Below are 57,671 nucleotides of genomic sequence, written 5' to 3' on the forward strand. Positions count from 1 at the left end.
TGCTAACAATCTCGAAGATTGCTAGACCCTACACATTTGATTTGTCGAAACTTTGTTCAGTTTTCAAAGGTCTAATTTGTTGGTTGATTGCCTCAACACAACTATTACATAATATCATCACATCTTTTATGTGTCAACAACTTTTTTGAAGAAGCTGAATATTTATACAAACGAGATGATTGAACATTATGTGGTTAAAACGTCGGCAAGTAGCTATTTAACAACTATCTCTCGCAGCGACAAGATATATCTTATCAAGAATTAGTATGCAGGTCAACCCTTTATTTAAATTTATTTCGATAATTTTTCAAATGCTGGCATGGTGCTAACCTTAACACTCTCAAATAAGCCATGTAACTTACTGGCCGGTATAAAGAACAGTCCCTGTTTCTGACAAGCATTCCGAATGCCATCATCAATTTTTAGATGATTAAACACAAACAACGAGACATTCTCCGAACCACTTTGGGCAAAGACTGAATCATATAGCCGTAATTGATCAACATCAATCCCAACTTCGTGACGAAGCTTCCATAAAACTGAAGCCAATGGTGTTTGGTTGTCTAGCACCTGAAAGTTATAAAACTTGAATTGTCCTTCGACCTGCTGTACTAAGAAACTCGTACCAGCATCTTCAGGGTTAATGATCGTTGCTGCCACTCGTTTAATCATGAATGCGCCTCTTCCTTTAACCGATTCAGGGAATCATTGATCCAACCATCCAGATTTTGAGCAATCGGATCAAAACCAGCATGGACATGTCGATTAGTCCAAAAATGCTTATGATGGAATGTTTTATAAATTTCTAAATCCGTCGTGGTGTGATGTGGTTGACTCTCAACACAGCGTAACGACAAACTAATTTTACCAGTATATTCATCAATATCTAGAATCACCACATCTACCACTTGACCAACCTTCAAATAATCACTGATGGTCTTCACGTAACCTTCATGACATTCTGAAATATGAATCAAGCCTTGATGATCTGAATCCAGTGTGACAAACGCCCCATAGGGTTGAATTCCAGTGACTTGACCGTGCACTTGCATCCCAATTCGATAATGACTCATCCAACCATCCTTTCCTTAACAGTCAAGTTATAGCAAATTTTATAATCCAAAGTATTATAACCTGAAAACGTCATAATTCAAAATCACAAGTACAAAAAAAGAACTCGCTTTGCGAATTCTTCTATAGAAAAGCTTAATCTGTAATTGTGATCGTTTCGATGACAACATCCTTCACTGGCTTATCTTGTGCACCAGTTGCAACAGCTGCAATTTTGTCAACGATATCCATCCCGTCGCTCACGGCACCAAACACCGTATGACGGAAATCAAGCCAAGGTGTCCCGCCATTACCATAAGCAGTAACAATTTCATCTGGATACCCAGCTTGCGCCATCTGATCAGCCATACCAGCTTCTAAACCGGACTTCTGTACAATGAAGAACTGACTACCATTAGTATTTGGACCAGCATTAGCCATTGAGAGTGCACCACGTAAATTAAAGACTTCTTGTGAAAATTCGTCTTCAAACTGATTGCCCCATAGACTTTCGCCACCCATACCAGTACCGGTTGGATCGCCACCTTGAATCATGAAATCAGGAATGACTCGGTGAAAAATAATGCCATCATAATAACCCTTTTTCGCTAGCCCAACAAAGTTCTCAACACTTTTAGGCGCTTGCTTAGGAAACAATTGAACCTGAATGTCCCCGTAATTTGTTTTAATTGTTGCTTTGGGTCCTTCAACCTTGGATAGATCTAATTGTGGATAAGCCACAAAATCACCTGTTTTCTATTAGAATAACTTGATGATACAAGAGAATCAGATTAATTGCTAGTATCTCTCACCTGAATCCTTAAGGTTTTAGCCGGGATTCACTATCAGTGATAGTATTTATCAACGTTATCTGGTATGCTATATCAGAAATATTTTAAATACATTGGAGGTAACCATGAGTTTTTTAGTTGATTTCGTGCTCCATATTGATCAACACTTGGTCACAATCGTCAACAGTTTCGGGATTTGGACCTACTTGATCCTTTTTGCGATTATCTTTATCGAAACTGGTGCGGTTATCTTACCGTTCTTACCAGGTGATTCGTTATTATTTGCGGCCAGTGCCTTAGCAGCCAATCCAACTTACGGATTACACATTTGGTCATTTGTGGTGTTATTCTTAATCGCGGCACTCGCCGGCGACTCACTTAACTTTTTAATTGGTCATTCACTTGGTGAAGCGTTGACGCGAACATCCTGGTTCGGACGCCTCATCAATCAAAAACAATTAGCAAAATCCGAAAAGTTTTTCAAAAAGCACGGCGGTATCACCGTCACGATTGCACGTTTTATGCCAATCATCCGGACATTTGTTCCCTTTGTAGCAGCCAGCAGTCGGATGACTTATCGCCAGTTCATCCGCTATAACGTGATCGGCTGTATCCTCTGGGTCATCCTCTGCAGTGGTGGTGGTTACTTCTTCGGTAATATCTCATTTGTCAAAGAACATTTCTCATTAGTGGTTATCGGCATTATCGTCGTTTCATTAATTCCAGCTGTGTTCTCTGCACTTAAAGCAAAATTCACAACAACTCCTGAACAAGAGGATTAACTGTATCTAAAAGACCTGTCATCGAATCTATGATGACAGGTCTTTTTTAAGTTAAGTCCTTTAAAGCTTGTTTCCCTACTGATAAGTAATAAGCAAACGACCACTCCAAGATGACAAAGGCGAGAACAAAGCATTGCAGAAAGAATGTATCTGGTAACACAATAATAATTCGATCAAAAAGCGGATCAAAAAGCCAGTCAGCATTTCTGAACAACACTTTATGGAAGAAAATAAAGAACTGATCGAAATTAACTGCCATCGTGGCAGCAATCAAAGGTGGAACCCAAAGTGCCGTCTGCATTGGCAACACAAATCGCCACAATTGCCGATCACGTTTGAGTCGATGCCACAAATAATAGGTCGTCACACACGTGATTAAAAAGACAGCATAATCCAGTAAAAATAAGTTCTTAACGTCAGCAAAATGGACTAATGCACTGGTAGAATCCGTGAAATCGCTCATTTTAAGCTTAGATACCCACGGAAAGTTCAAATAGGCTAATAACTGATAATAATTGACCATCAGTCGACCGGTCGACAAGTTCACTAAGCGGCCTAAGTGTTGCCATTGGACGTTAAAATAGTACAACCAACTGGCGTTGATCGTTAAGATAATCGTCCCACTTAGCAGCCACATATATAGTCCTAGCCACTGTAACCCATTTTTAAGCCTATTTAGCCACGCCATCTTCTAAGTCCCATTCGTCCAATGAATTGATTTCATTTGTTGGCTTAACCGCCTGTTTAGCGACTAACTCTGGTGTTGAGACACCGGTATACACTAACAACGAATCCATTTCAAAGTTAATTGCTGCAGAAATATCCGTCATATAGTTATCCCCTACCATGACACAATCCTGCTTATCCAGCCCAATTCGATCAATCGCTTTCTGCATAATAATCGTTTCCGGCTTGCCAACATACGTTGCCCGTTGCTGAGTCGCACGTTCCACCATGGCAATTACCGATCCGGCTCCGGGAACCAAACCACGTTCATTCGGTAAATTTGTATCCGCGTTGGTGCCAATAAAGGTCGCGCCACGCTTAATTGCCAAAGTCGCGAGTTCAAATTTGTGATAGGTTGCATCATAATCCAATCCAACAATCACAAACCGTGGCGTCTTCTCGTTAAAGTGGAAGCCTTTTTCAAGCATGGCACCCTTTAGACCTAGTTCGCCAATCACATACATCGTTTTTTCACCGTCACCGGCTAAATCATTGACATAATCGGCCGTTGCCAGCGCCGCGGTATAAACATTAGCTGGACTCACATGAATATCATGGTTGTCCGCCAAATTAGCTGCCACATCTTCTGGCGACTTAGTCGTGTTGTTGGTTACTAGTAAAAATGCCGTGTTGGTTGCTTGCAACCGTTCAATAAAACGCTTAGCAGCTGGAATTCGTTCACTCCCACGGTAGACGGTCCCATCTAAATCAATCAAATATCCCTTATACTGACTCAATTTCAAAATCCTCTCTACTTCTGGCGAATGGTAAAATGCCGCTTACCAGTCGCTGGTTTACTCGTTCGTGCTTGTTGACCACTACCCGCTTTAACTTTCGCCGGTTGTTGTCGTTTTTCAGTGAACGGTGCTGCCTTCTGCTTCGTCGTAAAGGACTTATTGCGACGACGTTGTTTCAATTTACTACTACTCCGGTTGCTCCGACTTCGAGACTGAGTGGTATGACTATTGTTATTGCCACCGCTGTTGTTCGTCCCATTGCCGCGTTTATTACGACGGTCGTCCTTACGTGGATGACTCGTTCGTTTCGGCTTGATGACCCGTTCATTTTTCAGAATGAAATAAGCACAGCCAAAATTACAGTATTCATATAAATAGTCTTGAACTGTTCCAATCGTTTGGGCGCGCTGAACATCCTTGGTATCATCCTTGAAAAATCCCTTCAAGCGCAGTTGTTCAAAGCCCCAATCACCGACCAAGTAATCATATTTATTTAAAATTGTGCTATAACGCTCGGTAAACTTATCAAGATCAAACGCATCGTGATAATCCAAGACGAGTTCAAATGGGTGCTTGTTCACCTCAATATGAGTCTTATCTAGCCGGGTTCCTTGATATAAACTTTGTCGTCGTTCGGCTTGCTGTGCAGCCAATTCATCGATATGATCGCGATTCAAATCGACACCACCTTCCTATCCTTGAATGGGATATTGCGTTGCAAGGTAATCCCCCACAACTGTTCTTAATAATGCTTCAAATAAAATATCTGTTTTACCACTAATATTTAACGTTGGAAAAAATGGAATAAATAAATCATGATCCAGTAAAGCAATCTGATAGGTTGCTTTCAGATTAACAGGCGCATCATTAACCAACAACGTATGCGTTGCAGGTTGCCAACGCACCCCCTGGTACTGAATCACTCCAAAGACTCGCCCACGAAAACCCATACCGTGAATCTGATACTTATTTAAGAATGGGCGAACCAGTTCCATTTCATAAATTAGACGCCAGAGTTCTTGACCCGTCAAAGTCACCCGAATCACATGCATCGCATGTGGCAACATCGTATGCAAAATATTGAGGTCAATGTCACCGGCGGGCAAATCTCGCATGAACAAGCCACCGTTCAGCATGCCTAAATCCGTGCCGGCATAGCTGGTAATGGCTTTTAACCCCAACGCCGTCAACTCACTTTTGTGATGCCAATGCGGTTGTAATTGCTGTGGCACCGTAGCAATGACGCGTTGTGCTAAGAGTTGTTCACCACGTTGCTGCCAGCTTGAGATTTCAGCGGCGTCCGTAGCCATCACAGGTAACGTCGCCGTTTCAACCGTTTCAGCTCGACTTTGAGACACATGATGGTCGTCATCAATGGTCAACGTGATTTGACCGACATATTCACCGTACTTACCGGCAGCGGCCACCAACACACCGTGATCGACTTCACCATTGACTAATAAATGGTGCGTGTGACTGCCAATAATCACATCGATCATTGGGTAGTGTTTCGCCAACCAGCGATCCACATTAATCCCCAAATGGGACATAACCACCAGCACATCATACTGTCCCGCGTATTGCGCCAATAACTGCGGTAATCGATCTTTGACACTTGCCGGGGTCCAACCATTTAATGGATACGTTAACGTGAATGGTGCCGTAAAAGCGAACAATAAAATGCGCGTACCGGCTGGGGTCGTCACCAATTTTGCAGGTTCAGCCCAGTCCGGTTGTTTGCCACTTTTGGCATCAGTTAAATTGTCCAAGACGACATCGAAATTAGCGTGCGTGTACAACTGGTCCAGTTCCGCATGCGTTAAGCCCAAACCTTCATTATTTCCAATGGTCACCGCATCATAGCCAACTTGGTTCAATAGTTGCACGTTCGCCTGTCCTCGAGTTGCTTCCGATAATGGATGGGCACGATCAACGGCATCACCGAGGTCCACGGTCAAAACAGTGTGGCCGGCAGCTTGCTGAAACTGCCGTTGATCCGCGAGGTATCGCCGAATCCGAGGCCAGTTTTCAAAATGCGAATGGTTATCATTCGTATGTAGTATCGTGATCTGTTCGCTCATCATCGTCGCCTCACAATATTTGTCTTCGTTAATCCTAAAGCATTGTTGAAAGCCGGTCAAGCTGACTTATTGTCGCTTCGCAAAATCAATGGCCTTACCATTGACCATTTGCTCAATTTCAGCTAATGAAAATGGCGCCCCAAACGGAACCTTATGATCCAGATAATCAACCTCTGGCGTATCCACACCAACATTAATATTCTCTTTGACGGCCACCGCATAATGATGAATGTGACCATGCAGGTTGATAATCTGCTTCACAATTCCCATCATCATTGGATAGTGCGTCATATAGTACTGGCGATGATCATACTTGATCAACACACCAACATCATGAAATTCAAACTTAGGTTGCCCATTTAGTTGTGGGTCATGAGCGGCTAAATATTTGAAAAAAGCGCGTGAATCATGATTACCCTTAATGAAGACAATTTTACCATGTAACTGGGCCAAAATGGCAAAGACCCGTTCGTAGGACAATTTCGCCGGTCGCGTAAAATACAGGGCGACGTCTCCAAGATGATAAACCGTATCTTCATCGGTGACGCGCGCATTCCAGTGATCAATAATCGCCTGATTCATTGTTTCAACATCTGGAAACAGTCGTGGTGCAAAATCATTTTGTCCCAATAAATCAGCATGATAAAAGTGCGTATCTGAAGTAAAATATTGCATAAAAGTCCCTCGATTTCGAATAAAATCACATTAAATTTAATTGTACCGCTTCACAAGTTAAAGCGCATTAGAACAGTTTGAGACAAAAAAAACGCGCTGAGCACTTGTCTCAGACGCGTCTTTATTTTTAAAGTGTACTAGCATGCACTTTTTCATTAACAATCTTGATCACATATAAAACAACTAGCCAAATTAATGAGGCCACCAACGCAATCAACGTCTCCGTTTTCAAACATAAGACAATCGTGATAAACCCTAAAAAGGCTAAAATCAAATAGTCTGAAATTGGAAAGAATGGCATCCTGAATTTTTTAGACGGCTGTTTACCAACTTTTTTCCGGTAAGCGAGATGTGCCAATACAATCGCACCCCAAATGAAGATAAAGCAAGTGGTCGAAACACTCGCAATGAGTGAGAATACCTTACCAGGCATCAATAAATTCAGCAAAACGGCTAAGCCAATCACTAGGGTTGAAAACCAGAGCGCATTCCGCGGCACTTGGCTAGGCGACAATTTTCCCATCTGACGGGCAAACTTACTCTTCCCACCATAAGTTAATGAGAACAGCATCCGCCCCGTACTAAATAACGCACTGTTGCAAGAAGATGCCGCCGCTGTGAGGACCACAAAGTTGATAATTGCCGCCGCTGACGTAATCCCTAGATTGGTAAATACTTGAACAAACGGACTGTGAGCTTCCGAAAAGTAACGCCAAGGATACATCGCCATTAAGAAAAATAACGACCCAACATAAAACAAAATAATCCGAATCGGGATATTATCAATAGCCTTAGGAATTACCGTCTTAGGATCTTCCGTTTCAGAGGCAGTCATCCCTACCATTTCAATCCCAATAAAACTGAACAGGACCATTTGGAAGGAAAGCACAAAGCCTTTCATACCATGCGGTAAAAAACCACCATAATTAACCAAGTTACCGAGCCCAGCATGACCGACCGGTGTTTTCACACTGAAAACCACCATGACAATGCCCACCGCGATTAGCGCAACGATGGCAACAATCTTAATAATGGCAAACCAAAACTCAGTTTCCCCGAAAGCTGAGACGTTCACTGAGTTCAGCGCAAGTAGGAGAATCAAAATAATCACACCAGGAATCCACTGTGGTAGTTTTGGAAACCAGAACTGCATGTATTCTCCAACCGCCGTAATTTCAGCCATCGCAATCGTAATCCAACAAACCCAATACGTCCAACCAGCCACAAAGCCGGTGCGTTCACCCAAATATTTTTTTATAAAGTCAATATACGAGTGCGTCTTTAAATCGGATAATAACAGTTCACCTAACGCTCGCATTAATAAGAAACAGACTAGACCTGTCACCAAGTATGCAATTAAAATTGACGGTCCAGCCAAGTGGATGGATTGACCAGCACCTAAAAATAGTCCCGTTCCGATCGTACCGCCAATAGCAATTAACTGCACATGGCGACTTTTTAACCCACGAGAAAGTTGGTCATTTGCAGGTTGTTCACTTGCTTTCATAATATCAGCACTCCCCTTAAAACTTATTATACGGGTCAAACTAGCCGCTTTCAAAAGGGGGCGCTTCTAACTTCTTCAGAATCGGTCTAGTCCAAATAATACTAGTGCACGATAAACACTGTGCTAATCGGCTTCGCTAATTCGGTAATAGCACTCATGATAGCGGATTAGTCATTTTTCACTTAACAAACTAATTAACATGAATAGCATGAAGCTAGCACAGTCTAAGATGAATAACTTTCAACTCAGACGACAAAAAACGCATCCCCAGTCTGATGGGAGATGCGTCGACAATCCTAATTTAATTATGTGGCCGACCGACCCGCTCAACATCACGGGCAATCATTAATTCTTCATCGGTGGGAATTAAGATGGTTCGAATCTTAGCTGTTTTCGTACTCAAATCACGCTCAACACCACTGACTTGATTCTTATGTGGATCAATTGCAACACCAAAGTAACTTAATTTATCAGCGATTCGCTGACGCATCTTGGCATCACGTTCACCAATCCCGGCGGTAATCACAATGGCATCTGCGCCCTGCAACTCAGCCAAGTAAGCACCGATATATTTCACAATGCGGTTGACAAAGATGTCGATGGCCAGTTGTGCCATTTTATCGTGCTCACAACGTGCTTCCAGCATTTCCATGTCCGCAGAACCGGCGATGCCTAATAAGCCAGACTGAGTATTCAGAATTTTAAGCATGTCATCTGGATCATCGAGGTTCAACTTTTTCATTAAATACGCCATAAGCGACGGATCTAAATCACCGGAACGCGTCGCCATAGTAATCCCCGCCAATGGGGTAAAGCCCATCGACGTATCCAAACTTTCACCATTTTTGATCGCCGTAATCGAACTGCCTGCCCCTAGATGTAACGTGATCAAGCGTAACTCCGTCAACGGTCGTCCCAGCAATTTCGCCGCACGACCAGCAACATAGCGATGACTAGTCCCGTGAGCGCCAAACTTACGGGCCCCATATTTTTCATAATAGGCATATGGCAGTGAATAGAGATAATTCACTGCTGGCATACTCGTATGAAAGGACGTATCAAACACTGCCACGGCCGGCACATTGGGCAACACCCGCTTAAAAGCTCGAATACCGACCGCATTAGCTGGATTATGCAAGGGCGCATATTCCGCTAAATCCTCAATCTGCTGCAAGACTTGGTCGGTGATGAGGACAGAATCCTTAAAAATCTCACCACCCGCTACCACGCGGTGACCAACCCCGGTAATCTCATCAAACGTTTCAATAATATGCAACTTGATCAACTCATCCAAAATGATATTGACCGCTGTCAGATGATCCGGGACAGCTTCGGTTTCACGATATTTATGGTCTAACCCGTAACGAATATGGACTGGTGAAGTCTCAAACCCAATTCGTTCAATCGTGCCACTCGCAATCACCCGTTCTTGTGGCATTTCGAACAGTTTAAATTTTAAAGTTGAACTGCCCGCGTTAATCGCAATTGTCTTCCCCATCAAGACTCACTCCTAGCGTTTAATATTTTGACCAACCCACGCATCAATTTGCGCAGTGAATGCTTCAAAGGCACGTGTATCTTCAAAGGATGGAAATTCTCCCAATAATACTTTGCCTGCTTGTTGGGCCTTGCCGCCATGCTTTTGCAGCACCACTACCGACTTACGTGACTTATCATCTAAGAATAAATTCTTGGGTAAGTTTAGCAAGCCTTGCAAATAAGCAGCAGAACTCATCCATTTGAGTAACCCTTGTGCTTCCTGTGATTGGAAAATATTAGTTGGCACTAGAAAGACACCCCAGCCACCAGGTTGTAATTGTGACATGGCCTGTTCCATCAATAAATGATGCACATATGAATGCCCATTGGTCGCTTTCGTCTTGAAATTAGTCACGCGCTCATCTAGTGGGTAATAGCCAACGGGGAGATCACCAATCGCAATCGTTGTCTTAGGCATCACTAGTGGATCAATCCCATCTTGATGGAACAATTCCACCTGTGACCGCTGCAATTCCATACTCATTGCAGCAATCGCCAACTGATTATCATCATTATCCACCCCATAACCCTGGATAGACGCCTGACGGGTTGGCTGTAATTGATTGATGACAGTTGTCAACAAGTTACCCGTGCCAACTGCAATATCCAAGATGGACAATGCCTCGTCTGGGCCAATTAACTTGGCAATCAGATAAGCCGTTAATAAACCGATTGAGTCTGGGGTCATCTGATGATTAGGATCAACCCGATCATTATGAATCGCTTTGAGTAATGCCAACTGTAATGCCCGCCGAATCGTTTCTGGGTCAATTTGACCTAATACAACCGGTTGGTAGAGCTTCTCTAATTTTGCGACGCTAGCTTGGTCTGGTTGACCGTTCTCGACTTGAACGGTCTGTCCCAACAAGTTATCGCCGGTTTCAATTAATGCATCAACGTAAGAAACCGATAATTGTGCCATTAAAATAGTAACTGATTGATCTAAGACTTTAAATAGTGTCTCAGTTTCTGCTTGTGCCAGAATGCTCACCTCTTTGAAAATTCTTGAATCCTTTCCCATCTTACCGACTTTTGGAAAGGAGTTCAAGCTGGAACCCTGGATCCCCGTGTTAAACGTGCTGTTTTGCCCGAGCCACTGGATTTGCGGTCATCGGGGCTTGAGGGAATCGGGTGCGCGTTCGCTTTCGTTGCTTTGACTTGCAGATTGGCAGGTAATGCCACTGGTGGCTGTCGATAATCATGAATCAGATCTCGATAAACAACTTGCCGCTGAACAAAGTTGTGATAGCGAAAACTTTCAAAGCCAGCAAAAATAGTTAAAAAGGCAACCACTGACAGCAGAATACTTCCTGTCCGGCGTCTCATGGCGTCGCCCGTGGCAATAAGAGTTGTGCCTTGAACGCCTCGTCACTATCAGTCGTAATCTGTAACAGTTGTTGGTCGGGCTGATAACTAAACGTTTTAACATGTGCCATCAAAAAAATACGGCCACCTTTTGGTCCAATTAAGTTGAGCCGGCGATTACTCCCCGGTGTCCATACCAACAGGTACACTTCGCCAGTTGCAGTTTTGAGGGCAATGGAACGTTCCTGTGACTTTACGACCGTAAAACCATGGGCTGGATTCTCTAACTCGTGCAACATTAAATACCACTGGACTGCGGGAATCGGTCGTTGAACATTGGCTCGCAATTGCCGTTGACCCCGTAGCATCACATTGCCAATAATGAGTAGGATACTTAGTGCAAGGATGACTTCTATTAAGGTGAAGCCCCGTCGCCTACGCATCCGTTACAAGTGGTTTCAATTTGAATTGTGCCAGGCGCGCCTGTTCATACATCACTCTGGCTTGTTTGACCTGCTGAACTTGGCTGCGTTCATGCCGACTCATCAAGGTTTCCGTCCCAAGCGCGAGACTAATCCCAGCAACTAAAATTGCTAGTGCCACAATTGTTTCTGCCATGATAAAGCCAGAATGCCGGCCATTACACTCGGATTTGATGAATTTCATACGCACCCCATCCCATCTCAACTGATAATTTGTATAAAATATGCGGCTGTAACGTGGAACGATAGAGCAACCCAGCCAGTGTCGGATGACCATTTTTCTGAATATGAACGACCCGAGTTTGTCCTGGCGTCTTTTTCAAGGTAACCGGTAAGGAAACCCTTACTGTTGGTGGGCCACTACTGGTCTTTGATTCAAAAACCACATCATGTTCATTAAAACTGACTTTCTGCGTCTCACCATAGGCACTCGCCAGATACACCCGTTCCTGCCAAACAGTTTGAAAATTATCCCAAAAGGCGTTCTCAGTATTAAATTGGTGCTGACGAGTTGGAAAACGGTAGGCTACTAACACTAAAAGTGACGCTAGTAATCCTAATGTAATCACCGTTTCAATCAGTGTAAACCCTTGCCTATTTGCCCGACGCATCGTTGGCTTGTCCGGGACGAGTGGTGTGATAGTCTTTAGCCTGAGCAGCTTGTTTCTTATTCAGATATTTCTCGGCTTCTAGCTGGTCAATTGAGACGTCACCTTTTGCATCCTGGTGATCGCTCTTGTACATTTCGGCTTGATTATACACAATCTCTTGGAGCGCCTCGCTTTGTTTCGCACTCGCCCGTTCCCGTTGGGCGTTCAGGTTAGGAACCACAATCAACATTAATAATGCAATGATTGCCAGGACGATAACCATTTCAATCAACGTAAATCCCTTGCGTGGTGCCGTAGTCTTTAATAAAAAGCGTTTCAATTTTTTCATTTTAAAATCTCTCCCATCGAATTATACATCGGTAACAGAATATTTAAGTAAGTGCCCACGATGACAACTGCAATGACCATAAACATCAGTGGTTGAATCCAACTAATCAACCGATTCAAGTCACGTACTAGTCGGCGATACTGCATCATCGCAAAATAAATCATTTCTTGACTGAGTTGTTCAGTTGGACTCTCCTTACCAACCAGCAGTTCCAGCTCATCCGGCAATAATCGATCACGTTTAATAATTGTCGTCAGCGACTCACCAGCCAGCAAACAAGTCTCGACAAATTCCCCCTGCTGTTGCAAGAGCGACTGCGTTTTAAAATGACGGCTGACCTCACAGATACCCCTTAATTCAAGCCCACCTGACAGCAGCATGCCTGCATTCAACGTTAAATAGTAGCCACAGTACGTTCTAATCAATGGCCCAACAATGGGCAATCGTGCCAGCCATAAAAAACGTCGCCGGGCCGGCAACCGCTTCAGATGTCCAATCACAATAATAGTGCCGAGTAACATTACCGTTGCTGCGCTCCCCAGTAGCAGTTCCCAAGAAATCGCTCGGGCAGGCGCGGTGGCGGTACTATTGAAATTTGGTAAAATAGCCGTTTTTACCATGACCAACGTGCCAATGAGTAACGCTAACAAGATTAATGGGTACTGCAGTAAACGACGAATTTGTTGCTGTTGGGTCGCTTTGGTTCGCATTAAGTGGCCCGCTTGTTCTAAAGTCGACGTCAGGGCGCCGTGCTGCTCCGCAATTAATAATTGATAATATAGATCCACCCCAATATATGGTTGCAAAGCCGTCGCAAGATCTGTACCCGCCTGTAACCGGCTGATGACCGGACTTAACTGTTTAAATTGCTGCCCGTTGACATCGACAATGAAATCCATGGCATTACGCAACGAAAAGCCGTTGTCAATCAGATCTGCCAAGGTTTCAAACAACGTCGCTTGGCGTCGAATCGTTAATCGGTTAGTTGCCCTTAAAACGTGCCACCGTTTCGGCACTAATACGTCCCAACGCCCGCTGTATTTCAAGTTGTTCCCCCCATTCACTAGTCATCATCTGTGAGTTATTTGCAGACTGTAACGGTTCGTGTGCAGTCACGATGTCAAAGTAAGCCGCCTGACCACCACCAGCTAATGGGAGCAGCCGTTGATAACTTGCTGCAGCCAGGGCTTGCTGTAACGTTTCAGCATCAATTCCTAACTGTCGCAAGCGCGGCAAAATCCCATAGACTCCTCGGGCATGAATCGTACTTAAGACTAGGTGACCACTCAATGCTGCTTGAACGGCAATTTGAGCCGTTTCGGCGTCGCGAATCTCACCAATAATAAAGACTTCTGGATGGTGACGGAGACCAACCTTTAACAATTCACCATACGTCATCTGGGCCGCGGCATTGACTTGTAATTGTAAAAATTTAGGTTCATAAATCTCAACTGGATCTTCAATCGTCATGACGACTTGTGGGCGGTCAATCTGACGCACTAGGTCGTACATGGTAGAGGTTTTGCCTGCCCCCATTGGCCCTGAAAATAAAATCAATCCAGTTTGAGTCATCAAGCTTTCCAATTGCGTACGTTGCGCAGGGATTAAATATTGCAACGCCGCGCTACGCGATTGGTACAACAACCGTACAACCAGCGATTCACGTCCCAAAAAGTCGCCGACCGCTGAAATCCGCATATTCAAGGCTTCTTCGGCAATAACGACCGACATCGCTCCTAATTGTGGCCGCCGATGATCACTGATCGCCATATTGCTACGATATTTAATATGATTGATCAGTTGCTGTGCGACTGCTGTTTCTATCGTCATTATCGTCTGTAGCTCGCCAGCTGTTTGAACTAGAATCTGATACGCCGTCGCGGTCGGCAGCCAATAGATGTCACTGGCTTGTTGATCAACTGCAACCTGAATGATGTCACTTAATTGTGTTTCAATTGACACATTGTCACGCTCCTTTCAGAGATTAACTCCGCAATCACAACACAAAAAAGCGACCAAGTTAATGATTAAATTAACTCAATCGCAGATTGTTTTTGGTTATTTTTACGTCGCATTAGGCGCGTTCGGCAGCAAGAATATCGGCTGCCATTGGAATAGACGGTTGGGCCCCTAGTTTTTGAACGGCTAACGATGATGCCCGGTTTGCAAATCGCACGGCAGCCGCTAGATTACTCAAATCTGGTGCTAATACTGAACACAACGCGCCAATAAAGGTATCCCCAGCAGCGGTCGTATCCACAGCATTCACCTTATAGGCCGGCACAAAGCCATGTTCTTGCCCCCGCATCCAGAAGGCCCCTTTGCTACCAACAGTGATAATCACATTAGCAACTCCAAAGGTTTGGCAAGCTTCGGCCGCCTTAATCATGGAATGTTCATCCGTCACCGGGATGCCGGTCAGTGTTTCGGTTTCCGTTTCATTTGGAATAATCAAATCCGTCACTTTTAACAGTTCCGCCGCAACTTCTTTCGTCGCAGGTGCCGGGTTTAAAATCGTCCGGCGGTTCGCAGCGTGTGCCAACTCAAAACCATGTAAGGTTGCCGCTTGTGGTGTTTCAAATTGAGAAACCAAGAAATCACTACTCTTAATTGCAGCTTGTGCCAAGTCCACGTCCGCTGCAGTCACCTTTTGATTTGTCCCACCATCGATCAAAATACGATTTTCACTACTACTGTCGAGCATGATCACCGCTGAGCCCGTATCTGCTTCGGCACTGTGCTGCACAAACTCAGCACTGACGCCACTGTCAGTCAGTTGCTTCACCATAAAATCGCCAGCTTGATCCTGACCCACTTTACCAATGAAGGTTGTGTCCGCACCAGCACGGGCCGCCGCAATTGCCTGGTTCGCACCCTTACCGCCGCCGGCCACACTCTTGCCTGTCAACGGCAGTGTCTCACCTGGCTTAGGAAAGCGTTTGACTCTTAAAATTGTATCGACATTCAAACTGCCTAGAACTGTTACTTTATTCATTCAAATTCGTCCCTTCAAAGAAATCGCTAGGTTAATTTTAGCAAAGCGCTCGCCGAAGCACCAGTATTCGTGAAACTTATTATCCTGATTAATATTTTTTGACAACTTACTATCTAAAAAGCAATCCTATCGTCAAGGCTCAGCGGTCCATTTTCTGACACCGTTCTCAAATGCCGGGTAGACAAGTCCAGGCCTTGAAATTAGCTTGTTAATTTGATATGATACTAACCGTATGTTTAAACATAAATTTGATAAATAAAGAAAGAAGGAGTCACACATGTCAGGACATAGTAAATGGCATAACATCCAAGGCCGTAAAAACGCCCAAGATGCAAAACGTGGAAAGATCTTCCAAAAGATTTCACGTGAATTATTTATGGCTGTAAAAGCCGGGGGTCCTGATCCAGATTCTAACTCGAATCTTCGGTTGATCATGGATAAGGCCAAAGCCGCCAACATGCCTAAAGATAACATCAAACGGGCAGTTGCTAAAGGTAGTGGCTCCGATGCTGCGAACTACGAAGAAGTTACCTACGAAGGCTACGGCCCTGGTGGTATCGCTGTTCTGGTTCACGCATTGACAGACAACAAGAACCGGACTGCTGCAGCAGTTCGTTCAGCCTTCACTCATCATGGCGGTGCTTTAGCTGCTACTGGTGCGGTTAGCTACATGTTTGATCGTAAGGGTTACATCGTGATCCAACGGACTGACGACATGGATACTGATGAAGATACGATGCTGATGGATGTTTTAGACGCTGGTGGCGATGATTTACAATCTAGCGACGAAGCCTTTGAAATCTATACAGATCCTAAACAATTAGCCCAAGTTCGAGACGCTTTGGAAGCCAAAGGTTACAATTTGGAAAGTGCCGAATTAACCATGATTCCTGAGACATTAACCGATGTCCCAGAAGACAAGCTCGAGAAATTACAACACATGTTGGAAGAACTCGAAGATAACGACGACGTTGCAGATGTCTACGAAGCCGCTAACTTCCCTGATGAAGACTAGCATGACTTAAAGAAACGGCTTCATATCAACTCGAAAGAGATGATATGAAGCCGTTTCTGTTTACAACTACCTGTGTTAGCTGATTGTCTTGAGCCTAACAACAGTTTAAGACATTTTTAACAGAACTTAACCACGACTTTCTAGCGTTTTAACTTCTAAATGCCGCAAGTAATGGTAGCTGGCTAACATATCTGCACAAGTCGCGTCCGTGGCATCCGGTACTTCATAGATCATAGTAGCCTGTGGATTTAAGACTGGCAAAACTTGTTGCCAATCAATTAAACCAGTCCCCAGTGGTAAACTATCGTGTTTTTGGCCAAGTGAATCGACTAAGTGATAGTGCTGAATCAATGGTTTCAAACGTTTCAAGGAAAGCATTGTCAACGCCATATCACCTTTAAGACCGATAAACAGGTGGCTTAAATCACAAACCAAAGGCAACTGATGTTGAATGATCTGCTCATCAAGCTGCGGATCACCATACATAAAACTCGCTGTAATCCCATTTTCAATCATGACATGACCATCGCCCTGCCGAAGCAACTCATCCAAGCGTGCGAACACCACTTCACGAGCTTCTTTTAATGAAGCGTAATCCTGAATCAGCGCGGCACTCTCACTCCCACCATAGCCACCATGTACCAATAAACGACAATTTTCGGCCGTAACTAGCTCAAGTAGTTGTGCGGTAGACTGCTGCAAAAATTGGTACGCTTCCGGCTGCCGCTTTGGATCCAACAATTGGTCCAAATGAACCCCATGAAAACTCATCGGATGATGAACAATCACATCCTTGGTCACATTCTGGGTCACAAATTCAATGGCGTTTTTTAAACGATCAAAGCCGGCTGAATCAAAATCCGCCGCACTCGTAAAAAATTCAAACGTTCTCGGTCGGTATTGCAATCGATCCATCAGTTGGGCTGGTTCAGCCGACGCTTTCAAACCTAATTGGACGACACCTGGCCGTTTCGGTAAAGTTAACATTTTGATTGTTCATTCCTCTCATGTGTCTGGGGTTCCTGCGTGTTGAAAAACTCAATCCCAACTCGACAAAAAAGCCCAGAACCAAAGTCCTGAGCTTAGTATAACGCAATCTCACTAACCGACCTATTTCGCCGATTTAGTCGATGCACGACGGGCAATCCCATATGGTAAGGTAACCGTCTTTTCATCCAATTCTTTATCATTCATTAACTTAGTTAACATCCGCATCGCCACGGCACCGATATCGTACAATGGTTGCGTGATCGACGTAATTGCTGGCCGCGTGATTTGCGTCACAATTGTGTCGTTACTAGTGATTACTTCCAAATCGTCTGGCACACTCACACCAGATTCGATGCTGGCATTGATAATCCCAGCTGCCATTTCATCATCACCAACGAAAACAGCGGTTGCGCCACTATCAGCGATAACTGGTTGTAACTTCGTCCCAGCATCGTATGAATAGCCGGCTTCATAAATTAACTTGTCATCATAAGGTAATTTAGCCTTGTTCAAAGCCCGCTTATAACCAGTCAAACGGTATTCCGCATTGATAGATTGTGACAACGGTCCGAGAGCCAAAGCAATCTTCTTGTGTCCACGTTGAATTAAATTGGTCACTGATTCTTCAACTGCCGCTGCATAGTCAATGTTTACACTAGGCGTATCCCCTTGTGGATCAACCGTCCCAGCTAAAACCACTGGTGCCTTAGCACGTTTGAATTCAGCTCGAAGTTTATCATCAATATGGTTCCCCATGAAAATGACACCATCAACTTGCTTAGCCATCAACGTGTTCAAAACATTCACTTCTTGTTCGCCAGCATCGTCAGAATTGGTTAAAATGATGTTATATTTGTACATCATCGCAATATCATCAATCCCCCGTGCTAATGAAGCAAAGTAAATATTGGTGACATCAGGAATAATGACCCCAACCGTTGTTGAACGCTTGCTAGCAAGCCCTCGAGCAACTGCATTGGGCCGATAATCAAGTCGTTCAATAACTGCCAAGACCTTTTTACGGGTCGCTGGTTTCACATTTGGATTCCCATTAACGACCCGTGAAACTGTAGCCATTGAAACCGCCGCTTCACGTGCCACATCATAAATCGTAACTGTTTGTTTTTCCATATAAAATAGCCCTTTCTTACTTGGTATAACTTGTTTTCATTCGTTTTCATGCAACATCAACCAATATAGCAAAATTATCGCGGCGATGCAACTTAAGAAACTAATTGAAATCGCTTTCATGAAAATAATACCGTACTTGTTTTCAAAAAGCAAGATTTTACAACGACTTTTTCAAAGACAAGCGCTTCTTTTCTCACTTTGCTTTAATGAAGCGCATAGACTAAACTAAGACTAGCAACAAAACTTAACTTAAGGAGTGATCTAAGTGGCAGATTATACTAAACTGCAACAAGTACGTCAATGGACCGTCGACAACCATGTTGACGTGACCTATGTTAGCGATTATCATACGATTTCTTATCTCACTGGTTTTGGGAGTGATCCGATTGAACGGACGCTCGCCCTCTTCGTCTTCGCGGACGCCGAACCATTCTTATTTGCACCCGCACTAGAAGTTGAAGCAATTAAAGGCACTGGCTGGCCTTACCCAGTTTACGGTTACTTGGACCATGAAGATCCCTACGCCTTGATTGCCAAACATATTACCGATCAATTGACCGATCCTAAGGTCTGGGCATTAGAAGAGGCCAGTTTAACTTTAGGCCGTTTCCAAGCTATTCAGAAAGAATTCCCAGCAGCCCACTTTGATAAAAACTTATCACCAATGATTCAACAACTTCGTTTGGTCAAAACACCAGATGAATTAGAAAAATTGAATGTTGCTGGTAAATGGGCTGACTTTGCCTTTGAAAAAGGCTTTGCTGCCGTTAAAGAGGGCCGCACTGAACAACAAGTCGCTGCTGAACTTCAATATGCCTTGATGCAAAAAGGCGTGATGGAAATGAGCTTTGGCACGTTGATTCAAGCCGGCGCTCACGCTGCTGAGCCACATGGTGCCACCAGTCAGGCTAAAATCAAGCCAAATGAATTTGTTTTGTTTGACCTGGGTGTCATGTGGGAAGGCTACGCATCTGATGCCTCACGGACGATTGCCTACGGTCAGCCAACCGCTAAGCAAAAAGAAATCTATGACGTTTGTCTTGAAGCTCAGTTAACGGCCCAAGCCGCTGTTAAGCCAGGTATGGCTGCCGAAGATGTCGATAAATTGGCTCGTGACGTGATCACCAAGGCCGGCTATGGTGAGTACTTTATTCACCGTCTTGGCCATGGCTTAGGTCAAACTGACCATGAATTCCCATCCATCATGGCTGGAAACCATATGCCATTAGTTGAAGGAATGTGCTTCTCCATCGAACCTGGGATTTATATTCCAGGCGTCGCAGGCGTTCGAATCGAAGACTGTGGTGTTGTAACTAAGGATGGCTTCAAGCCATTCACTCATACTTCTAAAGACTTGAAAATTTTAGATATTTAAGCCAACAAAACAGAGTCTGGGACACCCCCAGGCTCTGTTTGTTGTTCCTAATATTTATAGTCGAAACGTGGAACAAAAGGCTGCGACCTCCGCTTAGCTACGAAAGTCGAACGATTGAAAATGCCAATCATTCGACTTTCTAGGCTATGCTCGGTAGCAGATCACCTTTTGTTCCACTCTTTTTTGTTATGGCAAATCATTACCGGCTGCAAAGTAGACGTCATACCACTCTTGTTTGGTCAATGTGACATCCGCGCCGGCGATACTTTCCGTTAAATGCTGAGGGTTCATTGATCCCAAAATAACTTGCATCTGCGCGGGATGCCGCAATATCCAAGCCGTTGCGATGGCATTCTTCGTCACACCATACTTGTCTGCCAAAGCCTGTAACTCATCATTTAAACCCTGAAACTTTGGATTATCAATAAACGTGCCGGCAAACATGCCATATTGATACGGTGACCAAGCCTGAATCGTCATCTGATGCAGACGTGAGTATTCAATAACTTCACCATCACGATTAATACTCCGGTCATCTTGCATGTTCGTATGCAACCCAAAGTCAATTGGTCCTGTATGCATGATGCCAAACTGGAGCTGGTTAATGATTAACTTTTGATTAATCGCTTGCTGAACAAGTTCAACCTGCATTGGGTTAAAGTTGGAAACCCCAAAGTGTCGGACTTTACCACTGCTTTGTAAGTCATCAAACGCAGCCGCTACTTCATCCGTTTCCATCAAAGGATCCGGTCGATGTAGCAAAAATGAATCTAAGTAATCCACTTGTAGCCGTTGCAAGATACCATCAACGGTCGCAATTAAATGTTGTTTTGAAAAATCGTAACGTTGACCGAAAACCAGCTCTCCACTACTTTTTTCAGGATCAAGCACAATTCCACCTTTAGATTGAATAAAGAAATCGTCGCGTTTAAGACCGGATTGCTTTAATGCCGTTCCAAACGTCTTTTCTGACTCCCCATTACCGTATATATCCGCAGCATCAATCATATTAACGCCATGTTCGTGAACCACATTAAGCACATTCGCCGCTTCAGTGGTATTTAAACGGACCATCCGCATGATCCCTAAAGCCACCGCCGAAACACGATTTTGAGTTGAACCGAGTTGAATTGTTTTCATAACTTTTAACTCCCTTGATTTAATCACATGGTTAGCATAAGGCTTAGAGTTAACTCTAAGTCAATCTTTTCAGGAAACTTTTTAACTTCGTAAGCCTGGACTTGATTCAGTAAGTCATTCAAGTTTAACGTTGGAATTTGATCACAATCCACAGCCGCTTCACTTCCAAGCCGTTGCGCCAATTGAATACATCATTAATTTCCCCTTAAGACACTAAAAAAAGCCACACACACTTTGGCATATGACTCTCAGTTTAAAAACTAATTATTCTTCAGACTTAGGTTCATCGGTAGTAGCATCCGCTTCACTGGTCGCCGCATCAGTTGTGCTTTCTGCTTCGGATTCAGCCGAAGGTGCCACTGAAGTCTCCACGTTATCAAAGGCAGCAGCTGAATCAATCACGATATCATCGCTGTCGTCTTCGTCATCGCTCTCCGCTTCAACGCGTGCCAATTCAGAACGCAGGCTATCTGTTGCCTGGTCTAAGCTAGAACTAAAGCTCTCACCGTCTTCGGACTTGGCAGCTTGATATTGATCTGCAAAGTCTGCCACTTTGCTTTTGGCATCAGCAAATTGCTTGCTAGCTTCATCTTTGAAATCTTCAGCGGCATCATTCGCATAAAACGCGTAATCAATCGCCCGATCCTTGAAGTCAGCTAATCCCTGTTGTGCTTTTGCTTTCAATTCAGCCTTTTTATCATCATCCATTTTCATGGCGACGGTTACGATGGCCGCACCACCAAGTGCTAAACCAAATAAGAATCCCTTTTTCGACATAATTAAGACTCCTCGCTATTATTTTTTGAGCGTCGGTTCCGGTACACATCAAATGCGGCTTTACCGACCTTCGAAGCACTCGCAAACTTACTCCGCTTTTCATTGTTTTTACCAACCTTGGCCGTTAATTCCCGCGTCGCAGCATTTAGATCTGAAACACTCTGACCTAAATCGCCCATGGCCTTAAAGGCTGGGTCAATCGTGGCAACTTTACCATTGACATCTTTTAAAAGTTCATTGGCATTTGACATGATTTTTTCAGTTTCATGTGATAAGGCATCCACATCATCCGTAATCGTATTCAAGCTACGGTTGACTTCACCCATCGTCTTCGTAATACGGACTAAGAAAATCCCGATGAAGCAAACTAATAATAAGAATGCTACGGCGGCAATGATCCCCGCAATATGTGTAATCATCTTAAAAATTCCTCCTTCAACAGCATCTACATTAGAATAAGCATAGCATTGTCATAAAAATACTGCAATGAAAAAAGTGCTTACAACCTGATAAGATTAGCCTTTGAGTTGTAGCGCTTACATGACCGGCCATTTACTTACTAACGCACCTGCCGATTATTTCAATTCACCACAGCGTAATAGGCTAAAAATACTCAGGGACACTGTCCATCTTCAGCGTCTACCTGTCTTCAACCCTCATGAAACGTTTTGAATTCAACTTGGTTCAAGGAGCCAAATCTGCTAAACTAAATTTCAGACAACTTTAACGAAGGTGAAAAAATGTTTTTTCCATTAAATCTTGGTGTCGTAGAAACACCAAAACAAGTCTCAGTGTGGATGAGATTGGTTTCCAAAATCGATTGGCAACAAATCGTTCTCAATATTGGCGGTAAAGTTATTGAAATTATCCTCTTCAGTGCCCTATTTTGGATCATTGACCGGATTGGTAAACACTTGATCCATCATGTATTTATTGCCAACGCTAATACAAACGATAATGCTTCCAATCGGCTTTCAACCATCTTTACGCTATTATTAAATATTTTTCATTATATTATTATGTTTTTCTGGCTTTACGCCATTCTCTCAACCTTAGGCGTGCCAGTTGGCACCCTGATTGCCAGCGCCGGGATATTCAGTGTGGCATTAGGCTTAGGTGCTCAAGGATTTGTGAGTGACATTGTCACTGGCTTCTTCATTTTGCTAGAGGACCAATTCGACGTCGGGGATTACGTCAAGATTGAAACCGTCGAAGGTACAGTTTCAGCGATGGGGTTACGCACAACTCAGATCACCAGTGCAGATGGGACCTTGAATTTTGTTCCTAATCGTAAGATCTTGATCATCAGTAATCAATCACGAAACGATATGCGGGTCTTGATCGACTTGCATATTACAGCCAGCACCCCTGCAACCGAATTAACCCAAGCCATTGAAGCCACCAACAAAACTTTGATACCAGATTATCCCGACATCATCGGTGAACCTGATATTCAAGGTGTCACCACTCAGGCAGATGGCACATTAGTCTTTCGAGTCCAGTTTTACGTTAAAAATGGGATGCAATTTGCCATTCAACGAGACTTTTTAGCCGCCTATTTAGCTGCTGCGAAAGACGCTGGTATTCAGTTACCTTCCCTATCATTATATCGACCACATCCATAGAACCTAAAAAAGGTGTTATCTGGATACTTGAACAAAAGTATTCGATAACACCTTTTTTGAACTTATCGATAAATAGTCCGATATTTTGCTGGACTATGCTGATACCGTTTTTCAAACTCCTTAAAGAAGAAGCTTTTATTTTTAATCCCAACTGCGTCACTAATTTCATTAATATTTTGATCAGTGGTAATCAACAGATTCGCTGCCTTGCTCAACCGGAGTTCCTTCTTGAGATCTGAGAAGCTTTCACCTGAAGTTTTGCGGATAATACTAGCCAAATAACTGGTCGAGTACCCAAATTTCGTACCCAATTCAGACAACGAATAATTGTCAGCATTCTTTTCAACAAATCGTAAAATCCGCAAAAAATCATCCGGAATGATTCTTTGGTTTAATCTTAACAATTGACCCGATTTATTCTGATTATACGCACGTACTAACTCAACAAAAATAACATGCATATATGCGTTAATCGTTTCAACGGAAAAAGGTGTGTAACCATAATATTCTTCCAAAACATACTGAAAAAGTTGCGTGATCTTTTTGTCATGATTTGTTCTAAAAAGAATAAAATTGTCATGATTATTAGTTGCAGCACTCAGCGCCGCCAATAACCAACGGTAAACAATCCCCTCACTTTGCAAACTCACAATAAAATCATGAGAGAAGAACTCGTGGCTCAGACTAATGTTAATAATAATATCATTCTTACCCAAGCTTTCCTTACTCCGGACAACATTTGTATCAAAAAGACAAACGTCGCCTGCACTTAATACCAGCTTCTGGTTATCCACGTTGTAAGTGCATTCACCAGAATAGACATAATTAAGGTTTATGTTGGTATGAATGTATTTAGGAACAGTCGTAAAACGTGAATCCTTACGTATTTGGACCACATTTTTATTCAAAAATGGTAACCGAAATAAGTAAACTTTTTGTCCATGATAATCAATCCTATCAATTTTTTTATAGGCGTCGCTTAAACGATCAGGATGACTCTTATAATATTGTTCTTGGCTACTCTCTTTCATGAGCATTTTTTTAATATCCATTTTTCACCATCGATTTTGTTACTTTTCTACAATAATACTGTCATTGTTTCGTATCAATTATTATTGTACGCTTAACTCACGGTTGATGTAAGCGCTTATCATCAAATATGTCATTTATAAATATGTTTTGTTACTTTTATTTAAGGAGGTATTCACAAAATGTCAGAGAGTCAATTTTCACTTGCCGCGCCAGTGAGCGGCAAGCTTATCTCATTAAAAGAAATCAATGATCCAGTATTCTCACAGGGATTAATGGGCACCGGTTTTGGCATAATTCCAAATACTAAAGAAGTGGTCTCACCCATTAGCGGAGAAATCGTCATGATTGCATCGTCTAAACATGCCATTGGACTCAAGTCACCAAACGGAGCCGAAATACTGATCCATATGGGAATTAATACCGTTGAACTCAATGGTTTACCGTTCAAGCTTGATATCCATGAACACGATATCGTGAAAAAAGGTCAGTTATTAGCAACAGTTGATTTGACAATGATTCGTGAAAAAGAGCTGGATCCGACTGTTATTACAGTCATTACAAACTCTAAACAAATAGTTGATTCGCTTGCATTGACAGGCACCCAAGCAAACGTTGGTGAGACTGCAGCAATAGTTACCAAATCAGCAATATCAGCTGAACCCACTTTATCCCAAGATGCTGAGTCAACACTCGGAGAACAAATTTTATCAGCCATTGGTGGAAAAACAAATATTAGTGGCCTTACTCACTGTGCAACCCGTTTGAGATTTACCTTAAAAAATAACCAACTTCCAAATGATGAGCGGATTAAAAACATGGCCGGAGTTCTAGGCGTCGCACGTGCTGGAGGACAATATCAAGTCATTATTGGGCAAAACGTACCTACTATTTATCAGCAAATCATCGATAAGATAGGAGAACCCGAATCTGAGTCAAGTACCGATACATCCAAGAATACAAAATGGTTCTCAAGACTCTTGGATCTAATAACCGGTATTTTCACACCAATACTGCCTGCAATTACTGGGGCGGCGATGATCAAAACCTTGCTAATTATTTTGACATTACTAAATGTCATCACAACAAAATCACAAACATATATCATCTTATCTTTCGTGGGGGATACCGCATTTAGCTTTTTGCCAATTTTTCTTGCATACACGGCCTCAAAAAAGTTTGGCTTAAACCCCTTCATCGGGATGGTATTGGGTGCAATGCTATTACACCCAAATTGGACGGCACTAGTTGCTGCTGGTAAACAAGTTCATTTATTTGGTTTTCTTCCAGTTACGCTAGCAACCTATACGTCGACGGTTATTCCAATTATTTTAATTATCTGGATTGCGTCATACATTGATAAGTTCGCTGAAAAAATATCACCAAATGCGATTAGATTCTTTACACAACCTTTTCTTACCTTACTCATTATGGTTCCAATTGCCTTTGTTTTTGTTGGGCCACTGGGTTTCTTAGTCGGTAAAGGACTGGGAGCTGTGATTACGGCCATCCAAACTAAAGCACTTTGGTTATTACCGTTACTGTTTGGTATCTTTGCGCCAGTATTTATCATGACTGGTATGCATTATGCGGTTACAATTCCACTAGTCTTAACTTCTATTGCGACCCAGGGGTTTGATATGTTAGGTATTGGTTATTTGGTGTCAAATATTGCTCAAGGAGCTGCCGCACTGGCAGTTGGTCAGAAAACCAAAGATACCAAACTCAGAGCACTAGCATTTTCCTCTGGATTAACTGCATTACTCGGTATCACTGAACCTGCACTATACGGCGTTAACTTAAAATATAAAAAGCCTTTTCTAGCCGTGATGATTGGTGGCGGAGTTGGCGGCTTAATCGGTGGTATCTTTGGTGTCAAGCGGATGACATTTGCCCCTACTGGTTTAACCACGCTTCCTATCTTTATAGACCCCAAAAATGGTGGCAACTTTATCTGGGCAATCATCGGATCAATTTTAGCATTTGGCATCAGCTACTTAATTACGCTAATTATGATCAAACACGATAAAAAATTACAACAGCAAATTCATTCTAATAAGGAGACCGATTAATATGCAAAGTTCATACCCAAAACTCCCCGAAAACTTCTTACTTGGTGGTGCCATTTCATCTTCACAAGCAGAAGGTGCATTTGACGCCGACGGTCGCGGACTAGAAACTCAAGATTTACGTTTTTTTGATGCGAAATGGGATCGCAGCACCCGCGACCAACACCGGAACCTGAATATTAACTTGTCTGAATATCAACAAGCGCTAAATTCCACGAAGACTGAAAATTATCCATTGAGACGGGGCATCGACTTTTACCATCAGTATCCGGATGACATCAAATTGCTAGCAGCTAGTGGACTAAAAATTTTTCGTACTTCAATCAGTTGGGGACGCATCTACCCCAACGGTGACGAATTAGAACCCAATCAAGCAGGTCTTGATTACTACCGGAAATTATTTGAAACTTGTCACAAATACGGGATGCAAGTATTTGTCACGATTTTGCACTATAGTGTGCCAGTTCATTTGGTCGAAGCATACAACGGCTGGCAGTGTCGGAAAATGATTGACTTCTATGTTAAGTTGGCTAAAACACTGTTTGAACAGCTTGGGGAATTGGTAGATTATTGGTTACCATTTAATGAAATAAACGCCTCTCGCTTCAATCCCTACAATGGCGTCGCAATCATCCGGGATAATTTCAAAAACGAACATGATTATTTGCAAGCAAGTTTCCAAGCACTTCACCATCAATTTGTTGCTAATGCACGCGTTATCCAATTAGGACACGAGTTATTACCTGGCTCAAAATTTGGTGGGATGATTGCACGTTTCACGACGTATCCAGCAACTTGTAAGCCTGCGGATATTTTTAAAGCCTACACAGATGAAAATATCAAAAATTACTTTTATACCGATGTCGAAGCACGTGGCTACTATCCAACCTATATTCAAAAATATTTCAAGCAACAACAAATTAGCATCCAGACTACTCCTGAGGATACAAAGTTACTCAAAGAAAATACAGTTGATTTTCTTAGCTTTTCTTACTACATGTCAATGATTGATACGGTTGATCAAGAAAAGTACCATTCAACCAGCGGTAATCTGGTTTCTGGTCTCAAAAACCCCTACTTAAAGACATCAGAATGGGGCTGGCAAATTGATCCCGAAGGACTTCGAACCAGTTTGAACAGTATGTATGACCGCTACCAGCTGCCACTATTTATTGCTGAAAACGGAATTGGTGCCCGGGATACTTTACACAATAATACAGTGGAGGATGACTACCGAATTGATTATATTGCTGCTCACCTGAATGAAATCAGCAAAGCAATTTTTGAAGATGGCGTTCCAGTGATTGGTTACACGCTTTGGGGAGTTATTGATATCGTCTCTTGCGGAACACTTGAAATGTCAAAGCGTTACGGTATTATTTATGTCGATTTGGATGATGCTGGGCATGGTACTGGCAAGCGATATCTTAAAAAATCCTATTATTGGATACAACAGCTTCTCGGTACCTTAAAAGAATAAAGTATGCAAAAACGCGCCCCCACTTTTCAAAAAGTGAGAGCGCGTTTTTACGTGTTATTCCTTACTCAATCGACCATCTATTGACGATAAATTTTCCAGGATTCGAATAATTAACAACCCTAGCATAATTCCCCACAGCCGTAGCATTGTCCGGTATATCTTTAATAACCACACTACCTGCACCGATAGTGACATTACTACCGATTTGAACATTTTCCACAATACAGACGCTTGGACCTATATAAACATTATTTCCAACAGTTGCAGCATTTTCTGAATTTGAACCAATCGTCGTGAATTGGCTCAAATTAACATTATTACCGATAACCGCAGTACTGTTCACGACAACTGGTCCCCCATGACCAATATAAAGTCCGTAGCCAATTTCCGTATTAGTCCTAATTAAAATCCGTTGATGCGTCGGATCTAGCCGCCACATTATCTTCCCCAATAATTTTTTTAGTCCGGTTTTATTTCCAAGACGGATTGCAACTTGAAACCGAAACGTATCATTTATCAGATAGCCTTAAAAAAAGGTTAAATAATCACTTTTCCCATAATATCTATATAAATCACTTTTTATATATGCATCCAATAACTTATTCCTCGCTTTTAATAATTGACTTTCATAGTGGGTGTATAAAGCTGTCTAAAGGGTGACATAAACCTAACTCTAACTCAATTTACTTATAACATTATTCTTGTAAGTTATTACGATGGGTCAAATAGCCGGTCATCGCATTCACACCAGCCATAATGGCACTTGTATGAGGCACCATATGTTCAGAATGCAAAGAATACGGGCTATCGACACCCAACCAGAACATTGTCCCAGGAATTTGATGAATCAGGAAACCAAAATCTTCCCCAGTCATCGCTGGCCGAGTCTCGATAAAGTTAACTTCATCATCATGCTTCATATAGGACATAAAATCAGCGGTAATCGCATCATTGTTTTCAACGGGATAATACCCACCCTGATGCAAATCAAGATCAATATTACAATCGTACGCAAGCGCAATCCCTTCAACAATTGTACGAACGCGCCGTTGAATATGCAAATTCATTTCTTGTGTCAATGCCCGGATGGTTCCGTCGATTTGGGCCTCGCCAGCGATGACATTGCCAATGGTTCCGGCAGTGAAATGGCCCAAGGTCACGACACCACTCTGAATTGGATCAACGTTTCGAGACACGATAGTCTGCAATTGTTGTACCAATGCTGAACCAGCCACAACCATGTCGTTGGCATTATGTGGAAAAGCAGCATGTCCACTCTTACCAGTCAAATGCGCGTGAATTTCACAGGTGCCGGCAAATAAAGTTCCCATCCGACAGCCAATCGCCCCAGCAGGTAAATCTGGATTATCGTGAAACGCGAAAATCTCATCTGGCAACCAGTCGGCATCCAAGGCACCACTCTCATAAAGACGTTTGCCACCAGAAGCGTTTTCTTCGGCTGGTTGGAACATAAAAATCATATCTGTCGCTGGTTGATTTTCAGCAAAATAGCTTAAAATTCCCAGGGCCACGGACATATGAATATCATGTCCACAAGCATGCATCGTACCTGGATGCTTCGATGCAAACGGTAACCCAGTCGCTTCCGTCACTGGTAAGCCATCAATATCTGTTCGATAACCAATGCGATAATCATGTTTTTGACCACTCACCTTGACCAAAATCGCCGTATCCAAAGTTGGTATCTTCTTAATCGTCAAATACGTTTGCGGCATCTTAGCGATGATCGACAACAAATACGCTTGCGTTTCATGTTCTGCCAAACCTAGTTCCGGAATTTGGTGTAAATGTTGATAAATCGGAATTAACTCAGCTTCCTGTAATGCCATCTTTACACCTCCAGAATTAAAGATTCCGTAATTCACTCATGAGTTCAGTCTTACTCTTAGTTTTGTCGTCGATATCTTTTAACTTACGAGCAGGAACACCGCCAACCACGGTATTTGGTTCAACATCGCTGATAACAATGGCGCCAGCCGCAACCACGGCACCTTTACCAACGTGGACGCCTTCCAAAACCACGGCGTTGGCACCGATTAACACGTCATCATCGATTTGTACAGGCTTAGCCGAAGGTGGTTCAACCACGCCAGCTAACACAGTACCGGCACCAATGTGGCAATTTTTTCCAACAATCGCGCGGCCACCCAAGATGGCACCCATATCGATCATTGAACCTTCACCGATTTCGGCACCAATATTAATCACAGCACCCATCATGATGACAGCGTTGTCGCCAATTAAAACTTGGTCACGAATCGCAGCACCAGGTTCGATTCGCGCATTGTATTGTTTCAAGTCAGCCATTGGCACCGCTGAATTGCGAGCATTATTTTCTAATTCTGAATCTTCAATCTTATCTGCATTTGCCTTTAAGAAAGGTTCAACATCGGCCCAATCGCCAAATAATACCCCAGCGTTGCCACTGAAGAACGTCTTAATCCCAGCAGGTACGTCGGTAATTTGGTCAAGCTGACCTTTTACAAAAACCTTCACCGGCGTCTTTTTCTTTGAGCTACCAATGTAGTTAATAATTGATTGTGCATCTAATTTTGCCATTAGAGGGCCTCCATTATTTCAATTAGTTTTTTCGCTTCTGGAAAAATCCTTCTCAATCATATCATATTGTTTCCCGATTTCATGAGTCAAAAAGTTGAAACTCTTCATAAATTCTCGCCGGGTGATGATACCTTGAAAAATGCCATCGTCAGCCACGACTGGTACAAAGGGATCATTGATCATCAAGTGTAAGGTGCTTTCAACATCTCCCACTGAGGTCACCGTTTTGACCTGAGTTTCCATCACATCACTGACATGCATGTTCATTAAAATCTCGGTATTCAGGTGATCAAATCCTAGCATTTGTTCCGTTATCAATGGTAAGGAAATCAATCCCTCAAAGTGGCCGTCATTATCTAATACGGGAATTTTAGAATATTTAATCTTCGTTAACACCAAAAAAGCGTGGTATAAATTATTATCAGCTTGGACAACCGCCACGATATCAGCAGGAATCAAATAATGATCCGCGTTACGCAGCAGCATATCCTCAACTGGTTTGATCAACATCAGATGAACCCCCTTCTAAAAAGACTCTCTTTCTATTTTACCTGAAAGTGACGTCAAGTTAAGGATTATCTGGTGATTTTAAGCATTCTTTAGCTCGTGAAATGAAATTTCAATTCTGGAACGGGTTGGCGCTGACGATTGTAATATTGAACAGTCACATCTTGACCAGTCATTTCAACAATCGCATAAGTCCCACCAAGACGACTAAATTCACCGCGAGGTTGGCTAATACTCCCCGGATTCAGGACCAATAAGCCGTTATGCCGCTCCACGCCTAATTGATGCGTGTGACCAAAGAAAGCCAACTGAGCGTGTTGCTGATTGGCGGCCGCCATCAATTGATCCAAACCAAAGTTCACCCCAACTAAATGGCCATGAGTCATATACACTGAAACACCGTCAACCGTCGTGCTCACAACTTCTGGTAACCGGTCATCAAAGTCCATGTTACCTTGGACCGTGTACATCTGCTTGAAAACATCATCGTCCACTTGTAACTCAGAATCACCACAGTGGAAAAAGGCATCGACTTTACCTTGATAAGCCGCCAGTAATGACACTAAAATATCGCGATCACCATGACTATCACTAACCACTAGACATTTCATCTTAATTCGCCCACCATTCATCAAATTTTGGCATCAGTTGTCGCAGGGCTGCCCCCCGATGACTGATCGAATTTTTCTGAGCATCCGTTAATTGCGCTAACGAACATTGAAACTTCTCGGACCAAAACAACGGATCATAACCAAAGCCATTGTCACCACGGGGCGCAATCAAGATTCGCCCTTTGAGTTCACCAGTCACGACTAACTTCCGTCCATTCGGTTTCAAGGCAACTAGAGTCGTATGAAAGGTTGCCGTCCGCTTCGCTTCTGGGACACCGCCTAAATTTGCTAACAACTTTGCATTATTGGCCGCATCATTATGATCACCGGCATAACGCGCAGAAAAGACCCCTGGATCACCGTGCAGGGCATCGACCATCAAGCCTGAATCATCCGCAATCGTGGGGAGTCCAGTCGCCTCGACCACTACCGTTGCCTTTTTAGTGGCATTTTCTTCGAATGTAATGCCGTTTTCGGTAATCTCGGGAATCGTCGTAAAATCCGCGAGTGTTTTGATCGTAATTGCGTAATCTTTGAACATCTCCGCGAATTCACGCGCCTTACCAGGATTATTAGTCGCAATAATTAAGTCCTTCATACCAAGTCGCCTCCTAATTCAATCTGGGTCGCTTTAAAAGCTGGTTGCTTGAGCCAATCTTGCGCAATCGTCGCAAACTGATCTGCTGAACCGGTCGTATAATAACGGTCCGCTTGTGGTTTCTTACTACTAGTAGTCGCAATATCCAAATAGTCTAACATGAAAGAAACACCGTTAACCGTTTCTGCACCCGAGTCAATCAAGGTCACGTCTGGACCGATCACATTTTGAATTAAGGGTCGTAACAATGGATAATGGGTACAGCCCAACACTAGCGTATCAATCCCACTATTTTTGAAACTCTGGAGCCCTTCAGCCACCACTCGTTTCGCTACAGGAGAACGGTATTCATTTGATTCGACTAGCGGCACAAACTTGGGACAAGCTTGTGAGACTACCGTTGCACTTGGGTCTTTCGCCAAGATGGCGTTACGATAAGCGCCACTACGAATCGTCCCTTCAGTCGCAATCACCCCGATCCGGTGATTCTTAGACGCCTTAATCGCCGCCCGGGAACCAGGTGAGATTACGCCGATGACTGGAATATCTAGCTTTGCGCGTAAGTCTGGTAACGCCGCTGCCGTCGCAGTATTACAAGCAATGACCAGCATCTTAATGTCCTGTGACATTAGAAACGTCGCCATTTGCCAGGAAAAATCGCGAACTTGAGCGCTCGGGCGCGGACCGTATGGTAACCGGGCTTGATCACCAATAAAAATAACACGTTCACGGGGAAGCTGTTTCAAGGCTTGCTTGACTACAGTCAAACCGCCAACCCCGGAATCCATGAAACCAATTGCCTGTTCATTAGACATTTTCAAAATCTCCGTTCGCTGAATTCTGAAACTTTATTATGGTCTTTTTTACCCATGATTTCAAGCAACACCAAATGGGTATGAATTGGTAAAGTTTCCGACTTAGAAAGTGAAAAAAGGCTGTATATCTATAGAAACAAGGTATACTATTTATTATGGTGCAGTGAGATACTGCGATTACACATGGAAAGGAACTATCATGACGAACGCCTTTTATTCTCAATTTGCGGGTAATGCAATCAAGTCTTCCGTTTTAAGCGTTGAAGTCCTGCGCGATGCCTTGTTACCAAACTTGCTGGGAGACGATAGCAGTGGGATCCTTTACTGGGCAGGTAAAGATTTGGCGCGCCAATTTCCAGTTGCTTCAAACGATGACCTCGTCACCTTTTTCGAACAATGTGGCTGGGGACATCTCATTCTCCAAAAGGAAGCTGACGATTTGATCACCTATGAGCTGACCGGGGAACCAGTCGCTCGTCGAAGTTTTGCGCTTAAAGCTCCCGATTTCATGCTGGAAACTGGCTTTTTAGCGGAACAAGTGAGCGAACGGTTTAACTGTGTCAGTGAAGCCAAAATCACCTTCCAAAATAAAATGCGACTCCAAATTTCGGTCACAATTGACCATGAACAACCCTTATTGGGACATGATCCACAAGCACCGCTTGAAATCGTCCGGCCAGAAGCGGATCAACAACCGACTGATGATGAGCAATCGCCACAAGCTTAAGTCTAAAACACTACCTGAGAGTGGTGTTTTTTTTTACAAAAAAAGAGCTTCAATTACCATCACTGATAACTGAAGCTCTAATCGTCAAGTCTAAGCTTCAACGAATTGATCTAAACTCTGCATAATTTGTTCTTTAGAATGGTAGCCGACCAAGGTGTCGACCACTTCACCATCTTTTTTAACGAGTAAAGTTGGAATACTCATGATGCCGAAGTTGCTAGCCGTTTCTGGGTTAGCATCGACATCCATCTTGTTAAAAGTCACCTTGTCACCCATTTCACTGGCTAATTGTTCAACCACTGGTGATTGCATCCGACATGGACCACACCAAGTTGCCCAAAAATCAGTTAATGTTACGCCTTTTGCGGTATCCGTCTCGAAAGTCTTATCTGTAGTTGCTTCGACCATGTTAATCGGCCTCCCTATAATTTGTCATTTACTTATAGTAAGTATATCAGTTAACCTTAAAAAAGCACAACCAATTTGTCCACAATCTATTTAAAACTAACTTCTGTCGCACCGTTACCGCCATGGTTTGGCGCCGCAAAGTGAAATGACTTGACTTGTCGATTAGTCTTCAAATACTCGGTAATGCCTTCACGCAATGCCCCAGTCCCTTTACCATGGACAATAGTCACCGCTGGATAACCAGCCAGTAAGGCAGCATCAATGTAACGATCTACTTGCGTCATCGCATCTTCATAGCGAACTCCTCGCAAATCAAGATTAGGTGAGACGTGACTAGCATTCGCAGAGCGCACCACTGCCCGGGCTTGCTTAGGTTCCGCTTCTGGCGTCACCTTTTCCATATCTGCTTCTTGAATCTTCATCTTTAAAATACCCAACTGAACTTCCCACTCATGTTGGCCCATTTTCTGAACGAGCACACCACGCTGGCCGTATGACTTCACTAAGACATCGTCACCCTTATGGAAATCTTGCTTGGCTTTTTCGTGTCGTAACACGCGGTTTTTCTTCAACTTAGGCTGTTGTTCCAAAGCATTCAATGCACCTTTAGCATCAATTAACTCATTTTCTTTGATGTTAGCTGTGCCACTAGCAAGTTGTTTCTTGCGTAGATCACTAATGATCGCGTCGGCCTTTGTCTTACTCTTTTCAACAATTTCATTAGCTTGTACCTTCGCAGCTTCAATCAGTTGATCTTTACGTTGCTGATAGGCATTGAATTCGCTCTTCAATTGTTTATGCAGCTTATCCGCGTCAGTTAAGTCAGTTGTTAGTTGCAACTGTTCGTCTTCCACTTGCTTGCGCTTAGCAACCAAGTCAGCAATCATCGCATTCAAGTCCTGACTATCACTGTCTGTCAGTGACCGGGCTTGATCGACAATCGTTTTTGGAATTCCTAATCGTTGGGCAATGTCTAACGCGTTACTACGGCCAGGAATCCCAACGAGCAAACGATACGTTGGCTTCAACGTGGTCTCATCAAACTCCATGCTGGCGTTGATGGTCTCCGGACGGTTAAATCCGTACGCTTTTAATTCTGGATAATGAGTGGTCGCGACAACTTGCGTATTTTTAGCACCAATCGCATCCAAGATAGCAATTGCCAAGGCTGCCCCTTCTTGGGGATCGGTCCCAGCACCCAATTCATCGACCAGCACTAAACTACGGTCATTAATCTGAGCCAGAAAGCTTTCAATATTTTCCATATGTGAGGAGAACGTACTCAAATTTTGCTCAATCGATTGTTCGTCACCAATATCAGCAAATATTTGATCGTAAATCCCAATCCGACTGCCTTCATCCACGGGAATAAATAACCCCGATTGGCCCATTAACTGTAATAGTCCGAGAGTTTTCAGCGTAATGGTTTTCCCACCGGTGTTTGGACCGGTGATCACAATCGCCTGATAGTCCGTACCCAACGTAATGTCGTTGGCAACGACTTTCTTTTGATCAATTAACGGGTGCCGAGCTTGGCGAAGATAGACTTCATTTTTAACTGAAACGGTCGGTTCCGTGGCTTTCATCGCGTGGGCATACCGGGCTTTGGCATTGATAAAGTCAAAATGACCCAGCATTGCAGCGTTTTGCAGAATTTCGTCTTGATACGGTGAAATCAAATTAGAGAGTTCTTCCAAAATCCGTTGCTCTTCTTGTTTCTCTGCCACCTGATTCTGCCGTAGACGATCATTCAACGCCATCACGGCCTGTGGTTCAATAAATAACGTCTGTCCACTCGCACTTTGGTCGTGAACGATTCCGCCAAAGCGACTGCGATTCTCTGCCTTGACTGGAATAACATAACGATCGTTTCGAATCGTAATAATTGGATCACTCAGGTACTTCGCGTCTTTGCCACGCGTATATTGTTCCATCTTCGAACGAATTTCGCCTTCGGTTTTACTGATGTGGCTCCGAATACTGCCCAATTCTGGTGAAGCGTTGTCAGTAATATGACCATCGCCTTCAATGGCCGTTGCTAGTCGCTTCGTGACTTCCGGCAACGTCACTAACTCTTGAACTTCGTCAAATAAATGGCGAATACCATTTTCAGGTGAATCTTCTAATAAGTCTTCAAAGAAGCGGGTAATCGCGCGCGTTGTCTTTAAAACACGGCCCACCTGGCCTAGCTCGCTACCATTTAAAGTAGCTCCAATTGCCAAACGTTTCATGTGCGGTGCAATATCCGCTAGCCGGGCAATTGGAATACTACCTTTTAACCGGTAAACTTCAGCACCGTCATTCGTTTCATCCAGTGCAAATTGGACCTGGTTGAGATCACTCATTGGTTGTAGCTCAGCGAGTTCTTTCTGACCCGCTGCCGACACTAAATAAGGTGTCAGTTGTTGTTTAACTTGTTGGTACTCTAAGGTAGTGAGTACTTTGGAATTCAAATGTATCCCTCCTTGGAATCTCATCGAACGCAAAAAAAGATGATGCAGCTATTCTTGTGCATCATCCGGTTGCATCTTCAATAATTCTGCCTGTTTATCCACCTGATCTGAAATCGCATTGAAAGCAATCAAAGTTGCAATCGCTTGGTCAGACAGGTCTGGGGCTAATTTCTTTAGTTGTGCAATTTGTTCATTCATCATCCGTGTCACCGTCTGCATGTGACGATCGGATGCGTTGCCGATGATTGTGTAATCGTGACCATCAATTTCCGCTTTAAAGCGGCGCTTGCTTGTAGCCATCTTAACCCAGCTCCCTTGTGTTCAGTAACATGACTTATTTTAGCATGATTGCTGGGTTTATGCGACTTTTAAGGTGCCAACGATTACTAATATCTTTGTCAATAATTGATCCACACTTAATAGCAAGCATTACTCTTCATAGTTTGCAAAATATTTTTGCAAACTTTGTAAAATTCGTTCAACTGCATGACCGTCACCATAAGGATTCGGCGCAATTGCCATTCGTTGATACTCGACTTGATGATCTAATAGTATCATCATTGCCGCTTCTACCTCCTCCTGCTGCGTACCAACCAACTTTAATGTTCCGGCAGTGACTCCCTCTGGCCGTTCCGTTGCTTGACGTAAGACTAAGACTGGCTTATTGAGAGAAGGCGCTTCTTCTTGAATACCACCAGAATCAGTCATAACAAAATAACATCTTGAGACAATATTGTGAAAGTCAATCACATCCAGTGGCGCGGTCAGATGAACTCGCTCAGTTGAATCCAAAACGCATTGTGCTATTTTAAACACTTTTGGACTCAAATGTACGGGAAAAACAACATCCACATCCTGATACCTTTCAACAACTGCCTTAACCGCTTTAAATACTGATATCATCGGATTCCCTTGGTTTTCTCGTCGATGCATCGTTAACAAAATTATTCGATGATTAGGCTGTACCAGATCTAAAACTGGGTGCTTATAATTCGTATTTACAGTCTCTTTAAGCGCATCAATTGCTGTATTGCCGGTCACTATAATCTTGTCGCTATCACGATTTTCCTTAATAAGGTTGTCGCGACTCAAAGGAGTTGGTGCAAAAAAAAGATCAGCTAAACTATCCGTCAACTGACGATTCATTTCTTCAGGATAAGGCGAGTATTTATCCCATGTTCGTAATCCGGCCTCAACATGGCCAACTGGAATTTGATGATAAAACGCGCTGAGACTTGCCGCAAACGTTGTTGTCGTATCCCCATGTACCAAAACTATATCTGGATCTTCGTCTGACATGATTGCGTCCAGACGTGTTAAAACCCGACTGGTAATTTCTGCTAAACTTTGATTGGGTTGCATAACGTTTAAATCATAATCGGGATTAATTTTAAAAACTGTTAACACTTGATCCAGCATTTCACGATGTTGTGCCGTTACAACCGTAATTGGGACAAAATTTTGTGATTGTTGCAGTTGTCTGATCAATGGTGCCATTTTAATTGCTTCTGGCCGTGTACCCAAAACCGACATTACTTTAATCTTTTTCATAAATTTCCCCTATCCATATCAGACAAAATTTAGTCGCTTCAAAACCAATCCAGTCCATCGCCAGTTATTATAAACACCTTGTACTAAGGCTGCTCCGCCAATCAATCCCCAGACGCCTAGTCTGCCAAATTGACAAAGTATAATTCCAGCAAGTACACTTAGTGCCGCAGATAGCTCAAAGGCACGAACGTACGGAATTTCATTGGTATTTGAGATAAATGACGCACTAATAGACTGTTGCTGCCACAAAATCATATAGACTGCATAGCCCAAAAAGACTAATCGATCAAAACTGGTATCAGGCTTGATAAACTCTAGTATAGGAAGTCCGATAGTCAAAATACCAACCACTCCGATGGCGGCAATTAGATAAAAAATAAAAAAACCACGTTTTACAATAGTTCGCTGTTGCCGCATATCTCCAGTGATATATGCTGCCTGAAAAGCCGGATGATAGGTATTAACATAAGCAGCCGCAGCACTAACAACGGCAGTTGCCAGTTGTACGGAAATGGAATACACTCCTACTGCTGATAAACTTAAATAGAAAGATGCAATAATTGAAGTCGCCTGTGTGGCCAAATAGTTGGCAATAGCAACCCTGCCATCCCTAAAAGCATTGTAAGAAATAACCTTATACAATTGTAAAACTGACTGCCGAGAAACATTGCCTATCATCGCGGTAATTCGTTTGACCTTCCTATCACCAAAAAAAGCATCGCGACATAACCAACGTAGTACCAAACCATTAATTAAAAATCCAACAGACACCGCAAGTAAGCTAAAATTAGAGAGTAAAAGTATGATGACGATGAACAATTGCGATAATTTTGAAATTGTTAATGCCTTATTCAAAGCCGAGACCTTTCCAGTTCCTCGTAATAATGCTGCAAAATACCCCATATATAAATTGACATAAATACTAATACAAAATATTACCCAAGCGACAATCGTAGTTAGGGTGATCATATAGCCAGCCACTAAATATAAATACAGCGAACCAATTAATACTAGACAAAGTGTTGCAATACATGCAAGTCGTCGATAAATATATTGACTAGTTTTAATGAGTGTATTAAACAACTGCTCGTCTATCGTCTGTGAGTGTCCCTCAAATTGAGTACCATCTCGTTCCAATGCGGTTGCACCACTCCAAACATAAGTAACATTTCTAGCAAAAGTAGGAGCAAATCCCAAATCGAACAACATTACCAATCCATTTAGTGATAAAAAAATGTACCAAATTCCTATTTCGTCCGACGAAAGATAGTGTAATAGAAATGGTATGAGTAAAAAGTTTCCCCCCATCCCCAACAACGTTCCAACGTAGTTCCAAATAACATCACGACTCGTTATTTTAATCTTCAATAGTATCATCCTCAAAAGTATCGTAAAGAGCCAAAATTCGTTTTTCCATAATTCGCCATGAAAACTTTTTTTCAAAATCACACTGCATTCGAACTGCATTTCTCGGCCAACACTCACGATTATCAATTAATAGATTTATCCCATTTGCCAAATCAATTTGACCAGTTCCTGAAATTACTGCGCCATAGCCATTATCTGATAAGTTTGTTGCCATACCGGTGCCAAGGACCATGACAACGGGTTTCCCTAAGGCCATGGCCTCAAAAAATTTATTTGGTGACGCATAACGATGATTGGCAATTGCTGGATCATACAAGGCAGTCAATATATCTGCCTGTTGTTCGATTGAAAGCACTTGTTCATAAGGCACTTGGCCAAGAAAATGAATGCGATCACAATTTCTCTCAAACAATTTCACCTGTTGTTCAAGAATCCCACTACCAGCAATTTCCAAAGTGAGCCGCTCGTCCTTTTCAACAACTTTCAATAATTCCGGTAACATTCTAAACGGAGTAAGACCACCAATATATGCAAGTTTGATTTTTGTTTTATCGCTTTTTTGATTTACTGCCACGCGACTAGTCTTTGGTACATCAGGGCTATTAAAAACTACTGCTAATAGTCTAGGCTTTGCTGGATTAATTTGAGTAACACGTTCCTCAGAAGTAATGATTACTGCATCAGCATGATTCAAAAAAAAGGTCTCAACTTTTTTAATGGCAAACTTAATTGGCGTCATAAATCGTCGTGAATCCGTAAAATAATCAGGTACATCAAACACAACCTTATGTTGTTTAGACACTGAAAATTCACTAATCCAGGCAGTGCTCAAATGGCTCGCGTGGACAACATCATATTCTCCCTTGTGCTTTCGTAGCCAGCGGCCAACCCTGAATTGAAAAATCATATATCGTAAGAAACGTTCGAACTTCGTAGTAACATTTGGCATCAATGCAATATAATTAACCCGTAGTTTGGTTCCCCGATATCTAATTATTTTAGTCTGACATTTGTCCGATGCCATTCCAAGTATCAGCACTTCATGCCTTGTTTGTAATGATACTGCCTCCTTTAAAATTCTAGAATCGCTTACAATATCGTTGTCATCAATCATAACAATTCTCACTTTTGGATCTCCTTAATTTTGTTTGGCTTGATAAGTTCTTAAATATTTTTTTGCCATTACGCTTGCCGAAAAATTTCTTTGCCAAAGTTCGTAGCCACCTTCATGCCAAGTTATAATTCCCTGATCTATACCTAGTAGTAATTGTTCCAAGTCCCTTGCTTGGGTTAATGTAAAAACTCGACAAATATCACAATTATTAACAACTTCATTAATCTCTATGTGTGGCCCGATATCACTCAACAATAAGTTGCAGTTCCATGACAAAGCTTCCAACACGGCCATTGGTAATCCTTCTGATTTTGATGCTGAGAGCAACCAATCAGCATCGTTTAATAACGAACTTGGTTCTTTTACATGCCCTTTAAAAATAATCTGCTGTGATGTATATTTTTTTTTGAGCTCAGCAAATAACGGTCCGTTACCAACTAAAGTAAGCTTTAACCTTTTTAGTTGAGGCTCTACCCGCTGCATGCACTCAAGTATAAACTGAGAGTTTTTTCGTTCATTCAAGCTTCCTAGAACAATTAAATTAATCGTTTCACTATTTAATTGTTTCGTACAAATAAATTGACCTTGAAGTGTACCATTATGGACATTAGTTACATGCACACTCGTTTCTTTTTCTTTTATTTGCCGCCCGATATATTGGGAACAAGTAATTACATTTGATATTTTTTTCCAATATCGAAATTGTAAATTTGCCATTAAACTGCCCAGGATTTTGCCATATGTTGACACATAATCTTCAAATGGAAAATTATGCGCAGTACTGAACTTAACAGTATTGTTCTGACTTGATGCAAGCTTTGAAACAAGCCTATCAGCTCGGATGCCGTGACTATGCGTAACGTCAAAATGTTTGCCAGTTAAGAAGGTCTTAAGCCTACGGCATCCATACAACATAAACTGACTCCTAGTAAGATTTAAACTTTCCAATTCAATTGGTAAAGCAGAAAAATCGTCCCAACGACTATCATTTTTTTCAGCTGAAATCGTTAAAACACTAATTCTCTGATTATGGGCCAGTTTTGCACACAATGCATATAGGACATTCACTGGTCCACAATTTTCTAAAGTGGAAATTACAAACAGTATTTTCATTTCATTCTCCATTACGAAGCAAAAGTTAGAATAAACTGAGAAGAATTTAATCCATATAAGGGAAGTTGATATAACATCGCGTAGTCAGTAAACATTTAGACCAATACTGAGAAACATAGCCGGTGTCAAAAAAAATAGAAATGGTATGGAATAAAAATTTGAATTCCCGCATGATTGAAAAAAAAATAGGCTATAATCATTGTAAATCCAGTAAACATATAAAGTACTGTATTACCACGGAAAATTCGAATAAACAATAATGGTACGATCAATATTTCTAAAGTATTTAATGCTGTCGACGTTCGCCCGGCCGCAATTGGTATGCTACTAAGCAAAATTAAAACTAACGTTCCAATCATATAAAATATACTAATTGATTGTGTATATTCCAAACTCAAACCACTACCTTCATCAATCCCAACTTTTTTTATTCTGGGTGCTAATCTAAAAAAGTACATGACACTCATAAAGCCTATTAACAGTTGCAATAATATTACCGGATTTACAGCGGGCACTGTGACAACACCAGTATCTAATAAATAGGCTGAGTATTCACCAAATAATGCAGCGTGGGATTGCAATACGCCACTAAAAAATTTTGAAAAAACGAACGCTAGTGTGATCAGAAATGAATACGTTACAATTGTCACATGACGTCGTAATATCACATACAGCAGATATGTAGGAATCAATACTAACGCAACTCGTTGAAATAGACTGGCAATAATAATAAGGAATACAAACCGCCAAATCCGATTAGCAATTATCGCACGAATTGCAAACAAACAGATAATCACCGAAAGTGAGGCACGTATTTGGCCAAAATCTCGCGTAAGATAAAATCTAGCGGTATAGTACAATAATGCTAGAGAAGCGACATGCGGTCGTTTAAGTTGGCACAGAAAAAGAACAAGCAACCCCATCGTAATCAACGAATACACCATCAAAAACATGTTAAAGCTGATTCCCAATGACACAGCAAACCAATTCAATAATAAATATCCAATTTCAAACCGTTCGATTAAAAAAATATCAACGCCACTCTGAACCGCATTGAAAACGTTTTGATATGCGAGATAGTCGAAACCAACGTCGGCTCTTCCACCGGCAACAATTGCCAAGATCACTCCCGCAAAGATAATTGGAATATTTGAATTAAAATACCAGCTCAAACTCACTAACAATCCCACTGTTAGAAATATTAAGATGTAGAATTGCATTACAACTTTCCCCTTCTCAAAAATTTTTTGTACATGGCTTTCCGTACCCACTTTGGACTACAGATTGTTGCAATGCTACCCACTAATACGACCATTAATGATCTAAAATCAATTAAATCTTCTCGATAAAACATCTGATGAGCAACAAAACTTTTTCTCAGATATTTAATCCCCCCGCGTCGATTCTGTAGACTCTTCACACGAGCTGCGACTAGTACTTCCGGCACATTACGTAAAACTTTCCCACTATCCTTTAGTGCTCGCAACCATAAGTCATAATCTTCAAAACCCGGAATATTTCGATAACCACCAATTTTCTCGACATAGTCCTTCTCAAACAGAATCGTCATATGATTCATTGGATTACGCCTACGTGAGAAAGCACAAATTCCAGACGGTGCAAGTGGAACCTTACGGTAACTAATCACCTGATCCCAACTTTTATCAAACTCTTGAATTTGTCCACCTATAATTTTAGCTTCTGGATAATTAGCGTAACTTGCTAATTGAATTTCAAAACGATTTTTCAAACAATGATCATCACTATCCATCCTAGCAACCAGTGAACATTGACACCGTCGCAACCCTTCGTTTAAAGCTGGTCCCAAATTGACTTGCTGAGTAAGTGACACACAATCGATTTTTACTTTATGCTCAAATGCCCGCTTAAAATTCGTTAACACTTTTTCCAGTTCCGGCGTCAAAAAGCCATCTTTCACGATAACAATCTGCTTTGGTAATATAGACTGCTCACAAATACTCAATAGTGATTCTTCAAAATAATCAGCCTGTTCACCTGCATACACAGACATCAAAACAGAAACATTCATCTGGCACCGTCCCCAGTAAAGATAATCTTCACCGTGCCCAAAAGAATACGCAAATCTAACCATAATGAAAAATTTTCAATATAATAATTATCAAGTTTACATTTTTGTTCCGGCGTACTGTCATAACCACCATTAATTTGAGCATATCCCGTAATTCCTGGAACGATCCGTAAGCGCTTGGGAAAATCTTCGTTTGTGTCACTAAATCTTTCAGTTAATGTTGGTCGTTCCGGACGTGGGCCAACCAAACTCATCTCGCCTCTTAATACATTCCAAAATTGTGGTAGTTCGTCAATTCGAGTCTTCCGCATAAATTTTCCAATTTTGGTGATACGAGTATCATTTTTTTTGGCCCAGATCACGCCAGTCTCTGCCTCTGCATTTTGACACATAGATCGTAGTTTGATTACCATAAATGGACGCCCCATACGACCTACCCGTTCTTGTTTATAAAATGCCGACCCCTTTGAAGTTAGCTTAACTAGTATTGCAAATACCATGATAATCGGAACGCTAATTAATCCACCCAAAATACCGATTAACAGATCAAGACTACGTTTAATAATTAATTTCGTTCCAGTAACAGGAGTCCCTATTTTAAACATAAACTGATACTGTTTATTCGAAGTGCTAATCTCATTAGTTGACTGACTAATTTCTATTCGTTTCATGATTTCCCCCTTCCCAATACTGGGTTAAGCCTCTTTCTAAGGGCCAATGTGTTTTATACCCCAAGTCGGCTAACTTACTTATATTTGCCACCGATCGAGTCACTTCTCCGACACGACCACCAGTACAACTTACTTTTAACTTACAGCCAGTAATTCGCTCATATGTTGTCATAATTGTTTGTAAACTTAATTCGAGACCATTCGCAACATTGAAAACCTCGTGGGAAGTCTCTTTCTCACTGATTAGCCATAATGCCTGAATCACGTCTTCAACATACACAAAGTCTCTAGTCTGCTTTCCATCACCATACAAAGTAAACTGTTCATCTCGTTTCAAACAATTTGTTAAAATTGACAAGACGCCTGAATACGGTGAACTTGGGTTTTGTCTTGGACCATAGACATTGAAAAAACGAACACAAACCGTCGGTAAACCATACAATTCCCCGTATGTTAGCACGTAACGCTCTGTAGCATACTTGTCAATTGCATACGGTGATAACGGATCAACTCGTGAGTCCTCTCGCTTTGGTAATTCAGACAAATTTCCATACACCGCTGCAGATGAAGTAAACAGAAATTTTTTGATAGATAAATTTGAACATCTAATAAACTCAAGCATTTTCAGTACAGCGTTATGGTTTATTTCATGTGTTTCTTCAGGACGTTCAATCGAATCTGCGACACTAGCCACAGCTGCTAAATAATAAATATAATCAAACCTTTCTCGCAACAATAAGCCCCTCATAAAGTCCTGATTACGCACATCTTCAACGTATAATTTTACGATGTCTATATTCTCTATATTGTCTATCTTTCCCATCGACAAATCATCAACAACAATTACCTCAAACCCCTGTTTCACAAGATAATCTACTAAATGTGAACCAATAAATCCTGCCCCGCCAGTTACTAATGCCTTCAATATATAACACTCCTTTTCAAAGAATAAATTTACGAACTTTATGTGGTATTGTAACGGGTGGCAGCGTAATATCAGTACCATTTAATAGACAACGGGCATTATTTGAAAAAAGTTCAGGATAACTTAAATCTTGTTCCGCCAACATTTTATAAGCTTTCCTCATTACAAAATTTCGTTTAGCAAAAACATGCGCATCAGATGCAACAACATGTACTAATCCACAACTAACTAATTCGATTGCAGTTTTCTGAACACGTTTTCCAAATATTCCCACTAGACTAGTTGCTGTAACTTGTGATATGCTCCCTTGCTCAGTCAGATCATACAAGATTTTCGGATTTGCCATGATTTGCTCATTCCGCTCAGGATGCGCAATCACTGGTGTAATTCCTTCACATAGCAATTGGAATATGACTTCATCTAAATACCTTGGCACCATCTCATGTGGTAGTTCTAGCAATAAATATTTTCGACCTTCATCAATCCCTAGCAAATCATCAATATTTACCATAATTTCACCATTTAGATGAACCTCTTGACCCGGAAAAACCCGCAAGTGAATCCCCAATCGATCCAGTTCTGCTTGAAAAGTGGTCACAGCCAGCCTAACTTTCGAAGCGTGATTCACGTAATGCCGGTCTAAATGATGTGGTGTTGCTAAAATATAACCGACGCCATCCGCTACCGCCGCCTTGGCCATTTTAATTGATGCGTCTAACGATGGTGAACCATCATCTAGTCCAGGCAAAATGTGACAATGTAAGTCGACTAATCGGTTAGTCCCCATTTCGATAATAACCATCGTTGTAGCCATAATAGCCGTTACGCTTACCCGCTGTTATATCATTCAAAACGACTCCCAGTAAATTCGCATGTGACCGTTTTAACGCGTCGACTGCCCCCCGGACCGCTGTCTTTTGGGCAACATTCTCCCGTACCACGAGCACTGTACCATCAACTTTGTTGGCCAATAGTTGTGCATCGGTAACCGGTAAGATTGGTGGCGCATCTATAATGACCAAATCAAAATTACAGCCAGTGGTACTTAAAAATTGAGCCATCGTTTTACTAGCAAGTAATTCCGCCGGGTTGGGTGGTTTAGGGCCACTTGTCATCACATAAAGATTATCAATGGAGATATGAATGATCTCATTCACATCAACAATCTGACGTCCCAAATATGAACTCAATCCAGCCTGGTTTGGTAGACCAAAGGTTTCATGAACAGTCGGTCGACGTAAATCTGCGTCAACTAATAATACCTTCAACCCTTCATGGGCATATTCGACCGCCAAATTGCTGCTCACAGTTGACTTACCCTCGCCTAACATCGCTGACGTCACCATCAACGTTCGCAGCTTGTGTTCCGTTGCTGTAAAATTGATATTTGTTCTAATTGTCTTGATTTGTTCAGTAATCACCGAAGTTGGCTCAAGAACGGTCATCAATTGCACTGATGAGGTGCCAGTTATTCTTTTTTTGCTAAACATATCAAACTCCTTAAACACGTTTTTCTGCAGCAGTTTCTGGGCTTTCTCCAGTGTTGTACACAGAACGTTTTCTTTGAACTTTCTTCAACTGTTCAACAACCTGACTCTGGTGAAATTGCTGGTGGTGATTCACCTGACCCAAAACGGATAACCCCAGCTCATCCGTCAAGTAGCCCAACCCTTGTACTCGACGATCAGTCAGTACTCTAACAGCCGCATATCCCATTCCAAACAAGAATCCCGCAATCAAACCAATCAACAAGTTTAACCCTTTTTTCGGTGAAACCGGTGATTTGCCCGGCATTGCTGGCGAAACAATCGTCACGTTATTGACCTTGATGATTCCTTTAACCTGAGTTTTAAAATCTTGTGCAATTTGATTGGCAATTCTTGCACTATGTATCCTATTTCGATCTGTCACTTTAACAGAAAACACTTGCGAATTTTGAGTGCTTGAAACGCTGATAGCTTTTTGTAGTGCTTCTAGAGAATAAGAATAATCAAAACTTTCGTTGAGATGTTTAATGACTGGATTCAGAATCACTGGATTAGTGATTAGTTCTTTATACGTCGTAATCATTTGCACATCAGCTTGCTGGGTCGTATATTGCGCAGCGGCATTTTCACTGCGACGACTCACTAGAATTTGAACATTTGACTGGTACCTTGGCCTCATAATTTTAAAAGTAATGCCAGCCGCGACCAGAATACCGACAAAGGTACAAACGACAATTGATAACCAATATTTACGAACCAACTTAATCAAAAAGTCTAAATTTACAGCTTGATCCATTATTCACTCTCCGTTAGTATCGTCTCAATCACAACGCTTAATTTTCAATTCTTTAACATTTTCATTTATTACTTAACCAAATTTTTCCAGCTATGTCAATTTTGAGAACCGCGCCATTTCAGCATTTTTTTAATATTTTATCAACATTAGACTGTCTAAAATTGCATAAATCTAAAACAACCTTCTTTCATAATTTGATGAGTTTTCATCGCCATTATCAGCAATCTTATTTACGTCAACTTAAGGTGCTACTGATGAAATTAGCCTTAATACTGTAATAATCCTACTGTTTTCATTAAATAATCACAGATTATCGCCCTCTACAGTGGCCAAGTACTACGCCAAAATAGTTTTCATAATCAATTCGTTTATTTTTTCAGTTTTTATATCTGTTTGAAACACAACTACATTTCGTTATGTTTTTATAACTACTTTTCAATAGGTCTCTATTTTGGCATTGAAAAACTTTTTGCTGGTCAATATCTCTTAAGGTCATCCCGTCATAAATCGACGTGTTCGATAAAAAAAGCTCTCAGACCGTTTTGGCCTGAGAGCTTCCAGTAATATTTCACTTAAAACTACTTATTGCATCCCACTATCATCAGCTAAGAAAGTATTCAAAATTTCCTCAACCATATCCCATTCTTCATTTGATTCAATGGGCTTTAAATCGCCATTGTCTTCATCTTCTGGGTTGAAGATATAAGCTTGAATGTCGACTTCTTCATCTTCTGCTGCATCAGCTGGATACAGTAAAATATATGAATGACCGAAGTCTTTTGAATCAAAGGTGAATAAAATATTGAATAATGTTTCGTTACCATCGTCATCGACTAAGGTAATTTTTTCTTCATCTTGTGGCGTATTTTGGTTTTGACTCATGCTAATTCCTCGCTATTCTTGGGTGAGTTTACCATGACGATCTAAGTAGTTTTGCAAGATTAAACTTGCTGCTAACTTATCAATCACTTTTTTGCGCTTCTTCCGTGACGTATTGGCTTCTTCAACCAGCATCCGTTCGGCCTCAACCGTCGTCAACCGTTCATCTTCAAAGTCAATCGGTAAGTGGAAACGTGCCGTTAAAAGGTCGCCGTAGTGTTGCGCGGCTTCTGCCCGCGGTCCCAATGTGTTATTCATATTCTTAGGCAATCCAAGGACAAAGCCACCAACTTCGTGTTCTTTCACGAGTTCAGCAACGCGATCTAACCCAAAGACTTCCTCATCTTCATTGATGCGAATAATTTCAACACCCTGAGCGGTCCAGCCAAAAGCATCACTAGTGGCCACACCAACTGTTCTGGAACCAACATCTAACCCCATTAACTTCATGCATTAACATCCTTATCTGCCTTCAAGTAGGACTTGACAAGTTCTTCGATAATTTCATCGCGTTGGTGCTTACGAATTAAATTCCGCGCATCCTTTAAACGCGGGATATACGCTGGATCTCCTGACAGCAAATAACCAACAATCTGATTGATTGGGTTATAGCCTTTTTCTTGTAACGCTTCATAAACCGTCGTTAACGTGTCATGAACATCCTTGTTACCTTCATTATCGAAGTTGAAATACATTGTTTTATCTAACGAACTCATATAAAGCACCTCCCGCTAGTTTCCGCTTCTAGTCTATTTTACTAAATGCTTATATGAAGTACAATCAATCGACTTGGATGTAACACATTCGTAATATCCGGAATTACTGTTCTGCCAACCATTCATGTGCTGCTTTCAATGCAGCTGCCAATCCAGCGGGCTTCTTCCCACCGGCTTGCGCCAAGGTTGGACGGCCACCGCCACCGCCACCAACGTGCGGTGCAATGGCTTTGATCAAGTCACCAGCCTTCAAACCGGCCTTAACTTGTTCGTCACTCACAGCAACTAGCAAGTTAACCTTTTCGCCAATCACTGTCCCTAAGACTAAGACATCCGAATAAGCCTTGGCCTTCCAGGTGTCACTCAATTGACGAAGTTGATCCATTCCGGAGACCTGAACAGCTTGCGCAATCAACGTATGGCCATTGACATCGTCAACTTGTTCAAATACTGCCCCTGCTTGTTGCTTAGCGAGTTTACTTTCAAGTGCCGCGCTCTTTTGTTGTTCAGCCTTCAAGTCGGCCTGTAATTGTGCCACCCGATCAGTGGTATCTTTCAATTGTGGGGCTTTTACTTGCGTCGCAATCGTCTTCAACCAGCCTTCTTCTTGTGACAACAATTCAAAGGCTTCCTTAGAAGTAACGGCTTCGATCCGTCGTGTCCCCGCACCGACACCGGATTCGGACACAATCTTGAACAAGCCCAGTTCGCTGGAATTCTTCACATGCGTCCCACCATCAAATTCGATGGAATAATCGCCGATTGAAACGACCCGCACGATTTTTCCATATTTTTGTGTAAAGACAGCAATAGCACCCATCTTATGACCGGTTTCTTGGTCTGTTTGAATCGCACTAACTGGCAAAGCAGCCCAGATTTTGTCATTGACGATCTGTTCTACTTTAGCCAATTCAGCTTCAGTCACGGCGCCAAAATGCGTAAAGTCAAACCGCAAGTAGTCCGGTTCAACTAACGAACCCGCTTGTGAGGTATGTTCACCTAAAACATCTCGCAAAGCTTGATCCAATAAGTGGGTTGCTGTATGGTTCTTTTCAACCTTATTGTGGAAGGCTAGGTCAACATTCATGGTATACGTGGACCCTTTGTGCATTGGTTTCAAAACTTCCACCGTATGCAAATGCTGCTTATTTGGTGCATTTTGCACATCGGTAACTTTGGCAACAGTTTGACCAGCAGCGTCTAAAATAACCCCGCGGTCAGCCACTTGTCCACCCATTTCAGCGTAAAATGGCGTCTTACTGAAAATCATTTCAGCGGTGCCGTCGTTCACACCATCAACCAGCTTCTCATCAACAACGATGTCCTTCAATTCACCTTGAACGTTGGTTAATTCATCATAACCAACGTATTCACTAGGCGTTTTGAGTTCAATCAATAAGCTACGTTGCACACCCATAGATTTCGCATTGCTCCGAGCATTCCGAGCACGATCACGTTGGGCCTTCATTTCAACTTCAAAGCCAGGTTCATCGACTTTTAAGCCTTCATCGCCGGCGTATTCTTTCGTTAATTCAAATGGGAAACCGTACGTATCGTACAATTTGAACGCATCCACACCAGGCAACGTATCGTCTCCGGCGGCTTTGGTATCCGCAATCAATTGATTAAGTAAACTTAAGCCATCGTTCAAGGTTTCATTGAAACGAACTTCTTCGGAGTGCACGATTTTAGCAATATAATCCGCATTCTTCAAAACTGCTGGGTAATGCGATTGCATAATTTCGCCCACAATTGGCACCAATTGGTCTAAAAAGGCGTCTTTCAACCCCAATTTTTGACCATGTAAAATGGCCCGGCGAATCAAACGGCGAATCACGTAACCACGGCCTTCATTTGAAGGTAGTGCGCCATCGCTAATGGCAAAAGTAATCGTCCGCGCATGGTCCGCAATCACTTTAAACGACACGTCATCTTGCTTATTTTGGCCGTACACTCTACCAGCACTGAGTTCCTCAGTCTTATGAATAATTGGCAAGAATAAATCAGTCTCAAAGTTAGTTGGCGCATTTTGGAAAATGGAAACCACGCGTTCAAGTCCCATCCCCGTATCAATGTTTTTACGTGGGAGTGGTTCGTAGGTGCCTTCTGGCGTATGGTTAAATTGTGAGAACACAATGTTCCAGACTTCCAAATAGCGTTCATTTTCGCCACCAGGATAATTTTCAGGATCGTCTTCGGCTAAATTGTTGAACGATTCACCACGATCATAGAAAATTTCAGAATCTGGGCCTGAAGGGCCTTGGCCAATATCCCAGAAGTTATCTTCCACTTTAATGATATGATCCGGCTTAACCCCGGTTGCTTCCCAGAATTTAGCAGCGTCGGTATCTTTGGGATAGACAGTCATGTAGAGCTTTTCTGGATCCCAGCCAAACCACTTTGGTGAGGTTAAAAGTTCCCAGGCCCAACTGATGGCTTCTTCCTTGAAGTAATCGCCAACAGAGAAGTTGCCGAGCATTTCAAATAACGTATGGTGCCGAGCCGTCCGACCAACATTTTCAATATCATTGGTCCGAATACTTTTTTGTGAACTAGTCATGCGTGGATTATCTGGCACGACAGAACCATCAAAATATTTCTTCATAGTCGCAACACCAGAGTTAATCCAGAGTAACGTTGGATCGTCGACTGGCACTAAAGATGCGCTAGGCACAATGGTATGACCTTTTTCATGGAAAAAGTCCAAATACATTTGCCGAATTTCACTACTGCTTAATTTCTTCATTAATGGTGGCACCCTTTCTCAATTGGTCTAAATTTAGGCAAAAAAACACCGTTGCTAGCAAAGACGCTGTTAACGCGGTACCACTTTGCTTGCAACGATGTGTTCGTTTACCTCTTAAGCTCATTAACGCTGAGACACGGACTAGTTGTCTAGTCATCACTTCTCGGTAGCATTCCATCGACACCGCACTTTTTTCAGCAACCAAAGCGTTTCTAAACAGTCATGGCGATAGAATATGTCCTTACTCTTGAAATTGTACTGTTGCCTAGGAAGCCTGTCAACCGTAAAGACAGAATTCAACTAAAAATCCAGCTCTTAACACAAAGCCTAAGCTAATTTTTAACTCTTACGGTCTTTACGCGCTTTACGAGCAGCCGCCCGTTGTTCAATCCGCCGATCCATCCGAGCCTTATCGGAAATCTTTGTCCGAATGCGACGCTTGTAACCCGGCTTAACCTTTTTCTTCGCATTTTTGACATAACTGATCAATGACGGATCAAGCTTATCGTGCCGAGTACCCCGTTTTTCACGCCGGTTACGATCATAGGAATCAACGATTTCGCCATCGCGAATCGCTTTAGGCTCAAACTTAATGCCCATTTCTTCAACAGCACTAACTTTATCCTCTTCACCTGGACTATAAAGCGTAATCGCCGTCCCCGGCATACCGTTCCGACCAGTCCGGCCGACCCGGTGAATAAAGAATTCTAAGTCATTTGGAATATCGTCATTAATCACATGCGAGACCCCTTCGATATCGATGCCTCGTGAAGCCAAATCGGTGGCAACAACGAATTGATATTTCAAGTTTTGCACGTCACGCATGACCCGTTTACGTTCCCGCGGTTTAATATCACCGTGAATCATCGCAACGGTCAAGCCTTGTCCCTTCAAATAATGAGCAATTTCCTGGACCCGTTCCTTAGTATTGGCAAAAATCAAAACCAAATATGGTTCACCAATCGTTAATAACCGATAGATAATACTATTCTTGTCATGACTTTTCGTCGAAATCAACCAATTATCAATGGTTGGACTAATCACGGATTCAACTGGAATTTCTTCCATGACGGGATTATTCATATACTTCCGCAAAAATGGGGTTAACTTTTGTGGCATCGTGGCAGAAAATACCAGCATTTGTAAATCAGCTGGCATTCGACCTGCAATTTGATCAACCACATTTAAGAATCCCATATCCAACGTCATGTCAGCTTCATCGACAACTAATTGCTGTGCCGTATGAATGTTCAGTGCCTGTGAGCGAATCAAATCTAAGATTCGTCCTGGTGTCCCAATCACTAATTGTGGTTGATGCCGATTTAATTTATCGATTTGATCCTGTTTGTCCGTCCCACCGACATATAAACCGATATGCAAGGCCTTGGGACTGTGTAAGATCAATTGTTTGGCAGCTTCCTGAATCTGATAAGCGAGTTCGCGGCTAGGCGTGGTAATCACGGCCTGAACACGGCGTTCATCAGGATTTAATTTGTTGATCATTGGTAATAAGAAGGTATGGGTCTTCCCACTCCCAGTTGCTGATTGACCAATCACACTGCGGCCAGCAGCAATCACGGGAATCAACTTTTCTTGCACTTTGGTTGGCTTTTTAAAGTTGATGTCCTGTAAAGCCTGCATCAAAAACGGCTGCAGTTGGAACTCTTTGAAACTTGCGGTCATAGTTAAACCTCTTTCTTATATTGACGAGCGACTTGGTCGAGTTCACGCACGACCTGCTCAATTTCTTGTTGGTCGACGGCCTTAGCGCCACTGGCCATTGGATGACCACCACCATCATGTAATTTAGCTAATTCATTGATGGCTGGCCCCTTGGAACGTAATCGAATTCGGAAGTCGCCTTCCTTTTGTTGCACGAAAATTGCCCAGGCTTCAACCGTATCAATGCGACCAGGCAATGGGACAACGCCAGCAGTACTAGCGTCCCCGATTTCAAATGAGTCCATGATGTCATTGGTTAAAATCACATAAGCAGCCCCAGATTCCAGTTGCGTCAAATGTTCATAAACGTATGCAGATAAACGTGCTACTGGCAGCGTAATCGTATCTTCAATCCGGTTGACTGCCGTCGCATCCGCACCAGCTTCCATTAAGGCCGCTGCTGCCCGCATCGTACTAGGTTTCGTCGCTGAATACAAGAAACGTCCCGTATCGCCAACAATGCCGGCATACAATAACCGCGCAGCGTTAGCAGTTAACGTCAATTCGGCCGCATTAGCAGCGTAGAAGTCGTAAATCAATTCACTCGTACTGGATGCGTCCACGTCAACCCACTGTGGGTCACCGAAAGCGTCATCGTTTGGATGATGATCGATTTTGACCAGTGTTTTGCCCGTATTATAAAATTCACCATCGACACGTGGCTGATTTGCTGTATCAAGCACGAGAACCAGTGCGTCATGGTAGTCTTCCTCAGTCACTTCATCCATCTGACCAAGCCAGTCAAAGCCATGATACTGTTTCCCAGGTGTCAGTATCCGTTTATCTGGAAAACTCGTTTTGATAATATCGGCCAAGCCAAGTTGACTCCCAATTGCATCTGGATCTGGGCGTTGATGCCGCTGAATAATAATTGTTTTTGCTGATTTGATTAAGTTTAAAATTTCTGTTTGGACGGTCATAAGTGATCCTTCCTCTTCCTGATTTGCTGGTGGCCATAATTCGGCACAGTACTTTAGTATACCGAACAATTGCGCTCACGCCAAATGAATTAATCACGCTCATTGGGATATAATGGCAAACTAATATTTTCAAACGCTAATGGTGCTAAGCCAGTCATCGTAATTCCGAGTAATCGAATGCCAGAATCGAAATGCTGATCGACGACTCCTTCAAATATTTCTTCAGCGTATCGGTAAAATGTCTCAGCATCGTTAGGCAAAAACTCTGGAAAAGTGCGACGTTTCGTAATTGTCACAAAGTCACCATAGCGTAACTTCAGCACGAGCGTTTTCCCATGTCGTTGATGGGTTTGCATCGTCTCACTCACCATCTCCGCCAAGGCTTTTAAATGTGCGGAAACTTGATCACTCGAACCTAAGAACGGTCCAAAAGTTCGTTCCTTGCCAATCGACTTCCGTTCACGCAGATATTCAACTGGGCGATCATCGCTGCCACGTACGCGCCGATACAAGATATACCCGAGTTTGCCAAAATGTTGAATCAAGTCCATTTCCGTCCACTGTAATAATTCATAACCACTATCAATTCCAAGCTCATGCATTTTGGGGACTGTCTTTTTCCCGACACCTCGGAATTTCTCAATCGGTTCACGCAATAAAAATGGTTCCGCGTCTTGTGGCAAAACGATCGTTACCCCAGCCGGTTTACGGTAATCGGAAGCCAACTTAGCAATGAATTTATTGTAGGAGATCCCAGTTGAACAAGTTAAGTGCGTCTTCGTCCAAATCTCACGTTGCAAACGATGGGCGAGTTCCACCGCACTATGAATCTGTGGTTTGTTTTCAGTTACATCCAAATAGGCTTCATCAAACGCAATCGGCTCGATCTTATCGGTATACTCATGAAAGATCTCATGAATCTGATCAGAAACTTGCCGATACAACGGAAAGTTGGGCTTTTTAAAAACAGCTTTTGGGCAAAGCTCAAGTGCCTTGGCCGCGGGCATCGCTGAATGTACCCCATATTGACGCGCCACATAATTTGCGGTTGTCACGACACCTCGACCACCAGTTTTACGAGGATCATACGCCACAACTAGCGGTTGCGTTTTATAGGCCGGATTTTCTCGCTCTTCAATCGACGCATAAAACGCATCCATATCAACATGGATAATCTTGCGACTCGTATTGATATTAATGGGTGACTCGCTAATGGACTGTGACATGTGATCCCCTCCCTCAGTATGGCTATTATACACGAACAAACGTTTGTTTGGCAACGAAGATGGGTTGTGCTGGTATGAAAAAACGCCCGACCAATTAAGGTCAGACGTTGAAACTGTTGCTTATTTTTCTTCTGAATCATCTGAGGCGCTATCAGCACTGTCATCGACATTGCTAGCAGCTGAATCAATATGACTTTCTTCAGTGTCGGCTGAATCATCAGCTGGCTTGTCGGCTTCTTTAGCATCATTTGCTTTGGCGGTAGCCCCTGCTTTAGGTGCAATTTTAGCAACCGCACTTAAATCAAAAACTAAGAAAATCCCATCACAATCAAGTGTCACTGTTTTTTCGGCTTCGTTGACTTCATCGACAACCCCGTGCAAACGACCAATCGTAGTAACCTTATCGCCACGTTTGATTTTGCTAAGCATTTGTTGATGTTGTTGTTGTTGTTTTCTCTGTGGACGAATCATGAAGAAGTATAAGAACCCGAACATGACTACGATAAAGAGAATTGATGTTAATTGACCCATTTTTATATCGCTCCTAATCTATGTTTGACTATCTTTAACTTTAACAAATTACGCTATCAATTACTAGTATTGCTAAAAGTTTTTGGCGTTTTTCTTGTTAAAACCGTACATTTCAAAAAAGTGCTCACGGAATTCTAGCAAATTATCATCCATAATGGCCTGACGAACCTGTTGCATCACGTGTAAGAGGAAATATAAGTTATGATAACTAGTTAACCGCAATCCGAACGTTTCGTCGGCTTTAATCAAATGACGAATATACGCGCGGCTAAAGTTACGACAAGTGTAACAATCACAATTCTCATCCAACGGCGTGAAATCATGGGCATACTTGGCGTTCTTTACAACCAGTCGTCCGTGTGACGTCATACAAGTCCCATTCCGCGCAATTCGGGTTGGCAAGACACAATCGAACATGTCCACCCCACGAATCGCACCGTCAATCAAGGCATCAGCTGAACCTACTCCCATTAAATAACGAGGCTTATTTTCTGGTAATAATGGTGTTGTAAAATCAAGAACGTGGTTCATTTCTGCCTTCGATTCCCCAACTGATAGCCCACCGATTGAATATCCTGGGAAATCCATACTAACCAGGTCACGGGCACTTTGTTCACGCAAATCTTTAAACCCGGCACCCTGCACAATTCCGAATAATCCTTGATAATCTGGATGTTGATGCGCCTTGAGCCCACGTTCTGCCCACCGGCTCGTCCGCGCAACAGAATGACGAACGTACTCATAACTTTCAAAAAATGGTGGACATTCATCCAAGCTCATCATGATATCTGGTCCCAAATCGTTTTCAACTTGAATCGCCTTCTCAGGTGACAAGAATCGTTTGGCACCGCTCAGATGATCCTTAAAGTGGACACCTTCTTCGGTAATATCACGATTCTTCGCTAATGAGAACACTT

62 protein-coding genes (1 of these 62 running past the window's edge) are annotated in these 57,671 nt (G+C 42.4%); 7 read left to right on the top strand and 55 right to left on the bottom strand.

Annotated elements, in window-relative coordinates; all coding sequences use genetic code 11:
• Positions 1 to 291: 291 nt before the first annotated feature.
• The 3 genes from FFM64_RS02270 to FFM64_RS02280 all read right to left on the bottom strand — a co-directional run bounded on the left by FFM64_RS02270 (position 292) and on the right by FFM64_RS02280 (position 1,791).
• Complete coding sequence (locus FFM64_RS02270) at positions 292 to 672, bottom strand: hypothetical protein (RefSeq protein ID WP_137606389.1); 381 nt, start codon at positions 670 to 672, stop codon at positions 292 to 294.
• The gene (locus tag FFM64_RS02275) at positions 669 to 1,073 is read right to left on the bottom strand and encodes a CvfD/Ygs/GSP13 family RNA-binding post-transcriptional regulator (protein WP_137606390.1); all 405 of its coding nucleotides are present in this window, start codon (positions 1,071 to 1,073) and stop codon (positions 669 to 671) included. The genes FFM64_RS02270 and FFM64_RS02275 overlap by 4 nt, the downstream gene beginning before the upstream one ends.
• A 133-nt stretch (positions 1,074 to 1,206) precedes the next feature.
• Positions 1,207 to 1,791 (bottom strand): peptidylprolyl isomerase, encoded by a 585-nt coding sequence (locus FFM64_RS02280; RefSeq protein WP_137606391.1) that lies wholly within the window; start codon positions 1,789 to 1,791, stop codon positions 1,207 to 1,209.
• Between the two features lie 175 nt (positions 1,792 to 1,966).
• Here FFM64_RS02280 and FFM64_RS02285 point away from each other — a divergent pair, with 175 nt between their 5' ends.
• Positions 1,967 to 2,623 (top strand): VTT domain-containing protein, encoded by a 657-nt coding sequence (locus FFM64_RS02285; RefSeq protein ID WP_137606392.1) that lies wholly within the window; start codon positions 1,967 to 1,969, stop codon positions 2,621 to 2,623.
• 46 nt (positions 2,624 to 2,669) lie between these two features.
• Here the strand turns inward: FFM64_RS02285 and FFM64_RS02290 are convergent, their stop codons facing one another.
• The 16 genes from FFM64_RS02290 to rbsK form a co-directional block, all read right to left on the bottom strand.
• Complete coding sequence (locus FFM64_RS02290) at positions 2,670 to 3,311, bottom strand: TIGR01906 family membrane protein (protein WP_137606393.1); 642 nt, start codon at positions 3,309 to 3,311, stop codon at positions 2,670 to 2,672.
• Positions 3,295 to 4,086 carry a TIGR01457 family HAD-type hydrolase gene (locus tag FFM64_RS02295; protein WP_137606394.1) on the bottom strand — a complete coding sequence of 264 codons (792 nt, stop codon included), beginning with the start codon at positions 4,084 to 4,086 and terminating at the stop codon, positions 3,295 to 3,297. The genes FFM64_RS02290 and FFM64_RS02295 overlap by 17 nt, the downstream gene beginning before the upstream one ends.
• Positions 4,087 to 4,100: 14 nt before the next feature.
• Positions 4,101 to 4,763 (bottom strand): YutD family protein, encoded by a 663-nt coding sequence (locus FFM64_RS02300; RefSeq protein ID WP_137606395.1) that lies wholly within the window; start codon positions 4,761 to 4,763, stop codon positions 4,101 to 4,103.
• A gap of 15 nt (positions 4,764 to 4,778) precedes the next feature.
• Complete coding sequence (locus tag FFM64_RS02305; RefSeq protein ID WP_137606396.1) at positions 4,779 to 6,167, bottom strand: bifunctional metallophosphatase/5'-nucleotidase; 1,389 nt, start codon at positions 6,165 to 6,167, stop codon at positions 4,779 to 4,781.
• A 66-nt stretch (positions 6,168 to 6,233) separates the two neighbouring features.
• Positions 6,234 to 6,842, bottom strand: coding sequence for a metallophosphoesterase (locus FFM64_RS02310; protein ID WP_137606397.1), 609 nt, complete (start codon positions 6,840 to 6,842; stop codon positions 6,234 to 6,236).
• A gap of 127 nt (positions 6,843 to 6,969) precedes the next feature.
• Complete coding sequence (locus tag FFM64_RS02315) at positions 6,970 to 8,349, bottom strand: amino acid permease (protein WP_379858014.1); 1,380 nt, start codon at positions 8,347 to 8,349, stop codon at positions 6,970 to 6,972.
• A gap of 301 nt (positions 8,350 to 8,650) precedes the next feature.
• Complete coding sequence (locus tag FFM64_RS02320) at positions 8,651 to 9,847, bottom strand: acetate/propionate family kinase (protein WP_137606398.1); 1,197 nt, start codon at positions 9,845 to 9,847, stop codon at positions 8,651 to 8,653.
• 12 nt (positions 9,848 to 9,859) lie between these two features.
• Complete coding sequence (locus tag FFM64_RS02325; RefSeq protein ID WP_171000259.1) at positions 9,860 to 10,909, bottom strand: class I SAM-dependent methyltransferase; 1,050 nt, start codon at positions 10,907 to 10,909, stop codon at positions 9,860 to 9,862.
• A 23-nt stretch (positions 10,910 to 10,932) separates the two neighbouring features.
• Positions 10,933 to 11,214 (bottom strand): hypothetical protein, encoded by a 282-nt coding sequence (locus FFM64_RS02330; protein WP_137606399.1) that lies wholly within the window; start codon positions 11,212 to 11,214, stop codon positions 10,933 to 10,935.
• The gene (locus FFM64_RS02335; RefSeq protein WP_137606400.1) at positions 11,211 to 11,636 is read right to left on the bottom strand and encodes a prepilin-type N-terminal cleavage/methylation domain-containing protein; all 426 of its coding nucleotides are present in this window, start codon (positions 11,634 to 11,636) and stop codon (positions 11,211 to 11,213) included. The genes FFM64_RS02330 and FFM64_RS02335 overlap by 4 nt, the downstream gene beginning before the upstream one ends.
• Complete coding sequence (locus FFM64_RS02340) at positions 11,629 to 11,859, bottom strand: type II secretion system protein (protein WP_171000260.1); 231 nt, start codon at positions 11,857 to 11,859, stop codon at positions 11,629 to 11,631. The genes FFM64_RS02335 and FFM64_RS02340 overlap by 8 nt, the downstream gene beginning before the upstream one ends.
• Entirely contained in the window at positions 11,834 to 12,286 is a 453-nt protein-coding gene (locus FFM64_RS02345; protein WP_137606402.1) for a prepilin-type N-terminal cleavage/methylation domain-containing protein, read from the bottom strand. The genes FFM64_RS02340 and FFM64_RS02345 overlap by 26 nt, the downstream gene beginning before the upstream one ends.
• Positions 12,270 to 12,614: a competence type IV pilus major pilin ComGC gene (gene comGC / locus FFM64_RS02350; protein ID WP_137606403.1), complete on the bottom strand. Its 345-nt coding sequence runs from the start codon at positions 12,612 to 12,614 to the stop codon at positions 12,270 to 12,272. The genes FFM64_RS02345 and comGC overlap by 17 nt, the downstream gene beginning before the upstream one ends.
• A complete protein-coding gene (locus FFM64_RS02355) occupies positions 12,611 to 13,660 on the bottom strand; it encodes a type II secretion system F family protein (protein ID WP_223876872.1) in 1,050 nt (349 codons plus the stop codon). The genes comGC and FFM64_RS02355 overlap by 4 nt, the downstream gene beginning before the upstream one ends.
• On the bottom strand, positions 13,596 to 14,576 hold the full coding sequence (gene comGA / locus FFM64_RS02360; RefSeq protein ID WP_137606404.1) for a competence type IV pilus ATPase ComGA: 981 nt from the start codon (positions 14,574 to 14,576) through the stop codon (positions 13,596 to 13,598). Before comGA ends, FFM64_RS02355 begins: the two co-directional genes overlap by 65 nt.
• A gap of 112 nt (positions 14,577 to 14,688) precedes the next feature.
• Positions 14,689 to 15,609: a ribokinase gene (gene rbsK, locus FFM64_RS02365; protein WP_137606405.1), complete on the bottom strand. Its 921-nt coding sequence runs from the start codon at positions 15,607 to 15,609 to the stop codon at positions 14,689 to 14,691.
• Between the two features lie 277 nt (positions 15,610 to 15,886).
• On the opposite strand from rbsK, the gene FFM64_RS02370 reads away from it, so the two are divergent.
• Positions 15,887 to 16,624, top strand: coding sequence for a YebC/PmpR family DNA-binding transcriptional regulator (locus FFM64_RS02370; RefSeq protein WP_137606406.1), 738 nt, complete (start codon positions 15,887 to 15,889; stop codon positions 16,622 to 16,624).
• A 126-nt stretch (positions 16,625 to 16,750) separates the two neighbouring features.
• Here FFM64_RS02370 and FFM64_RS02375 read toward each other — a convergent pair whose 3' ends face one another.
• Positions 16,751 to 17,611: a TIM barrel protein gene (locus FFM64_RS02375; protein ID WP_137606407.1), complete on the bottom strand. Its 861-nt coding sequence runs from the start codon at positions 17,609 to 17,611 to the stop codon at positions 16,751 to 16,753.
• A gap of 123 nt (positions 17,612 to 17,734) precedes the next feature.
• Positions 17,735 to 18,745 (bottom strand): catabolite control protein A, encoded by a 1,011-nt coding sequence (gene ccpA / locus FFM64_RS02380; RefSeq protein ID WP_137606408.1) that lies wholly within the window; start codon positions 18,743 to 18,745, stop codon positions 17,735 to 17,737.
• Positions 18,746 to 19,010: 265 nt separating this feature from the next.
• Here ccpA and FFM64_RS02385 point away from each other — a divergent pair, with 265 nt between their 5' ends.
• The gene (locus tag FFM64_RS02385) at positions 19,011 to 20,120 is read left to right on the top strand and encodes a M24 family metallopeptidase (protein WP_137606409.1); all 1,110 of its coding nucleotides are present in this window, start codon (positions 19,011 to 19,013) and stop codon (positions 20,118 to 20,120) included.
• A 186-nt stretch (positions 20,121 to 20,306) separates the two neighbouring features.
• Here FFM64_RS02385 and FFM64_RS02390 read toward each other — a convergent pair whose 3' ends face one another.
• The 3 genes from FFM64_RS02390 to FFM64_RS02400 all read right to left on the bottom strand — a co-directional run bounded on the left by FFM64_RS02390 (position 20,307) and on the right by FFM64_RS02400 (position 22,456).
• Positions 20,307 to 21,260, bottom strand: a complete 954-nt coding sequence (locus tag FFM64_RS02390; RefSeq protein WP_137606410.1) for an aldo/keto reductase — start codon at positions 21,258 to 21,260, stop codon at positions 20,307 to 20,309.
• A 264-nt stretch (positions 21,261 to 21,524) separates the two neighbouring features.
• A complete protein-coding gene (locus FFM64_RS02395; protein WP_223876873.1) occupies positions 21,525 to 22,037 on the bottom strand; it encodes a YtxH domain-containing protein in 513 nt (170 codons plus the stop codon).
• Between the two features lie 2 nt (positions 22,038 to 22,039).
• Complete coding sequence (locus FFM64_RS02400) at positions 22,040 to 22,456, bottom strand: DUF948 domain-containing protein (protein WP_137606411.1); 417 nt, start codon at positions 22,454 to 22,456, stop codon at positions 22,040 to 22,042.
• A 321-nt stretch (positions 22,457 to 22,777) separates the two neighbouring features.
• Between FFM64_RS02400 and FFM64_RS02405 the strand changes: the two genes are divergently transcribed.
• Positions 22,778 to 23,662: a mechanosensitive ion channel family protein gene (locus FFM64_RS02405; RefSeq protein WP_137606412.1), complete on the top strand. Its 885-nt coding sequence runs from the start codon at positions 22,778 to 22,780 to the stop codon at positions 23,660 to 23,662.
• 62 nt (positions 23,663 to 23,724) lie between these two features.
• Here the strand turns inward: FFM64_RS02405 and FFM64_RS02410 are convergent, their stop codons facing one another.
• The gene (locus FFM64_RS02410; protein WP_137606413.1) at positions 23,725 to 24,714 is read right to left on the bottom strand and encodes an AraC family transcriptional regulator; all 990 of its coding nucleotides are present in this window, start codon (positions 24,712 to 24,714) and stop codon (positions 23,725 to 23,727) included.
• Positions 24,715 to 24,873: 159 nt separating this feature from the next.
• Here FFM64_RS02410 and FFM64_RS02415 point away from each other — a divergent pair, with 159 nt between their 5' ends.
• Together FFM64_RS02415 and FFM64_RS02420 are read left to right on the top strand one after the other, a co-directional pair.
• Positions 24,874 to 26,763 (top strand): PTS sugar transporter subunit IIABC, encoded by a 1,890-nt coding sequence (locus FFM64_RS02415; RefSeq protein ID WP_137606414.1) that lies wholly within the window; start codon positions 24,874 to 24,876, stop codon positions 26,761 to 26,763.
• A gap of 1 nt (position 26,764) precedes the next feature.
• Positions 26,765 to 28,240, top strand: a complete 1,476-nt coding sequence (locus tag FFM64_RS02420; RefSeq protein ID WP_137606415.1) for a glycoside hydrolase family 1 protein — start codon at positions 26,765 to 26,767, stop codon at positions 28,238 to 28,240.
• 61 nt (positions 28,241 to 28,301) lie between these two features.
• Here FFM64_RS02420 and FFM64_RS02425 read toward each other — a convergent pair whose 3' ends face one another.
• From FFM64_RS02425 to racE, 7 genes are all read right to left on the bottom strand, one after another.
• Complete coding sequence (locus tag FFM64_RS02425) at positions 28,302 to 28,583, bottom strand: serine O-acetyltransferase (protein WP_223876874.1); 282 nt, start codon at positions 28,581 to 28,583, stop codon at positions 28,302 to 28,304.
• Between the two features lie 352 nt (positions 28,584 to 28,935).
• Positions 28,936 to 30,090 carry an N-acetyldiaminopimelate deacetylase gene (locus FFM64_RS02430; RefSeq protein WP_137606417.1) on the bottom strand — a complete coding sequence of 385 codons (1,155 nt, stop codon included), beginning with the start codon at positions 30,088 to 30,090 and terminating at the stop codon, positions 28,936 to 28,938.
• 16 nt (positions 30,091 to 30,106) lie between these two features.
• Positions 30,107 to 30,820 carry a 2,3,4,5-tetrahydropyridine-2,6-dicarboxylate N-acetyltransferase gene (gene dapD / locus FFM64_RS02435; RefSeq protein ID WP_137606418.1) on the bottom strand — a complete coding sequence of 238 codons (714 nt, stop codon included), beginning with the start codon at positions 30,818 to 30,820 and terminating at the stop codon, positions 30,107 to 30,109.
• Positions 30,821 to 30,838: 18 nt separating this feature from the next.
• A complete protein-coding gene (cbpB, locus tag FFM64_RS02440; protein ID WP_137606419.1) occupies positions 30,839 to 31,330 on the bottom strand; it encodes a cyclic-di-AMP-binding protein CbpB in 492 nt (163 codons plus the stop codon).
• A gap of 89 nt (positions 31,331 to 31,419) precedes the next feature.
• On the bottom strand, positions 31,420 to 31,938 hold the full coding sequence (locus tag FFM64_RS02445) for a metallophosphoesterase (protein ID WP_137606420.1): 519 nt from the start codon (positions 31,936 to 31,938) through the stop codon (positions 31,420 to 31,422).
• A gap of 1 nt (position 31,939) precedes the next feature.
• Complete coding sequence (locus FFM64_RS02450) at positions 31,940 to 32,536, bottom strand: XTP/dITP diphosphatase (protein ID WP_137606421.1); 597 nt, start codon at positions 32,534 to 32,536, stop codon at positions 31,940 to 31,942.
• Complete coding sequence (gene racE, locus FFM64_RS02455; protein ID WP_137606422.1) at positions 32,533 to 33,351, bottom strand: glutamate racemase; 819 nt, start codon at positions 33,349 to 33,351, stop codon at positions 32,533 to 32,535. Before racE ends, FFM64_RS02450 begins: the two co-directional genes overlap by 4 nt.
• A gap of 199 nt (positions 33,352 to 33,550) precedes the next feature.
• Between racE and FFM64_RS02460 the strand changes: the two genes are divergently transcribed.
• Positions 33,551 to 34,078 carry a YslB family protein gene (locus tag FFM64_RS02460; protein WP_223876875.1) on the top strand — a complete coding sequence of 176 codons (528 nt, stop codon included), beginning with the start codon at positions 33,551 to 33,553 and terminating at the stop codon, positions 34,076 to 34,078.
• A 90-nt stretch (positions 34,079 to 34,168) separates the two neighbouring features.
• Here the strand turns inward: FFM64_RS02460 and trxA are convergent, their stop codons facing one another.
• The 23 genes from trxA to tgt form a co-directional block, all read right to left on the bottom strand.
• Positions 34,169 to 34,486: a thioredoxin gene (trxA, locus tag FFM64_RS02465; RefSeq protein ID WP_137606423.1), complete on the bottom strand. Its 318-nt coding sequence runs from the start codon at positions 34,484 to 34,486 to the stop codon at positions 34,169 to 34,171.
• A gap of 86 nt (positions 34,487 to 34,572) precedes the next feature.
• Positions 34,573 to 36,939: an endonuclease MutS2 gene (locus FFM64_RS02470; RefSeq protein ID WP_137606424.1), complete on the bottom strand. Its 2,367-nt coding sequence runs from the start codon at positions 36,937 to 36,939 to the stop codon at positions 34,573 to 34,575.
• 48 nt (positions 36,940 to 36,987) lie between these two features.
• Positions 36,988 to 37,239 carry a cell division protein ZapA gene (zapA, locus tag FFM64_RS02475; protein ID WP_137606425.1) on the bottom strand — a complete coding sequence of 84 codons (252 nt, stop codon included), beginning with the start codon at positions 37,237 to 37,239 and terminating at the stop codon, positions 36,988 to 36,990.
• 129 nt (positions 37,240 to 37,368) lie between these two features.
• Entirely contained in the window at positions 37,369 to 38,490 is a 1,122-nt protein-coding gene (wecB, locus tag FFM64_RS02480) for a non-hydrolyzing UDP-N-acetylglucosamine 2-epimerase (RefSeq protein ID WP_137606426.1), read from the bottom strand.
• 18 nt (positions 38,491 to 38,508) lie between these two features.
• Positions 38,509 to 39,858, bottom strand: a complete 1,350-nt coding sequence (gene wzx / locus FFM64_RS02485; protein WP_137606427.1) for an O-unit flippase-like protein — start codon at positions 39,856 to 39,858, stop codon at positions 38,509 to 38,511.
• Positions 39,848 to 40,984: a glycosyltransferase gene (locus FFM64_RS02490; RefSeq protein ID WP_137606428.1), complete on the bottom strand. Its 1,137-nt coding sequence runs from the start codon at positions 40,982 to 40,984 to the stop codon at positions 39,848 to 39,850. Before FFM64_RS02490 ends, wzx begins: the two co-directional genes overlap by 11 nt.
• Before the next feature lie 12 nt (positions 40,985 to 40,996).
• Complete coding sequence (locus FFM64_RS02495; RefSeq protein ID WP_171000261.1) at positions 40,997 to 42,085, bottom strand: glycosyltransferase; 1,089 nt, start codon at positions 42,083 to 42,085, stop codon at positions 40,997 to 40,999.
• A gap of 125 nt (positions 42,086 to 42,210) precedes the next feature.
• Positions 42,211 to 43,305 carry an EpsG family protein gene (locus FFM64_RS02500; RefSeq protein ID WP_137606430.1) on the bottom strand — a complete coding sequence of 365 codons (1,095 nt, stop codon included), beginning with the start codon at positions 43,303 to 43,305 and terminating at the stop codon, positions 42,211 to 42,213.
• Entirely contained in the window at positions 43,305 to 44,135 is an 831-nt protein-coding gene (locus FFM64_RS02505) for a glycosyltransferase (RefSeq protein ID WP_171000262.1), read from the bottom strand. The genes FFM64_RS02500 and FFM64_RS02505 overlap by 1 nt, the downstream gene beginning before the upstream one ends.
• Positions 44,132 to 44,806 (bottom strand): exopolysaccharide biosynthesis polyprenyl glycosylphosphotransferase, encoded by a 675-nt coding sequence (locus tag FFM64_RS02510; protein WP_137606432.1) that lies wholly within the window; start codon positions 44,804 to 44,806, stop codon positions 44,132 to 44,134. Before FFM64_RS02510 ends, FFM64_RS02505 begins: the two co-directional genes overlap by 4 nt.
• A complete protein-coding gene (locus tag FFM64_RS02515) occupies positions 44,787 to 45,731 on the bottom strand; it encodes an NAD-dependent epimerase/dehydratase family protein (RefSeq protein WP_137606433.1) in 945 nt (314 codons plus the stop codon). Before FFM64_RS02515 ends, FFM64_RS02510 begins: the two co-directional genes overlap by 20 nt.
• Before the next feature lie 16 nt (positions 45,732 to 45,747).
• Positions 45,748 to 46,518, bottom strand: a complete 771-nt coding sequence (locus tag FFM64_RS02520; RefSeq protein ID WP_137606776.1) for a tyrosine-protein phosphatase — start codon at positions 46,516 to 46,518, stop codon at positions 45,748 to 45,750.
• The gene (locus FFM64_RS02525; RefSeq protein WP_137606434.1) at positions 46,508 to 47,221 is read right to left on the bottom strand and encodes a CpsD/CapB family tyrosine-protein kinase; all 714 of its coding nucleotides are present in this window, start codon (positions 47,219 to 47,221) and stop codon (positions 46,508 to 46,510) included. The genes FFM64_RS02520 and FFM64_RS02525 overlap by 11 nt, the downstream gene beginning before the upstream one ends.
• A 10-nt stretch (positions 47,222 to 47,231) precedes the next feature.
• Positions 47,232 to 48,014, bottom strand: a complete 783-nt coding sequence (locus FFM64_RS02530; protein ID WP_223876876.1) for a YveK family protein — start codon at positions 48,012 to 48,014, stop codon at positions 47,232 to 47,234.
• Between the two features lie 582 nt (positions 48,015 to 48,596).
• The gene (locus FFM64_RS02535) at positions 48,597 to 48,896 is read right to left on the bottom strand and encodes a DUF1292 domain-containing protein (RefSeq protein ID WP_137606436.1); all 300 of its coding nucleotides are present in this window, start codon (positions 48,894 to 48,896) and stop codon (positions 48,597 to 48,599) included.
• Positions 48,897 to 48,908: 12 nt separating this feature from the next.
• Positions 48,909 to 49,343 (bottom strand): Holliday junction resolvase RuvX, encoded by a 435-nt coding sequence (gene ruvX, locus FFM64_RS02540; protein WP_137606437.1) that lies wholly within the window; start codon positions 49,341 to 49,343, stop codon positions 48,909 to 48,911.
• Positions 49,340 to 49,609 (bottom strand): IreB family regulatory phosphoprotein, encoded by a 270-nt coding sequence (locus FFM64_RS02545; RefSeq protein ID WP_137606438.1) that lies wholly within the window; start codon positions 49,607 to 49,609, stop codon positions 49,340 to 49,342. The genes ruvX and FFM64_RS02545 overlap by 4 nt, the downstream gene beginning before the upstream one ends.
• A gap of 103 nt (positions 49,610 to 49,712) precedes the next feature.
• Complete coding sequence (alaS, locus tag FFM64_RS02550) at positions 49,713 to 52,355, bottom strand: alanine--tRNA ligase (protein ID WP_137606439.1); 2,643 nt, start codon at positions 52,353 to 52,355, stop codon at positions 49,713 to 49,715.
• 339 nt (positions 52,356 to 52,694) lie between these two features.
• The gene (locus FFM64_RS02555) at positions 52,695 to 54,038 is read right to left on the bottom strand and encodes a DEAD/DEAH box helicase (RefSeq protein ID WP_137606440.1); all 1,344 of its coding nucleotides are present in this window, start codon (positions 54,036 to 54,038) and stop codon (positions 52,695 to 52,697) included.
• Positions 54,039 to 54,040: 2 nt separating this feature from the next.
• Positions 54,041 to 54,997 (bottom strand): DHH family phosphoesterase, encoded by a 957-nt coding sequence (locus FFM64_RS02560; RefSeq protein WP_137606441.1) that lies wholly within the window; start codon positions 54,995 to 54,997, stop codon positions 54,041 to 54,043.
• An 89-nt stretch (positions 54,998 to 55,086) separates the two neighbouring features.
• Positions 55,087 to 56,223: a DNA polymerase IV gene (gene dinB, locus FFM64_RS02565; protein WP_137606442.1), complete on the bottom strand. Its 1,137-nt coding sequence runs from the start codon at positions 56,221 to 56,223 to the stop codon at positions 55,087 to 55,089.
• Positions 56,224 to 56,343: 120 nt separating this feature from the next.
• On the bottom strand, positions 56,344 to 56,754 hold the full coding sequence (yajC, locus tag FFM64_RS02570; protein WP_137606443.1) for a preprotein translocase subunit YajC: 411 nt from the start codon (positions 56,752 to 56,754) through the stop codon (positions 56,344 to 56,346).
• 72 nt (positions 56,755 to 56,826) lie between these two features.
• Positions 56,827 to 57,671: the 3' portion of a tRNA guanosine(34) transglycosylase Tgt gene (gene tgt / locus FFM64_RS02575; protein WP_137606444.1), read on the bottom strand. The gene runs 298 nt beyond the window's last position; the window shows 845 of its 1,143 coding nt (coding positions 299-1,143); its start codon lies off the right edge, out of view; it ends in the stop codon at positions 56,827 to 56,829.

This window comes from Lactiplantibacillus daoliensis (genome assembly GCF_005405005.1).
GTDB lineage: Bacteria > Bacillota > Bacilli > Lactobacillales > Lactobacillaceae > Lactiplantibacillus > Lactiplantibacillus daoliensis.

Excerpts from the sequence above, each read along its gene's own strand:
- FFM64_RS02310 (WP_137606397.1), bottom strand. The coding sequence starts at position 6,842 with ATGCAATATTTTACTTCAGATACGCACTTTTATCATGCTGATTTATTG.
- FFM64_RS02305 (WP_137606396.1), bottom strand. The coding sequence starts at position 6,167 with ATGAGCGAACAGATCACGATACTACATACGAATGATAACCATTCGCAT.
- comGC (WP_137606403.1), bottom strand. The coding sequence starts at position 12,614 with ATGAAAAAATTGAAACGCTTTTTATTAAAGACTACGGCACCACGCAAG.
- FFM64_RS02460 (WP_223876875.1), top strand. The coding sequence starts at position 33,551 with ATGACGAACGCCTTTTATTCTCAATTTGCGGGTAATGCAATCAAGTCT.
- FFM64_RS02405 (WP_137606412.1), top strand. The coding sequence starts at position 22,778 with ATGTTTTTTCCATTAAATCTTGGTGTCGTAGAAACACCAAAACAAGTC.
- rbsK (WP_137606405.1), bottom strand. The coding sequence starts at position 15,609 with ATGAATAAAGTAACAGTTCTAGGCAGTTTGAATGTCGATACAATTTTA.
- trxA (WP_137606423.1), bottom strand. The coding sequence starts at position 34,486 with ATGGTCGAAGCAACTACAGATAAGACTTTCGAGACGGATACCGCAAAA.
- FFM64_RS02325 (WP_171000259.1), bottom strand. The coding sequence starts at position 10,909 with ATGGGAAAGGATTCAAGAATTTTCAAAGAGGTGAGCATTCTGGCACAA.
- zapA (WP_137606425.1), bottom strand. The coding sequence starts at position 37,239 with ATGGCTACAAGCAAGCGCCGCTTTAAAGCGGAAATTGATGGTCACGAT.
- wecB (WP_137606426.1), bottom strand. The coding sequence starts at position 38,490 with ATGAAAAAGATTAAAGTAATGTCGGTTTTGGGTACACGGCCAGAAGCA.
- FFM64_RS02420 (WP_137606415.1), top strand. The coding sequence starts at position 26,765 with ATGCAAAGTTCATACCCAAAACTCCCCGAAAACTTCTTACTTGGTGGT.
- FFM64_RS02450 (WP_137606421.1), bottom strand. The coding sequence starts at position 32,536 with ATGAAGGACTTAATTATTGCGACTAATAATCCTGGTAAGGCGCGTGAA.
- FFM64_RS02400 (WP_137606411.1), bottom strand. The coding sequence starts at position 22,456 with ATGATTACACATATTGCGGGGATCATTGCCGCCGTAGCATTCTTATTA.
- FFM64_RS02320 (WP_137606398.1), bottom strand. The coding sequence starts at position 9,847 with ATGGGGAAGACAATTGCGATTAACGCGGGCAGTTCAACTTTAAAATTT.
- FFM64_RS02430 (WP_137606417.1), bottom strand. The coding sequence starts at position 30,090 with ATGGCATTACAGGAAGCTGAGTTAATTCCGATTTATCAACATTTACAC.
- FFM64_RS02290 (WP_137606393.1), bottom strand. The coding sequence starts at position 3,311 with ATGGCGTGGCTAAATAGGCTTAAAAATGGGTTACAGTGGCTAGGACTA.
- FFM64_RS02545 (WP_137606438.1), bottom strand. The coding sequence starts at position 49,609 with ATGAGTTCGTTAGATAAAACAATGTATTTCAACTTCGATAATGAAGGT.
- yajC (WP_137606443.1), bottom strand. The coding sequence starts at position 56,754 with ATGGGTCAATTAACATCAATTCTCTTTATCGTAGTCATGTTCGGGTTC.
- dinB (WP_137606442.1), bottom strand. The coding sequence starts at position 56,223 with ATGTCACAGTCCATTAGCGAGTCACCCATTAATATCAATACGAGTCGC.
- FFM64_RS02270 (WP_137606389.1), bottom strand. The coding sequence starts at position 672 with ATGATTAAACGAGTGGCAGCAACGATCATTAACCCTGAAGATGCTGGT.
- FFM64_RS02340 (WP_171000260.1), bottom strand. The coding sequence starts at position 11,859 with ATGAAATTCATCAAATCCGAGTGTAATGGCCGGCATTCTGGCTTTATC.
- FFM64_RS02410 (WP_137606413.1), bottom strand. The coding sequence starts at position 24,714 with ATGGATATTAAAAAAATGCTCATGAAAGAGAGTAGCCAAGAACAATAT.
- dapD (WP_137606418.1), bottom strand. The coding sequence starts at position 30,820 with ATGGCAAAATTAGATGCACAATCAATTATTAACTACATTGGTAGCTCA.
- FFM64_RS02535 (WP_137606436.1), bottom strand. The coding sequence starts at position 48,896 with ATGAGTCAAAACCAAAATACGCCACAAGATGAAGAAAAAATTACCTTA.
- FFM64_RS02275 (WP_137606390.1), bottom strand. The coding sequence starts at position 1,073 with ATGAGTCATTATCGAATTGGGATGCAAGTGCACGGTCAAGTCACTGGA.
- FFM64_RS02345 (WP_137606402.1), bottom strand. The coding sequence starts at position 12,286 with ATGCGTCGGGCAAATAGGCAAGGGTTTACACTGATTGAAACGGTGATT.
- alaS (WP_137606439.1), bottom strand. The coding sequence starts at position 52,355 with ATGAAGAAATTAAGCAGTAGTGAAATTCGGCAAATGTATTTGGACTTT.
- FFM64_RS02525 (WP_137606434.1), bottom strand. The coding sequence starts at position 47,221 with ATGTTTAGCAAAAAAAGAATAACTGGCACCTCATCAGTGCAATTGATG.
- FFM64_RS02560 (WP_137606441.1), bottom strand. The coding sequence starts at position 54,997 with ATGACCGTCCAAACAGAAATTTTAAACTTAATCAAATCAGCAAAAACA.
- ruvX (WP_137606437.1), bottom strand. The coding sequence starts at position 49,343 with ATGAAGTTAATGGGGTTAGATGTTGGTTCCAGAACAGTTGGTGTGGCC.
- FFM64_RS02335 (WP_137606400.1), bottom strand. The coding sequence starts at position 11,636 with ATGCGTAGGCGACGGGGCTTCACCTTAATAGAAGTCATCCTTGCACTA.
- FFM64_RS02505 (WP_171000262.1), bottom strand. The coding sequence starts at position 44,135 with ATGAATGTTTCTGTTTTGATGTCTGTGTATGCAGGTGAACAGGCTGAT.
- FFM64_RS02330 (WP_137606399.1), bottom strand. The coding sequence starts at position 11,214 with ATGAGACGCCGGACAGGAAGTATTCTGCTGTCAGTGGTTGCCTTTTTA.
- FFM64_RS02555 (WP_137606440.1), bottom strand. The coding sequence starts at position 54,038 with ATGACCGCAAGTTTCAAAGAGTTCCAACTGCAGCCGTTTTTGATGCAG.
- FFM64_RS02390 (WP_137606410.1), bottom strand. The coding sequence starts at position 21,260 with ATGAAAACAATTCAACTCGGTTCAACTCAAAATCGTGTTTCGGCGGTG.
- FFM64_RS02315 (WP_379858014.1), bottom strand. The coding sequence starts at position 8,349 with ATGAAAGCAAGTGAACAACCTGCAAATGACCAACTTTCTCGTGGGTTA.
- FFM64_RS02445 (WP_137606420.1), bottom strand. The coding sequence starts at position 31,938 with ATGAAATGTCTAGTGGTTAGTGATAGTCATGGTGATCGCGATATTTTA.
- ccpA (WP_137606408.1), bottom strand. The coding sequence starts at position 18,745 with ATGGAAAAACAAACAGTTACGATTTATGATGTGGCACGTGAAGCGGCG.
- FFM64_RS02395 (WP_223876873.1), bottom strand. The coding sequence starts at position 22,037 with ATGTCGAAAAAGGGATTCTTATTTGGTTTAGCACTTGGTGGTGCGGCC.
- cbpB (WP_137606419.1), bottom strand. The coding sequence starts at position 31,330 with ATGTTGATCAAACCAGTTGAGGATATGCTGCTGCGTAACGCGGATCAT.
- FFM64_RS02285 (WP_137606392.1), top strand. The coding sequence starts at position 1,967 with ATGAGTTTTTTAGTTGATTTCGTGCTCCATATTGATCAACACTTGGTC.
- FFM64_RS02520 (WP_137606776.1), bottom strand. The coding sequence starts at position 46,518 with ATGGGGACTAACCGATTAGTCGACTTACATTGTCACATTTTGCCTGGA.
- FFM64_RS02495 (WP_171000261.1), bottom strand. The coding sequence starts at position 42,085 with ATGAAAATACTGTTTGTAATTTCCACTTTAGAAAATTGTGGACCAGTG.
- FFM64_RS02530 (WP_223876876.1), bottom strand. The coding sequence starts at position 48,014 with ATGGATCAAGCTGTAAATTTAGACTTTTTGATTAAGTTGGTTCGTAAA.
- FFM64_RS02510 (WP_137606432.1), bottom strand. The coding sequence starts at position 44,806 with ATGAAACGAATAGAAATTAGTCAGTCAACTAATGAGATTAGCACTTCG.
- FFM64_RS02375 (WP_137606407.1), bottom strand. The coding sequence starts at position 17,611 with ATGTTAACTTTACCGAAACGGCCAGGTGTCGTCCAATTAGGTTTGAAA.
- racE (WP_137606422.1), bottom strand. The coding sequence starts at position 33,351 with ATGTCTAATGAACAGGCAATTGGTTTCATGGATTCCGGGGTTGGCGGT.
- FFM64_RS02500 (WP_137606430.1), bottom strand. The coding sequence starts at position 43,305 with ATGCAATTCTACATCTTAATATTTCTAACAGTGGGATTGTTAGTGAGT.
- FFM64_RS02370 (WP_137606406.1), top strand. The coding sequence starts at position 15,887 with ATGTCAGGACATAGTAAATGGCATAACATCCAAGGCCGTAAAAACGCC.
- FFM64_RS02415 (WP_137606414.1), top strand. The coding sequence starts at position 24,874 with ATGTCAGAGAGTCAATTTTCACTTGCCGCGCCAGTGAGCGGCAAGCTT.